Source organism: Leptolyngbya sp. CALU 1928, from assembly GCF_056784215.1.
This window is the reverse complement of sequence record NZ_JBXBCE010000002.1, coordinates 1-57,671: the sequence shown is the minus strand read 5'-3', so window position 1 is coordinate 57,671 and position 57,671 is coordinate 1. Positions and strand designations below refer to the sequence as shown.

At 47.2% G+C, this 57,671-nt stretch carries 50 protein-coding genes and 2 pseudogenes (1 of these 52 running past the window's edge); 23 read left to right on the top strand and 29 right to left on the bottom strand.

What is annotated here, in order from left to right:
• On the top strand, nt 1–48 hold the end of the coding sequence (gene cimA, locus AC1S5B_RS15855; protein ID WP_482036674.1) for a citramalate synthase. Its footprint begins 1,581 nt before the window's first position; 48 of the gene's 1,629 nt are visible here — the last part of the coding sequence; its start codon lies off the left edge, out of view; the stop codon is at nt 46–48.
• Nucleotides 49–59: 11 nt separating this feature from the next.
• Here the strand turns inward: cimA and AC1S5B_RS15850 are convergent, their stop codons facing one another.
• On the bottom strand, nt 60–344 hold the full coding sequence (locus AC1S5B_RS15850) for a DUF427 domain-containing protein (protein WP_482036673.1): 285 nt from the start codon (nt 342–344) through the stop codon (nt 60–62).
• A 243-nt stretch (nt 345–587) separates the two neighbouring features.
• Between AC1S5B_RS15850 and AC1S5B_RS15845 the strand changes: the two genes are divergently transcribed.
• Together AC1S5B_RS15845 and AC1S5B_RS15840 are read left to right on the top strand one after the other, a co-directional pair.
• Nucleotides 588–1,862 carry a molybdopterin molybdotransferase MoeA gene (locus tag AC1S5B_RS15845; protein WP_482036672.1) on the top strand — a complete coding sequence of 425 codons (1,275 nt, stop codon included), beginning with the start codon at nt 588–590 and terminating at the stop codon, nt 1,860–1,862.
• A gap of 34 nt (nt 1,863–1,896) precedes the next feature.
• Entirely contained in the window at nt 1,897–3,765 is a 1,869-nt protein-coding gene (locus AC1S5B_RS15840; protein ID WP_482036671.1) for a class I SAM-dependent methyltransferase, read from the top strand.
• A 281-nt stretch (nt 3,766–4,046) separates the two neighbouring features.
• Here the strand turns inward: AC1S5B_RS15840 and AC1S5B_RS15835 are convergent, their stop codons facing one another.
• The 3 genes from AC1S5B_RS15835 to AC1S5B_RS15825 are packed head-to-tail and all read right to left on the bottom strand — an operon-like array spanning nt 4,047 to nt 4,982.
• On the bottom strand, nt 4,047–4,397 hold the full coding sequence (locus tag AC1S5B_RS15835; protein ID WP_482036670.1) for a DUF5615 family PIN-like protein: 351 nt from the start codon (nt 4,395–4,397) through the stop codon (nt 4,047–4,049).
• A gap of 8 nt (nt 4,398–4,405) precedes the next feature.
• On the bottom strand, nt 4,406–4,774 hold the full coding sequence (locus tag AC1S5B_RS15830) for a DUF433 domain-containing protein (RefSeq protein ID WP_482036669.1): 369 nt from the start codon (nt 4,772–4,774) through the stop codon (nt 4,406–4,408).
• Nucleotides 4,775–4,808: 34 nt separating this feature from the next.
• Nucleotides 4,809–4,982, bottom strand: a complete 174-nt coding sequence (locus AC1S5B_RS15825) for a hypothetical protein (protein ID WP_482036668.1) — start codon at nt 4,980–4,982, stop codon at nt 4,809–4,811.
• A 52-nt stretch (nt 4,983–5,034) separates the two neighbouring features.
• On the opposite strand from AC1S5B_RS15825, the pseudogene AC1S5B_RS15820 reads away from it, so the two are divergent.
• Nucleotides 5,035–6,341: pseudogene (locus AC1S5B_RS15820) on the top strand (IS701 family transposase).
• Nucleotides 6,342–6,520: 179 nt separating this feature from the next.
• Here the strand turns inward: AC1S5B_RS15820 and AC1S5B_RS15815 are convergent.
• The 6 genes and pseudogenes from AC1S5B_RS15815 to AC1S5B_RS15790 form a co-directional block, all read right to left on the bottom strand.
• Nucleotides 6,521–6,593 (bottom strand): annotated as a pseudogene (locus tag AC1S5B_RS15815) (hypothetical protein); the annotation flags it as partial.
• Nucleotides 6,586–6,846, bottom strand: a complete 261-nt coding sequence (locus tag AC1S5B_RS15810; RefSeq protein WP_482037103.1) for a transposase — start codon at nt 6,844–6,846, stop codon at nt 6,586–6,588. The gene AC1S5B_RS15810 and the pseudogene AC1S5B_RS15815, both read right to left, overlap by 8 nt.
• An 83-nt stretch (nt 6,847–6,929) precedes the next feature.
• A complete protein-coding gene (locus AC1S5B_RS15805; RefSeq protein WP_482034976.1) occupies nt 6,930–7,319 on the bottom strand; it encodes a helix-turn-helix domain-containing protein in 390 nt (129 codons plus the stop codon).
• Between the two features lie 183 nt (nt 7,320–7,502).
• Nucleotides 7,503–8,510: a hypothetical protein gene (locus AC1S5B_RS15800; protein WP_482036667.1), complete on the bottom strand. Its 1,008-nt coding sequence runs from the start codon at nt 8,508–8,510 to the stop codon at nt 7,503–7,505.
• Nucleotides 8,507–9,529, bottom strand: coding sequence for a DNA cytosine methyltransferase (locus AC1S5B_RS15795; RefSeq protein WP_482036666.1), 1,023 nt, complete (start codon nt 9,527–9,529; stop codon nt 8,507–8,509). The genes AC1S5B_RS15800 and AC1S5B_RS15795 overlap by 4 nt, the downstream gene beginning before the upstream one ends.
• A 367-nt stretch (nt 9,530–9,896) precedes the next feature.
• Nucleotides 9,897–12,305, bottom strand: a complete 2,409-nt coding sequence (locus AC1S5B_RS15790) for a tetratricopeptide repeat protein (RefSeq protein WP_482036665.1) — start codon at nt 12,303–12,305, stop codon at nt 9,897–9,899.
• 398 nt (nt 12,306–12,703) lie between these two features.
• On the opposite strand from AC1S5B_RS15790, the gene AC1S5B_RS15785 reads away from it, so the two are divergent.
• Nucleotides 12,704–14,083: an LCP family protein gene (locus tag AC1S5B_RS15785; RefSeq protein WP_482036664.1), complete on the top strand. Its 1,380-nt coding sequence runs from the start codon at nt 12,704–12,706 to the stop codon at nt 14,081–14,083.
• Nucleotides 14,080–14,589 (top strand): pentapeptide repeat-containing protein, encoded by a 510-nt coding sequence (locus AC1S5B_RS15780; protein ID WP_482036663.1) that lies wholly within the window; start codon nt 14,080–14,082, stop codon nt 14,587–14,589. The genes AC1S5B_RS15785 and AC1S5B_RS15780 overlap by 4 nt, the downstream gene beginning before the upstream one ends.
• 76 nt (nt 14,590–14,665) lie before the next feature.
• Here AC1S5B_RS15780 and AC1S5B_RS15775 read toward each other — a convergent pair whose 3' ends face one another.
• From AC1S5B_RS15775 to AC1S5B_RS15765, 3 genes are all read right to left on the bottom strand, one after another.
• The gene (locus tag AC1S5B_RS15775; protein ID WP_482036662.1) at nt 14,666–15,040 is read right to left on the bottom strand and encodes a PH domain-containing protein; all 375 of its coding nucleotides are present in this window, start codon (nt 15,038–15,040) and stop codon (nt 14,666–14,668) included.
• 175 nt (nt 15,041–15,215) lie between these two features.
• Nucleotides 15,216–16,589, bottom strand: a complete 1,374-nt coding sequence (locus AC1S5B_RS15770) for a C1 family peptidase (RefSeq protein ID WP_482036661.1) — start codon at nt 16,587–16,589, stop codon at nt 15,216–15,218.
• Nucleotides 16,590–16,729: 140 nt separating this feature from the next.
• Entirely contained in the window at nt 16,730–17,296 is a 567-nt protein-coding gene (locus AC1S5B_RS15765) for a helix-turn-helix domain-containing protein (RefSeq protein WP_482036660.1), read from the bottom strand.
• Nucleotides 17,297–17,487: 191 nt separating this feature from the next.
• Here AC1S5B_RS15765 and AC1S5B_RS15760 point away from each other — a divergent pair, with 191 nt between their 5' ends.
• Nucleotides 17,488–17,859 carry a hypothetical protein gene (locus tag AC1S5B_RS15760; RefSeq protein ID WP_482036659.1) on the top strand — a complete coding sequence of 124 codons (372 nt, stop codon included), beginning with the start codon at nt 17,488–17,490 and terminating at the stop codon, nt 17,857–17,859.
• Nucleotides 17,860–17,930: 71 nt separating this feature from the next.
• Nucleotides 17,931–18,401 (top strand): SufE family protein, encoded by a 471-nt coding sequence (locus tag AC1S5B_RS15755; RefSeq protein WP_482036658.1) that lies wholly within the window; start codon nt 17,931–17,933, stop codon nt 18,399–18,401.
• A 6-nt stretch (nt 18,402–18,407) separates the two neighbouring features.
• On the opposite strand, the gene AC1S5B_RS15750 is transcribed toward AC1S5B_RS15755, so the two are convergent.
• Nucleotides 18,408–18,914, bottom strand: a complete 507-nt coding sequence (locus AC1S5B_RS15750) for a hypothetical protein (RefSeq protein WP_482036657.1) — start codon at nt 18,912–18,914, stop codon at nt 18,408–18,410.
• 56 nt (nt 18,915–18,970) lie between these two features.
• Between AC1S5B_RS15750 and aroA the strand changes: the two genes are divergently transcribed.
• A complete protein-coding gene (aroA, locus tag AC1S5B_RS15745; RefSeq protein ID WP_482036656.1) occupies nt 18,971–20,338 on the top strand; it encodes a 3-phosphoshikimate 1-carboxyvinyltransferase in 1,368 nt (455 codons plus the stop codon).
• Nucleotides 20,339–20,522: 184 nt separating this feature from the next.
• Nucleotides 20,523–20,894, top strand: coding sequence for a hypothetical protein (locus tag AC1S5B_RS15740; protein WP_482036655.1), 372 nt, complete (start codon nt 20,523–20,525; stop codon nt 20,892–20,894).
• A gap of 98 nt (nt 20,895–20,992) precedes the next feature.
• Here the strand turns inward: AC1S5B_RS15740 and AC1S5B_RS15735 are convergent, their stop codons facing one another.
• Nucleotides 20,993–22,159 carry a hypothetical protein gene (locus AC1S5B_RS15735; RefSeq protein ID WP_482036654.1) on the bottom strand — a complete coding sequence of 389 codons (1,167 nt, stop codon included), beginning with the start codon at nt 22,157–22,159 and terminating at the stop codon, nt 20,993–20,995.
• Between the two features lie 259 nt (nt 22,160–22,418).
• Between AC1S5B_RS15735 and AC1S5B_RS15730 the strand changes: the two genes are divergently transcribed.
• Both AC1S5B_RS15730 and AC1S5B_RS15725 read left to right on the top strand, forming a co-directional pair.
• Complete coding sequence (locus AC1S5B_RS15730) at nt 22,419–23,417, top strand: radical SAM protein (protein WP_482036653.1); 999 nt, start codon at nt 22,419–22,421, stop codon at nt 23,415–23,417.
• Nucleotides 23,347–24,792: a glycosyltransferase family 2 protein gene (locus AC1S5B_RS15725; protein ID WP_482036652.1), complete on the top strand. Its 1,446-nt coding sequence runs from the start codon at nt 23,347–23,349 to the stop codon at nt 24,790–24,792. Before AC1S5B_RS15730 ends, AC1S5B_RS15725 begins: the two co-directional genes overlap by 71 nt.
• 5 nt (nt 24,793–24,797) lie before the next feature.
• Here the strand turns inward: AC1S5B_RS15725 and AC1S5B_RS15720 are convergent, their stop codons facing one another.
• Nucleotides 24,798–26,879: a DNA polymerase III subunit gamma/tau gene (locus AC1S5B_RS15720; protein ID WP_482036651.1), complete on the bottom strand. Its 2,082-nt coding sequence runs from the start codon at nt 26,877–26,879 to the stop codon at nt 24,798–24,800.
• 348 nt (nt 26,880–27,227) lie between these two features.
• Between AC1S5B_RS15720 and AC1S5B_RS15715 the strand changes: the two genes are divergently transcribed.
• From AC1S5B_RS15715 to AC1S5B_RS15700, 4 genes are all read left to right on the top strand, one after another.
• On the top strand, nt 27,228–27,593 hold the full coding sequence (locus AC1S5B_RS15715) for a photosystem I reaction center subunit IV (RefSeq protein WP_482036650.1): 366 nt from the start codon (nt 27,228–27,230) through the stop codon (nt 27,591–27,593).
• A 148-nt stretch (nt 27,594–27,741) separates the two neighbouring features.
• Complete coding sequence (locus AC1S5B_RS15710) at nt 27,742–28,602, top strand: DNA-formamidopyrimidine glycosylase (RefSeq protein ID WP_482036649.1); 861 nt, start codon at nt 27,742–27,744, stop codon at nt 28,600–28,602.
• A 70-nt stretch (nt 28,603–28,672) separates the two neighbouring features.
• Nucleotides 28,673–31,354, top strand: coding sequence for a CPBP family glutamic-type intramembrane protease (locus tag AC1S5B_RS15705; protein WP_482036648.1), 2,682 nt, complete (start codon nt 28,673–28,675; stop codon nt 31,352–31,354).
• Nucleotides 31,354–32,034, top strand: coding sequence for a tetratricopeptide repeat protein (locus AC1S5B_RS15700; protein ID WP_482036647.1), 681 nt, complete (start codon nt 31,354–31,356; stop codon nt 32,032–32,034). The genes AC1S5B_RS15705 and AC1S5B_RS15700 overlap by 1 nt, the downstream gene beginning before the upstream one ends.
• A 3-nt stretch (nt 32,035–32,037) precedes the next feature.
• On the opposite strand, the gene leuC is transcribed toward AC1S5B_RS15700, so the two are convergent.
• Together leuC and AC1S5B_RS15690 are read right to left on the bottom strand one after the other, a co-directional pair.
• Nucleotides 32,038–33,441 carry a 3-isopropylmalate dehydratase large subunit gene (gene leuC, locus AC1S5B_RS15695; protein WP_482036646.1) on the bottom strand — a complete coding sequence of 468 codons (1,404 nt, stop codon included), beginning with the start codon at nt 33,439–33,441 and terminating at the stop codon, nt 32,038–32,040.
• Nucleotides 33,442–33,539: 98 nt separating this feature from the next.
• Entirely contained in the window at nt 33,540–34,025 is a 486-nt protein-coding gene (locus AC1S5B_RS15690; protein ID WP_482036645.1) for a DoxX family protein, read from the bottom strand.
• Nucleotides 34,026–34,280: 255 nt separating this feature from the next.
• Here AC1S5B_RS15690 and AC1S5B_RS15685 point away from each other — a divergent pair, with 255 nt between their 5' ends.
• Both AC1S5B_RS15685 and AC1S5B_RS15680 read left to right on the top strand, forming a co-directional pair.
• Entirely contained in the window at nt 34,281–34,772 is a 492-nt protein-coding gene (locus AC1S5B_RS15685; RefSeq protein WP_482036644.1) for a hypothetical protein, read from the top strand.
• A gap of 135 nt (nt 34,773–34,907) precedes the next feature.
• A complete protein-coding gene (locus tag AC1S5B_RS15680; protein WP_482036643.1) occupies nt 34,908–35,996 on the top strand; it encodes a spore photoproduct lyase family protein in 1,089 nt (362 codons plus the stop codon).
• A 134-nt stretch (nt 35,997–36,130) separates the two neighbouring features.
• On the opposite strand, the gene AC1S5B_RS15675 is transcribed toward AC1S5B_RS15680, so the two are convergent.
• The 4 genes from AC1S5B_RS15675 to AC1S5B_RS15660 form a co-directional block, all read right to left on the bottom strand.
• A complete protein-coding gene (locus tag AC1S5B_RS15675) occupies nt 36,131–36,859 on the bottom strand; it encodes a DUF3891 family protein (RefSeq protein ID WP_482036642.1) in 729 nt (242 codons plus the stop codon).
• Between the two features lie 35 nt (nt 36,860–36,894).
• Entirely contained in the window at nt 36,895–37,419 is a 525-nt protein-coding gene (locus AC1S5B_RS15670) for a GAF domain-containing protein (protein ID WP_482036641.1), read from the bottom strand.
• An 84-nt stretch (nt 37,420–37,503) separates the two neighbouring features.
• Nucleotides 37,504–40,614 carry an MFS transporter gene (locus AC1S5B_RS15665; RefSeq protein ID WP_482036640.1) on the bottom strand — a complete coding sequence of 1,037 codons (3,111 nt, stop codon included), beginning with the start codon at nt 40,612–40,614 and terminating at the stop codon, nt 37,504–37,506.
• Nucleotides 40,615–40,917: 303 nt separating this feature from the next.
• Nucleotides 40,918–42,552, bottom strand: coding sequence for an ATP-binding protein (locus tag AC1S5B_RS15660; protein ID WP_482036639.1), 1,635 nt, complete (start codon nt 42,550–42,552; stop codon nt 40,918–40,920).
• Between the two features lie 333 nt (nt 42,553–42,885).
• Between AC1S5B_RS15660 and AC1S5B_RS15655 the strand changes: the two genes are divergently transcribed.
• Nucleotides 42,886–43,560 carry a response regulator transcription factor gene (locus AC1S5B_RS15655; protein ID WP_482036638.1) on the top strand — a complete coding sequence of 225 codons (675 nt, stop codon included), beginning with the start codon at nt 42,886–42,888 and terminating at the stop codon, nt 43,558–43,560.
• A gap of 39 nt (nt 43,561–43,599) precedes the next feature.
• Here AC1S5B_RS15655 and rppA read toward each other — a convergent pair whose 3' ends face one another.
• Together rppA and AC1S5B_RS15645 are read right to left on the bottom strand one after the other, a co-directional pair.
• Nucleotides 43,600–44,301 (bottom strand): two-component system response regulator RppA, encoded by a 702-nt coding sequence (rppA, locus tag AC1S5B_RS15650; RefSeq protein WP_482036637.1) that lies wholly within the window; start codon nt 44,299–44,301, stop codon nt 43,600–43,602.
• 598 nt (nt 44,302–44,899) lie between these two features.
• Entirely contained in the window at nt 44,900–46,684 is a 1,785-nt protein-coding gene (locus AC1S5B_RS15645) for an iron uptake porin (protein ID WP_482036636.1), read from the bottom strand.
• Between the two features lie 464 nt (nt 46,685–47,148).
• Here AC1S5B_RS15645 and AC1S5B_RS15640 point away from each other — a divergent pair, with 464 nt between their 5' ends.
• On the top strand, nt 47,149–47,664 hold the full coding sequence (locus tag AC1S5B_RS15640; RefSeq protein ID WP_482036635.1) for a DUF2721 domain-containing protein: 516 nt from the start codon (nt 47,149–47,151) through the stop codon (nt 47,662–47,664).
• 23 nt (nt 47,665–47,687) lie between these two features.
• On the opposite strand, the gene AC1S5B_RS15635 is transcribed toward AC1S5B_RS15640, so the two are convergent.
• Nucleotides 47,688–49,994 carry a glycosyltransferase family 2 protein gene (locus AC1S5B_RS15635; RefSeq protein WP_482036634.1) on the bottom strand — a complete coding sequence of 769 codons (2,307 nt, stop codon included), beginning with the start codon at nt 49,992–49,994 and terminating at the stop codon, nt 47,688–47,690.
• Nucleotides 49,995–50,421: 427 nt separating this feature from the next.
• Between AC1S5B_RS15635 and AC1S5B_RS15630 the strand changes: the two genes are divergently transcribed.
• The gene (locus AC1S5B_RS15630; RefSeq protein ID WP_482036633.1) at nt 50,422–50,877 is read left to right on the top strand and encodes a hypothetical protein; all 456 of its coding nucleotides are present in this window, start codon (nt 50,422–50,424) and stop codon (nt 50,875–50,877) included.
• 124 nt (nt 50,878–51,001) lie between these two features.
• Here the strand turns inward: AC1S5B_RS15630 and AC1S5B_RS15625 are convergent, their stop codons facing one another.
• From AC1S5B_RS15625 to AC1S5B_RS15615, 3 genes are all read right to left on the bottom strand, one after another.
• The gene (locus AC1S5B_RS15625; protein WP_482036632.1) at nt 51,002–51,739 is read right to left on the bottom strand and encodes a DUF4079 domain-containing protein; all 738 of its coding nucleotides are present in this window, start codon (nt 51,737–51,739) and stop codon (nt 51,002–51,004) included.
• A gap of 109 nt (nt 51,740–51,848) precedes the next feature.
• Nucleotides 51,849–52,214, bottom strand: a complete 366-nt coding sequence (locus AC1S5B_RS15620; protein WP_482036631.1) for a hypothetical protein — start codon at nt 52,212–52,214, stop codon at nt 51,849–51,851.
• Between the two features lie 286 nt (nt 52,215–52,500).
• Nucleotides 52,501–52,812 carry a hypothetical protein gene (locus AC1S5B_RS15615; protein ID WP_482036630.1) on the bottom strand — a complete coding sequence of 104 codons (312 nt, stop codon included), beginning with the start codon at nt 52,810–52,812 and terminating at the stop codon, nt 52,501–52,503.
• A gap of 372 nt (nt 52,813–53,184) precedes the next feature.
• Here AC1S5B_RS15615 and AC1S5B_RS15610 point away from each other — a divergent pair, with 372 nt between their 5' ends.
• On the top strand, nt 53,185–53,574 hold the full coding sequence (locus AC1S5B_RS15610; protein ID WP_482036629.1) for a hypothetical protein: 390 nt from the start codon (nt 53,185–53,187) through the stop codon (nt 53,572–53,574).
• Between the two features lie 64 nt (nt 53,575–53,638).
• Here the strand turns inward: AC1S5B_RS15610 and AC1S5B_RS15605 are convergent, their stop codons facing one another.
• Nucleotides 53,639–55,084 (bottom strand): sensor histidine kinase, encoded by a 1,446-nt coding sequence (locus AC1S5B_RS15605; RefSeq protein WP_482036628.1) that lies wholly within the window; start codon nt 55,082–55,084, stop codon nt 53,639–53,641.
• A gap of 362 nt (nt 55,085–55,446) precedes the next feature.
• Here AC1S5B_RS15605 and AC1S5B_RS15600 point away from each other — a divergent pair, with 362 nt between their 5' ends.
• Nucleotides 55,447–57,243 (top strand): ABC transporter ATP-binding protein, encoded by a 1,797-nt coding sequence (locus AC1S5B_RS15600; RefSeq protein WP_482036627.1) that lies wholly within the window; start codon nt 55,447–55,449, stop codon nt 57,241–57,243.
• Nucleotides 57,244–57,671 lie beyond the last annotated feature (428 nt).

Below are 57,671 nucleotides of genomic sequence, written 5' to 3'. Positions count from 1 at the left end.
TTGTTGCTGCAAAGGCAGGTAGAAACCGCGATCGCTACTTCTACCTGAACGGCGTTGATCTATATTTCCACTTTCACGCCCTTCCAAAAGGCAACATAACCTTTGATATTTTTCGCTGCATCCTTGGGTTCGGGATAATACCAGGCAGCATCTTTGTTGGTTTGCCCATCCACCACCACGTTGTAGTAGCTAGCGGTGCCTTTCCAGGGGCAGCCTGTGTGGGTGTTGCTTGGCTCAAAATAGTCTTGGTTAATCGAGTCCGCTGGGAAATATTGATTGTTCTCAACCACTTCGCAGTGGTCGCTTTCGGCAAGGACGGCACCGTTCCAAATCGCTTTCGGCATGAAAAATAATCTCGTCGAATGGTTCGCCTTTAGCCTATCGAAAGGGGCTTATTCTGACAAGGCGATCGCAGCGTTATAGCAGGGGACAGGGGTCGGGTTTCAGGTTTCAGGGATAGAGTGGTTTGGATGCCTGGGGCTGCCGTATTGCTTGCCCTAACCTGCTTGACTACAGCGTTAACTGATAGACTTGTCCCCATAGGGTGAAGTAAATAACCCGGTTTTGATCACTCTCCAACTCTTTTTATGCTGCCAGTCAATCAAGCTGAACAAATCATCTTAGATCTCGTCCAGCCACTTGATCCGGTGCAAGATGGGGAAACGCTCAGTTTACTGGATGCACTAGGGCGAATTTTGGCAGACCCGATCGCCAGTTCGCTAGATTTCCCCCACTGGGATAATTCGGCAATGGATGGCTATGCGGTGCGATATGCCGATGTGCAGACCTGTACGGCTGCGACTCCGGCGACGTTGGAAATTGTGGAAGAGATTCCAGCGGGATATCAGCCGCAGAAAACGATTCAGTCGGGTCAGGCAGCGCGGATTTTGACGGGTTCGGTGATGCCATCGGGGGCGGATACGATTGTGATCCAGGAGGAGACGCAGCGAGAGGGCGATCACGTGACGATCTTTGCCACGCCCCAATCCCGTGCGTTTGTTCGCGATCGCGGTGCCTATTATCAAGCAGGCACTCCTTTACTACCCGCAGGCTTACGATTGCAGGCTGCCGAAATTGCCGTGTTAGCGGCTGCTCAATCTGCTCAGGTCAGAGTGTATCGCCGTCCCAAAGTCGCCATTCTTTCCACGGGTAGCGAACTGGTCGCGATTGATCAACCTTTGCAACCGGGGCAAATTGTGGATTCCAATCAGTATGCGTTAGCGGCGTTAGTCGCTCAAGCGGGAGTCGAACCCGTGCTGCTAGGAAGGGTGCCCGATCAGCCAGACGCGTTAAAAACTGCAATTCAACAGGCGATCGCGGGTGCCGATATGGTGCTGTCCTCCGGCGGCGTTTCTGTCGGCGATTATGATTATGTCGATGAAATATTGGCAGCGCTAGGAGCCACCATTCATATTCGGGCGGTTGCTGTGAAACCGGGAAAACCTCTGACGGTAGCGACATTTGAAACAGAGAACAGAGCACAGCGGATAGAAAAAGAGAGTTCTCCTAGCCCCGCTATTCTTTACTTTGGGCTTCCTGGCAATCCAGTTTCTGCCCTGGTCACCTGCTGGCGATTTGTGCTGCCTGCCTTGCGAAAGTTATCTGGTTTGCCTGCACCCTGGGAGCCAGAATTTGTCCAGGCGCGATCGCTAAGTGTTCTCAAATCAGACGGGAAGCGCGAATCTTACCTGTGGGGTAAACTGCGGCTGGTGGATGGGGAATATGAGTTTGAACTGGCGAGGGGTAGCCATAGTTCAGGAAATTTGATCAATTTGGCAGGAACCAGTGGATTAGCAGTGGTTCCATTAGGAGAAACCCAAATTTCAGCAGGCGATCGCGTGCAAGTGTTGCCCATTGGGTGATAATTCTAAAATCTTCACTCCCAAACGCGCAAGTATGATGAACTCTTTTTCCATCATTGTTCCGGTCTACAATTGCGAAAAAGTGATTGTCAGAACCCTAGAAAGCATTGAAGCCAGCATTAATTTTTTCTATGAATATGCTGATCCAGAACGAAAAATCATCTCCGAAATTGTCTTAATTAATGACGGATCTAGCGATGAATCTTCCGCCGTAATTCAAAACTATATTCATGAAAAAAATAGCTATCAATTCATTGAACATACTACAAGCTTAGGGGCTGGACCTGCTAGAAATATTGGTGCCAAAATTGCTAAGGGTGAAGTCATCTTTTTTATGGATGGCGATGATCTTTTTTATCCAGAGCATGTGTTTGTTTGTTTGAAGGTGTTAGGGCATCAGGCAGATCCAGCAACACCCAATGCCTTCACAATCCCTGGCAGCAATCCCCCTATGAAAATCGAGTTGCCGCCTGAACCTGTAGGCATTGTAAAAACTGGAGTTGCAACTCAAGATAAGCTACATCCCTATTGGAAAGTGGCGATAGAAAATAGTGTGCCAATCAACTTTTGTCTTTGGAGAGCGTGTCACGAATTTGTGGAAGGCTTTCCCGAAGCGGCAGTTTATAAACGCACTGGGCGAGAAGATATTCCTTACTATTCCTGGTTGCTGAAGTTCTTTAGAATCCATCGAACTAATTTAGATACTATAGAATATATTCGCTATCCTAATAATAATCTCGATCGCCAAATTGAAAAATTTCAAACTCCTCCAGAACTCTGTCAGTCGGAATCAGTAAAACCTGAAGATCAAGCATTGTATTTGTTAACCAGTAAGCTGGAAGAAGAACGGCTGAAGTACCTGTTTGAAAAAGTTGGCACGTTACAGAGCGATCGCATTCCAATGCATTGGATGAACTGGCAAGCACTCGCTCAAGAGTTTTTAATGCAGCAAAAATACTCACAAGTTATCTTTTTGTGTGAAAAAGGTGTGGAAGAAAATCCTGCGGCTGCCACTCAAGTAAGCCAGTTTCTAGCAGTGTCTTATAACAATTTAGCCTCTGCTCAACAACAGCAGGGAAATCTTGAAGAAGCCGCTATATTTTTCAAGAAAGCAATTCAAGTCAATCCTAATTTGCTTCCATCCGACTTAGCCCGGATTCATTACAATGTTTCGACTGTTTTAAAGGCTCAAAATAAGCTAGATGAAGCCCTGATTTATCTGCAAAAATCAGTTGAACTAGATGCAAATTTAACCCAAGCAGCTTCTGATCTCGCCTCCACACAATACACCCTGAACAATCAGCAAAAAGACTACCAATTTTCTCAAGATTGGTTTAGTCATAACGTGCCGATTTGGAAACAGTTTTTAGACCCATTGAAAGGACTTGTAAACCTGCGGATCTTAGAAATTGGGAGTTGGGAAGGACGCTCAACCTGTTGGTTGCTAGAAAATATTGCAACTGATTCTGCGGCTCGAATCACCTGCGTTGATACCTTTGAGGGCAGCGTTGAACATGCAGTGATAGTGGAGCAAACGATTCTCAAAACGATTGAGCAGCGGTTTGATTGGAATCTTGAAAAAACAGGAAATCCTGAGAAAGTTAGGAAAGTAGTAGGTGCATCTCAGATAGCTCTGCGATCGCTGATTCCAAACACTTACCATCTAGCTTATATCGATGGTTCTCATGTCGCGAGTGATGTTTTGGAAGATGCCTTATTGACTTGGCGATTAGTCAAAGTTGGCGGGGTCATTATCTTTGATGACTACGGATTTGTATTCGCTCCAGAAATTACGGAAGATCCGCCAAAAGCAGCGATCGATGCATTTCTAAATCTGTTTCAAAAGAAGATTAAATTACTTCATCAAGGCTATCAAGTGATTCTCGAAAAAATTGCTGATTAAATGGTTTGACTGATCCTGCTCTTTGTAAGAATCTCTCAGTTCTTGTACAAAGACTCTCTGCTTCTCTTTCCAAGAACATCATTGATGAAACTGCTTGCCATAATTCCAGCCTCGCCCTGAGACTCATAAATCTCTTCACGTAACGGGCGATCGCATCTAAAACTTTCGGAGATGCCAAGATAACGATGAAGTTGTGCAGCGGCAGAAAAGCTAAAACTCTCACCGATAGCCTTTATTTCGTCCGCTCCAACGTATTGTTTATGCCGCGATCGCTACTGAGTTTACAAAGGCAAGTACAGGACAATGCCTTTCCACTCATCTGGCTCACTACAATCATTCAGTAGTAACAATTCATCAATTGCCTGTCTAACTGGCATCCGATCATTAATCACAAATAACCCCGACATCGGCTGTCCCTGTGACAACCGCTCGTAAGCGAAGTCTGGCATTGTTGCACGATCATGAGTTAGAAGAATGCGTCCATTGCTTGCCGCCCAGTCTAGAATTGCCGGATCATCCACTTCTCGCAACCCAACATCCTGAACACGTAATAAGTCAAGATCTGGCTGACGAAGAAACAATCCTCGCGCAATATCGCCATTAAAATTTTCATCACTCAGCAGCCTCAGCATAACAAGGCTTAGGGAGTTTGCTGTGCTAAAAGTCTGGATCGAATCAGACTCAGGTCAGGCTGAATTTCTGAAACACGTTGACGAACGGTTTCTGCTAACTGTTCGCGCTCATTCAGATAGAATTCTATTTCCTGCTGATGCCGAAGATAATAGCCAATCGTGATGTAAACGTCAGACAGGGAAAGCGTGGAGTATCTCTGCACAATGGTTTCTGGGGAAGCACCATCCTGAAATGCTCGAATTACCAACTCTAGCAGAACCCTTGAGTCGCCAATCCGAATTGCTCCTGTTTCATCTTCCCTAAGCGGTGGGGATTCACATTCCAAAACAAGACTCACAATTTCATCTCCATTATCGACTCCTAGAGCAGGCTTCAAGCTGAAAATATTGCTCTAAGTATACCTACTAATCCTATGTCGCTCCCAGAATAATCTTTGAAGAGTCAAGCTGTGTAACGGTTGCAAATAATCGATCGCCAAATCCTGCATAGTTCCCTGCCTTGACCTGCGACTCATAAATCTCATCGCGTAACGGGCGATCGCATCTAAAACTTTCAGATCTGCCAATATACCCCTCATTAGTCACTCTGAGTAGAAATTATCTAGAATAGGGTTAAGGTTATCCAGATTAATGATTGATGCCTGCCTCTAGAACCGCTCGACCGACGATTCGCTTTGTAGATGAATACTGCCAACTGTATGAGGGATTATTCCCAGAAGTGCGAAGCTTTGAAGCCTTCAAACTGTTGCACTTGGGGATGGTTAGCGAGATTAAACGCAAATCCTTACCCGCCATTGCCAAAGCAGTGGGCTTAGACAATCAACAAAACATGCATCACTTCCTGACCGAATCTCCTTGGCAGGTGCAGCAGCTACGCCAGAAACGACTGGAGTTAACCCTCAAGGTGCTGGGTGGTCGCTCATTGATATTACTGATTGATGAAACCGGAGATTGCAAGAAGGGAAAAAGCACTGATTACGTCAAACGGCAATACATTGGCAACGTCGGTAAAAAGGAAAATGGCATCGTGGCTGTCACGGCTTATGGATTAGTGGATGGCATGATTTTGCCGTTAAGCTTTGAGGTGTATAAACCCCGAGAACGACTCAAAGAAGGAGAGGAGTACTCCAGTAAACCGCAAATTGCCGCAAGGATGATTCGAGACCTGCAAGCCCTGGGATTTCACTTTGAGTTGGTGCTTGCCGATAGCTTGTACGGAGAAAGCAAGGTGAACTTTGTCCATGTGCTTGATGAGTTGAAACTGCCCTACATTCTGGCGATTCGTAGCAACCACGCTCTGTGGTTACCGCAAGACCAGGAGGTGTATCAGGAGCCGTGGCAACCGTTTGAACGCACCTTTAGCAATGGCACCACCGAAGTGCGCTACATGGCAGAGGTGATTTACGGCAAACGGCACCGCAAGCAGTATTGGCTTTTGACCACTGACCGTGACACCTTGCCAGACAATTCCACTTCCGTGTGATGGTCTGTGCCCCAGACATCAAACTCAAAGAAATTGGAGACCACTACGGCTTTAGAACCTGGATTGAGTATGGACTCAAACAAGCCAAAGACGCACTCGGTTGGGCAGACTTTCGCATGACAAGCTATGAGCAAATTGAGAAGTGGTGGGAGATAGTGATGAGTGCATTCCTCATGGTCAGTTTGTTTGCCGACCCGTTCAATGACTCATGCCCCCTCGCCCATCAACGATTTACAGGGCATCCTTGGTGGGATAACCAAAGCGGTTGGAAGAATTTATTAAACAACCTACGTTTAGTCATTCAACCTTTAGTTTGTTTTAACTGGCTTAAACAGTGGTTGACGGTTTTTCCCATTGCATCACTCCAGTTAGGGTTTGAACAACTCACGCAGAAGATGAATGAGTTTATCTGTCCACTGGTGCATCGGCTAAATTTACAACTTATCTTTTCCTCTGCTTAAAGTGACTAATGAGGGATACAGCGGTTTGCAGACTCATGAGGGACAGTAGCAGCAGTGGGCAAACCAGTTTCGCAAATGCTTCGGATTCATTAAATCCATCGCCGTTGCAATCAGCGTATCGACCCGTTTCGAGGTCGTCGGCGAGAACTGCCTTAAGAAGGCTTTTAACTGCGACCACCAGTGTTCTATGGGGTTAAATTCCGGGGAGTAAGGAGACAGGTACAGCACCCTTGCGCCAACCGCTTCAATTAGAGGTGCTATCGCGTTGACTTTGCTGGTCGGCAAGATCGTCCATGACCACAACAGCCCCTTGCCAGAGTTGGGGCACAAGACACTGGGAGACATAGACTTCAAAGGCAGCCGCGTCCATCGAAGCATCCATTGTCATTACAGCCAGGACTTTTGAGACCGAGATCGCACCAATGACACTCACCTTACTACCGCGATAAAAGGGTTTGAAGTCGTAAGCTCGTGCTCCAGACCTTGCACGGGCATGCGTTCGCATCAGTCCCAGCAAAACTCCCATCTCATCAAGAAACACTAAGTCCTTGAGGTCTACCCCCTTGACTTGGGTCCAATACTCCGCTCTTAAGCGTTGTACGCGTTCGCTCGTCGCTTGGTGGGCGCGGAGTGTTTTTTTTGGCGTGGTAAATCTAGTCGCTGGAATGTCCGACACATGGTGCTTTGGCTTACCCATAGTCCAGTCGCATCAAACAATAACTCACAGTATTCTGCCAAGGTCGCATCGGTCTGTTGCTCAAAGATCGCCATCAACTGATCTTGATGCTCCATCACCGCACTCACCGACCCACCCTGCTTGCGTGGCACCACATGACCTTCTGTCCGCTTCTGAGTGACCCACCGCTCGACACAGTTTTTGCTGACACAGAAGCGCTGCGCTACTTTTCTGAAAGAGCTATCTCCTTGTTCAATCGCACTGACAACTCGTTCTCGCAAGTCGATGGAATACGGCTTCATTCGTTACCTTCTTTTGCACCACTTTAGTCTCCCCTATCTGAACGCAAACCGCTGTAACGATGAAGTTGGGCGGCGGCAGACAAGCTAGAACTCTCACCGATAGCCTTTATTTCGTCCGCTCCAACGTATTGTTATGTTTCCACTACGATAAATTAATTTATACAAATCCGTGTCAGCAGAATATCAATCTAGTTTATTCAAAGTATTGTCCAGGAATAGCTCCTCAGAAGGAATCCAGTCCTGCGCATATCGATCAGCCATTGCTAGCCAAGTAGAAATTCGTGCTTTACTGGGTACGAGCATTCCCCAGTATTCCTCAAACAGAGCATCTTCTAGGGTTAAAGCAGCAACTCGCATTTCACTTTCTATATCAGCAAGCGCTCTCTGAATATAGTTTCCACCCCTGACTGGATCTGCTCTTAATGCGACACTACCAGCGGAGAATAAGTCACGAGCCTGGGGACACAGAACGCCTCTGTAAGTCAGCATATAACTTACAGCATCTGAGTATTTGTCTTTAGACCGTGAAGATTTTACTATCTGGGGACATAATATAGCTGCCTCAGCACGAAGTTTTCGTTTCTCATTGCGATCAAGATTCATATAGATCCTGACTTGAAGAGGTAAAGTATGTTCTTGCTCTTCTTTCTCTTCAAGCCACCACAAGCGCTCTCCAGACTTGAGTCGTTTTCTTGCATAAGCCCTCACATAAGTCATTTTTTGGTCATCCGACGCTTTGGAGAAAGACTCATAGGTAGTCCCCATCTGGGTAAATAAGCTCTCTTCCGCAGTCATGTCAACTTCAAATCTGGGAACATGAGAAGTTCTAACATGCATAACGCAGTCATCGTATTTTCCCCATTTAACTTCTGGTTCTCCTCCCATTTTTCCAAAAATCAAATAGATGTGTTCAACGGACGGATCGCGCATACCTTCAAACACGCTATTTGCGATGCTCCGCCATGTATCATTCGTTGTGAATTTAACCTCTATTCCAAACTCACCCAGTGGTATATCAGGAAAGACATGAGGATGAGGTTCATAATTAATGGATAGCCCCATTGAGGCAAGTATATTTCTAACTCCATCTTCAAACTGTTTTGAAGTTAGGAACTTCCCATTTATTCTTATATTCTGATTCAGTTGAGCTACAACGTCCGAAACAATAACTTCAAATTCAGTAATATTCATTTATTCAGTACGCGAAGTACAGCCTTTGCAATGTGCCACGACAACACAGGTGGAACAGCGTTACCGACTTGGCGCTCCGTTTCGCGCAGCTTAGACTGAAAAATAAAATCATCAGGGAAAGATTGAATTCGAGCTGCTTCCCGCATGGAAATTCTTCTTGGTTGGCTATAGTGAAATTGGATATTTCCATGACATTCTGCACGTATTGTATAGCCAGGTCTATCAGCTTTCAAACATCTATTACCTTGCTCAGGGCTTCGATTCGCCTTGCTCCAAACATGGTTAATTGATTCATCTTCTGGAATTGTCTCTAAATCAGCGATTGCCTGAGAGGCTGTGATATGTTCACTTTTTAAGAGAACTGTCTTTGGAGGTTGAAAATTTATTCCTGGTTGTGTACCCACAATAAAAACGCGATCTCTCGTTTGAGGTACTCCAAAATCAGCCGCGTGATAAAGACGGTAATCAACTTGATAACCAATGCTTGTAAAATCTGAGATTACCTTTGCCAAAGATGCCTTATTATTCCGCATCAGCAGCCCTTTTACATTTTCAGCTACAAATATTTTCGGTTTTAATCTTCTAACTGCCTCGACCATTGCGCTATACAGACCACTTCTGGAACCATTTACACCAGCGCGTTTACCATTCACAGAAATATCTTGGCAAGGAAATCCACCAATAACTACATCAGCAGAACCAGGCATTGTATCTAACACATCCCAAATATCACCACAAACAATCTCATTACTGAGATTATATTTATAAGTTCTGCAAGCAAACTCATTAATGTCATTTGCCCACACAATATCGAAGGGTAAACCTTCATACCAATTATCTAGAAATTTAAATCCACCTAAAAACCCTTTGTCCATACCGCCGCAACCAGAGAAAAGAGAAACAACTCTTACTTGTCGCGGCTGTGTACGAAAACTTCTCTGCCCTAAACGAGTACTACTTGCGGATGGGACTTCAGCGAGGTTCGATTTGTTGGCTTTTTCAACACTCAACGTAACCATGTGGCTGATCCCCAGGAGTAGAAGTATCAAGAAATCGTACTACAAAAGATGAAACAGTGGACGAAAAGCTGAAATTCGCTTGACGGCTGATAGAGGCTCTTTCTGGAGTACCAAAAGCTGCATCTTGAATCAATTGCCTAGTTCTACTAGAAGCTCGGAAGCATGACTTGTGACTAGATGGAAAGTTTCCGCATAACACGCCAAAGCGGGTGAATAGACGGATTGTTTCTGAATAACACCTCTAAATTAGATAGATAGACCGAGACTTTCCGTATAGTATGCCGTTTGGGGTAGATAGGCAGAATCTTTCCACATATTTTTAGATGAATACTGCTACTCACGATCGCCCCAGTAGTTGACTTTCAGCCTATCTCCCTACCAGCAGTTTATCGGTGTCCTCAAGCGCGACAGTTTTGTACAGCTTTTTGAGGGCAGCGAGGGCTTGGCGGTGGTTGGCAGTGCTGCCTTGGTCTGAAAATAGCTGAACGGCTTGGCGCAGGTCGTGGATTGCCTCCGATCGCTGTCCAATTTTGGCGCAGGCAAGTCCGCGATAAAAGTAGGCGATTCCCTTTGGGATCGTGGAACGAATCGCGTTTTCAGGATCAAGCCGAATCACTTCGGTATAGTCTTGAATGGCTCCTAGTTTATTTTGTAGACGAGTGCGTGCGAGTCCCCGATAGAAGTAAGCCAGAGCATAGTCGGGATTGAGTTGAATCGCGTAAGCATAGTCTTCGATCGCATCCAACTGATCGCCCAACGCTGCACGAATAAAGCCTCGGTTGCAGTGGGCAACAAAGTTTTCGGGATTTTGCTGAATGGCTGCATCTAGGTCCGCGAGTGCGCCGATTTTGTCGCCTTGGTCATAGCGGACTAGGGCGCGGTTGTTATAGGTGATATCGTCTTCCGGCTGGAGCCGTAACACCTCGCTGTAGTCTGCGATCGCGCCGGGATAGTCGCCCAAATCATAGCGTGTGGAGGCGCGATTAAAGTAAGCTGCGGCATCGTCTGCATCCAGCGTTGGGTTGTCGAAACGGTCAATCAAGCCTTGAACCACGCTTAAATTAGTGGTGCGTAACCCTACCGCAGCCGCCGGAAAAACGGCACTGGCTATGGCGATCGCGGAAGTTCCCAAAATAGCATAGGTGCGATCGCAGACCAAAAAATGTTCATGAGTGCCCAGCACCCTAAAGCGAAACTGGTCAGGATATCGTTTTTTTAACGCCATCAACTGATTCAGCGTCGTGTATAAAAAGCCTTTTTCTGTCGAGTTTACGACCCGCCGGCGATCGATGGAGCGAGACAAAGGGCGATCGTGAGTATTGCCCAAATGTCCCCAGCCAATATCCAAACAGCCCTTTTGTGCCAAAAACTGCTGTAGCTGCTGCATCATGGCATCATCAAAAATCGCGGCTTCTGGGAAAGGATAGACCATCACAAGCCGAGCCTGAGCTTGATTGAGCGCGGCTTCTAGCATGGCGCGGCTGGTTAAATGGGGCGGGTTACTGTCATCGGTCTGCTGTCCTTGAACCTCAAACACAAACTCATAGCGAGGATCGAGACTGCTAATGTCTTCTTTTTGCTGCAAATGAGTGACCGTATTTTCTGCCCACTCCACGCGAGTAGCTAAATATTTGACCTCGTTTTGCAAAGCGCTGGTATCTAATAAATGGGGCAGTCGTTGCACCGAGTCGCGCAATTGTTGCTGTTGCTGATCGAGAGTGTGCGATCGCTGGTGTAAGCCGACTAATTGCTGCTGCACCTGATCGAGTTGAATAGCTAATTCTCCCTGTAGTTCTGTTTTTAGCTGGGTGAGATCCTCGGTGGTGAGTTGGTTCAACCGCTGTTCTAGGGTGTGAATAGTAGTTTGCAACGTCGTTAGTGTGGCTAAAATATCAGAGTTTACTTGCTGGGCAACTTCAACATTCACCACCTTTGCCGTGGTTACGTCTAGTTGCTTCTTCAAAATTGTGGTTGCCAGTTTCAGGGGCGCGATCGCCTGCTCCAGATAGCCACCTTGTTGAGCCACTTTATCAATCTGCATCTCTAGGCGAGCAAGATCACGCCTGGTTGCCATTTCGCTCACCATTTTGATTAATGATTCCACGTCTTGCTTGAGGGCATTGGCATCGAAAGGCGCAGGCAAATGATTCAGCCGACGATTGATATGGCTAATCTGATCTTGCAACGTCCGATAGTGTCCTAACTTTTGCTGAGGCTCCATTTGCTGGAGCCTGCTCCGCAGTTGAGTAAGCTCAGCTTTGAGTTGTTCAATATCGGGCTGCCAGTTAGTCGGTTGTTTCGCAGGAGTGAGCCGCACCAATGACTCCCTCACCCCTGCTAAAGAATTATCCAAAGCGGCGTGCTGCCGTTGCAACTGATCCATGTCTTGCCTAAGCGATCGCCATTCGGGTTTGATGATTTCCTGTTGTAGCCGCGAAACACTAGTCGATAGATCGCTATAGAGCGCTTGATTTTTCCCTTGAAGATCTTTTCGCAAATTGGCAAGATTCAGCGCACTCGGCAACCCTTGAATTTGTTGCTGCATCAGGTTCAGGGTGCCTGATAGTTTTTCATCTAGCTGGGCGATCGCGCCATCAATTTCAGATTGAGTCTCTCGCTCAAACCGACGATGATTCAATGTATTGAGCAGTAGTAAGGCTGAAACTGGAGCCGCCGCATAGAACAATTGCTGGGAAACAGCCGTTGCCACGGAGCCGACTCCGGAGCCAACCAGCATAACGGACTCTGCAAGATTAAGCCAATGACGGTTTTTCACAGCGGTTTGCCTGCCTAAAGTAAGACGGCTGAATTGGAGTTTTAAGCTGGAATTTTTATATCCCTTTCAACCCTTTTTCAAAGATTCAGCGTCTAATCAGGAAAGAGATTGATTAGGATAGCGATCGCTATCAGTGCCAAATAAGCAAAATCAATCAACAGCCGTTGAACAAATAGTCCAATTTTTTCAGAATCTACGGAACCGACTGATTATCCTGTGTATCGCTGCTGTGACTTTCAATTTTCACCTCTCTCGTTTTGTAGAGGAGTCAGCGTCAACAGCAGGGTATAATCTCGAAAAGTTTACATATCGCAAAGTTCAGCACTGACATGGGATGAAATCAGTCTTAAGCACTGGGGAAACTGGGATTGCAGGAATCAAGTGGGATAGGAGTGACTGTGAAACAAATTAATACTAATAGTGGGCAAACTGAAGTTAAATCAAATTCATCACCGCCGCAATTGACTAATCAGGATCAAAAAAACCCTCAAAAAGTGCCTCTTGTCTCTCCCCACCCCCCTTCTGCCGCGAACTGGCTACAAAAAGCTGTTGCTATCGGTATTGTGACGATCGCATCCACAACCGTTGGGTTAACGGCTGCTCTTTTGCTGCCCCTCCCTATGGGTTTGGTTGCGAAAGATAAAACCGCTAAACCGCCCGATTTGTGGCAGTTTGGCATGGGCTACCAAGTTTCTCGCCCAGTGAATATTTTGGTTATGGGCATCGATCGCGTACCAACAGCGGCACCCGGTTCTCGTGAAGTATTTAGTGGTCGTAGCGATACAATGCTGCTGCTGCGAGTTGATCCAGACACCGATTCCATTAGTCTATTGTCAATCCCGCGTGACACTCAGGTTGAAATTCCTGGAGTCGGCACCACGAAAATTAATGATGCTAACGTTCAAGGGGGGGCTACTTTAGCCGCTCGGACTGCTAGTAGTGTGTTGAATGGGGTGCCAATCGATCGCTACCTGCGCGTCAGCACGGAGGCATTCAAAGAGCTAGTGGATCTCATGGGTGGCGTTGAAGTCTATGTGCCTAAACCGATGGTTTATGAAGACAAGACTCAAAAGCTCAAAATCAATCTATCGCCTGGAAAGCAAGTTTTGAATGGTGCCCAAGCGGAACAGTTTGCCCGGTTTCGCAATGATGATCTCGGAGATATTGGGCGGGTGCAGCGTCAGCAAGCACTGCTAAAGTCGCTACGAAAACAATTGACCAGTCCTAGTGTGATTCCACGCATTCCTAGTCTGGTGCAGGCGATGCAGAAGTATATCGATACCAATCTCACAGTAGAAGAAATGCTGGCGCTGGTGAGTGCAGGGCGGAAGTTGGGCGATGGTAGCCTTAAAATGGTGATGTTGCCAGGGCGCTTTAGTTCACCGGATGAATTTAGAGCAAGCTATTGGATTATGGACCCGACTGGGCGCGATCGCGTGATGAAGCAGTACTTCAACATCGATCCGCTATTCGCCTCCTTAGATGATAGTTCTGCCTCTGCTCTGCGAATTTCAATTCAGAACGCTTCTCGCAATCCCAATGCTGCATCTCAGTTAAGTCAGCGGTTGATCGCGCTAGGTTTTTCAAATGTGTTTATCACGTCTGATTGGGCAGATAAACAAGCCAAAACTCTGGTTATCGCCCAGCGCGGAGATCTTCAAGCTGCCCAAGTACTGCAACAACAGTTAGGGCTTGGGATGGTCGATGCAGATTCCACAGGCGACTTAGAATCAGACATTACCATCCGCGTGGGTGATGATTGGGGGAAAGGCAAATGATCAAGTGGCTGCGAAAAACGGTAGTGGTTTTAGGGGCGATCGCGCTGGCATTAGTCTGGGTTTTGCTCAGCGCTCAGCCCGCCTTTGCAGAGGAAAATAAGTTTGCTGGGTTTACCAATGCCCAACTCGCCAACCAAGATTTTTCCAATCAAGATTTATCGGGCGGCAATTTTGTTTCTTCCGAAATGCGGGGCGCAAATCTCAGCGGAGCTAACTTGACCAATGCCATGTTTACGAAAGGCAACCTGCTAGGCGCTAACCTATCTGGCGCTAATTTGTCTTGGGCGTTAGTCGATCGCGTCACGCTTTACAAGACCAATTTGACCAATGTTAACTTTACCGGAGCGACGCTTTCCAACAGCATTTTTGAAGAGGCAGATATCACTGGAGCCGACTTTACCGATGCCATTCTCGATCGCTACACCGTCGCCCAACTCTGCAAACGAGCAGAAGGGATTCATCCAATCACTGGCATTGAAACCAGAGAGAGTTTAGGTTGCCGCTAACGGTAGCGAACCTCTAGTCGTTAGGCATTCAGCTAATCAGCAGCAGATTTGCTTCTGTATGGCGCAAACTTGGTTATCACAAGACATACCTACTAATAACTTTGTTAAAAGCAACCACGTCAAAGTTGCCTCGTATTTCAAAGCGAATCTTGCCAATCGAGCTTATATAGATTTCTATTTCACAGTCGCGCTCCAGCGTACCTGAGGTCTCTACAGAAAATGTTTGTATTTTGCTATAGGGAATTGATGTGTAATCAACTTTTTTGCCAGTTAGCCCCTGCACGTTCGCAGCAATAATGCGCTTGTTGGTAAATATAAGCTGATCTCGAACCGTCTTGAATACCGAGAGTACTGTTTCATCCTCAAGCAAGAAATTTCTGATAGTTTCAAGCATTTGCTCAACAGGAATTGGTTCAAGTTTAAACAAGACGCTTTTTTGAAAATCGATCACGTTAGCCTCCTATCACAATTGAAATACTTGTAGCTTGAAACGCCCATCATCCTATCAAGCGAGTGGTCTAACGCCAAATGCTTCGCTTACAAGACCATGCGATCGCATGGTCTTGTAAGCGCCTTTTGCAAAACATCCTTGCAGAAAGATGCGATGGTTCATATCTTCAAGGCTGCTATTCCTCTTCGTCTCCGTAACTTTCCTCGCTTTCCTCCTCTTCGTAGTCTTCCTCCTCTTCGTAATCTTCTTCCTCGCTTTCCTCGCTTTCCTCCTCTTCCTCGCTTTCCTCGCTTTCCTCCTCTTCCTCGCTTTCCTCCTCTTCCTCGTCGCTACTGTCTTCTATTTCTTCCTCTTCATACTCCTCACTGTCTTCCTCACTAGATTCTTCCTCTAAGTATTCTTCGGTTTCTTCGTAGCTAGATTCCACCGTTTCAGTCGATTCTTCGGACTCTTCAGTTTCCTCTAAGTATTCTTCAGAAGTCTCTTCACTCTCCTCGTAGTCAGCGTCTACGGTTTCAGTCGAGTCCTCATATTCTTCAGAGGTTTCTTCATATTCTTCAGAGGTTTCCTCAGAGTCGTCGGTTTCTTCTGTTTCATCACCCGATTCGTCCTCGTACTCGACATAATCGTAGGTATAGACTGATTCGTCTGTGTCTGCCTCCAGTTCATCGCCAAATAGGTCAAAAATGGCATCGGCAACGGCAAAATCGTCTTCTACCCACACGCCTTGGCTAAAATCTAGATCGCTTACGGCGCGGACTGCCCATAGCTCTTGGCAGACTTTGGGATCGGTCATGTAGCTGTAGGGTACATAGCAGTAGCCCTTTTCGCCCCACTCTTCACCCCAAGAATTACGTACGATGAACGCTTGGGATTGGTCAGAATAGCCGACGCACAGCATGGCGTGCCAGCCGTGTTCTGCCCGTCCTTGTTCAACAGGGTCAGGAACCGGAACAATGCCACGCTTTTGGGCTTTGTCGAAGGAATGGAAAAGCTTTAGTCCGAAGGCGAAGGGAAACCCTTCTGCGAGACAACTCTTCATGGCGGTTAGGTCACAGTCAATTTCTTGAGCTTCTTGCACTAAAAAATTACGGGCTTCTTCGTAGGCGGCATCGTGGGGCTGCACGTTGACTTGGGCTTCATCGTATGCCCACGTTGCTTCGCTACAGGCTCCATGTTCTTGCAGCACTTGAATCGCAGAGACGATCATGCAGCCCGCATCTTCTTTACTGTTTTCGTAGGCACGGGCGTTGTAGTAAATAAACAGGCGGCTGACATCACCCGCATCGCCATTTGCCCGTTTTGCCAGATATTCATAGGCTCCAGCCATGGAGTTGGCAACACAACTGCTAAGTTGGGATTGATTCTCAACAGCGGTCATGTAGGGGCGCAAATCGACGCGGGGCGGCAATTGATTTGCCTGGAAGCGATCGCTGGAGTATTTTTGAGAGTTGGGCGGTTTTTTGCCGTTAGCGGGTTGAAAGCCACCGAATTTGATTTTTTGTCCGGTTGTGCGATCGGTGAGGGTCGTAATTTTATGACGGGTCATGGAGTTGCGTGGGTAAAATTCCAGTGGTCTGCCTCTGGTATTCCCAAAACCGCTCCTGAACTCCCATAGGAGGACTTTAAACAATCTTTGCTGAATTGGAATGGCTTCACTGTTTAAGCAATCCGTAACAGCAAAGCAATTCAGTCTATTTCTGCCGACTCAAGTTTGAACTGGGCTTTTTCGGCAACCAGAGTTAGATAATTTGAAGACGCTCGCGAGGGTTCGTAGACTGCTTTTTCCCATTCGCTGACGGTTTGTTGCCGGATACGGAGTTCTTTGGCAAAGCCTGCCTGGGTTAGCTGCATGTGCGATCGCAAGGCTTTGACCAATTCCCCATTCCACTGAATTTCGTCATTTACGCGCTGCACTCTATAAACTTGAGACGGCTTGTGGAAGATGACCTGTTCATCCAAAAAGTTCAAATCTTTCACGAGATACCCTGCCCCCATCCAAGCGGTTGCTTGCAGCGCTCCTTTGCTACGGTTGCTCCACCACGCTCGATTGTATCGGGCTGAATCCGGTAAGGGCGCATCCATAAGCGTTTCAATCGCTGCAAAGGTTAGCACCACTTCCGGGCGATCGCTCCGCTGTAAATACTCTAGCAATGGCTGATATTTGCTTCCACCCTTCATAAAGCCATTCCACAACAAGTCATAAACTAACAACCATCCTGAGTCGGAAAATTCCCATAGATGGAATCGTCCCATTATAGAAACACTGGACTGAACCGCCGCATAAAGCGACTAAAATGCCGCTGATGAAATCGATCAGCGCCTAAAGACCTTGTTTATTATTTATGGTGATACCAAGTTTTTTCAAAACTTACGGATCACTTATCCGGTGATGTGAAATAATTAGCAGGTTTTAATATCCTGCCTCTTCATACTTCCCAATCTTTATGAATCAGTTTCTTCGGCTTTTGCTTCTCTCCCCAGCGACATTTGCTTCAGTCGTGTCTCTGATGATGGTTCAACCAGTCCAAGCCAATAAACCTGCTTGGGTGCAAGTTTCCAAAGAAACCACTTGTTTACGTGCGGTTGCCCATACTGCGACGCAATTTACCTGTAAGCGTGTCACTTCTGAAGCGGCTAAGGTTTTTGACATTACTCAATCTGCCGCTGCTGCGCGGGATGCGATTGAAATAGATGATGTAACGGCAACCTCGTTTGATATGAGCGAGGAAGAAAGCGATGCCGCGATCGCCCTGTTTGGCTGCGACTGTCCGGCTTGTACGCGATCGCTGCGTCAACTCCGCAGTATGCTTTCGTAGATCACTTATCCGCTGCGCGTTAAGGTAATAGTGACTCATATTTGTGGCGCGATCGCGCTCCTATTTTTCTAATGTCTACCTCTTCTATGCCATTGCCGCCCGTCTTAGAGAAAATTGTCCGTCGTTTACAACAAACAACTGACCCAAAGCGGCGCTACGAATATCTCCTTTGGCTTGCCAAACGCCTGCCAGAACTTCCAGAGTCACAAAAAACGGCTGAGAATAAAGTTCCAGGGTGCGTGTCCCAAGTTTTTGTCATTGCCGACTTGGTGGATGGGAAGGTCGTGTTTGAAGCAGATTCCGATGCTCAATTGACTAAAGGATTAGTGGCGTTGCTAGTTGAAGGGTTAAAGGGATTGACTCCCCAAGAGATTTCTCAGCTTACCCCGGATTTCATTAAAGACACGGGCTTAGATGTCAGCCTTACCCCTTCTCGCGCCAACGGGTTCTACAATATTTTTCAAACGATGCAGCGTAAGGCGCTTCTGTGTCAGTTGGAAATGTCTATGCAGTCGATCGCTCCGGGGGATGCATCCTCATAATCCCAGTTAGTGATGAATTTCCAGGCTTAAGGTGTATTGCCCTAACTGGAGGCGATCGCAGCGAAGCTCATACTCTAACAACAGGTAAGAAGGCAGCGGATTTCCTTTCACATGTAGGTTGCGGGTAAAGTTGCGTAACCGTAACTCGCGATTGGGATACACTCCATCTTCTTGCAGGAAATAGCGGCTAAGCCCCACTACTCCCGGTTCAAACAGATGGCGGTAGTTAAACTGACCATTTCCCTGCATGGTCATCGTCACACGATAAGGCGAAAACTCAATCCATAAGAGGCGCGGTGTGGGAACAGCAGTGGTTGTTAAGGTGCTGATGGCAGAGGCTTCTAACGCCTGCGATCGCGTATCCCAATCCATCACCAGTGGCTCTGTGAGCACCAGATGATAGCGATCATCCTCTTTTTGGTAGAGCGTGCCAACCGTCTCTAGCTCTGAATTTAGCAAGCCATCCGCAGAGCTAAAGGATAAATGAATCGGTCGGCGAAGTTGAGTCAGCATGGTAATTAAGCGGTAGGATTACTAACGCAGTTCAAATGGCAGTCTAGCCGATCCCCATGGCAGTGACCCAGGTAATTACCCTTAATCAAACGGAATATCATCACCACCTGACAATTATCCCCCCGGTTTCAGGGCTGGCACTGCAAGGGCGAATTCGAGTGCCGGGGGATAAATCCATTTCCCATCGAGCGCTGATGCTAGGCGCGCTGGCAGAGGGCGAAACGGTGATTCATGGGTTGCTGCTAGGAGAAGATCCTCGCAGCACTGCCAGTTGCTTTCAGGCAATGGGGGCAGACATTTCAACGCTCAACAGTGACGAAGTGCGAGTGCGCGGGATTGGCTTGGGGAAACTCACGGAACCGCTGGATGTGCTGAATGCAGGCAATTCTGGAACGACACTGCGGCTGATGTTAGGCATTTTGGCTTCTCATCCAGGGCGATTTTTTACGATAACAGGAGATAGTTCGCTGCGATCGCGCCCCATGTCACGAGTCGTCCAGCCGTTGCAGCAAATGGGTGCCGAAATCTGGGGACGCAAGGATAGCTCCTTGGCACCTTTAGCCGTAAGAGGGCAAGCCCTACGCCCCATTCATTATCAATCGCCGATCGCCTCTGCCCAGGTAAAATCCTGCATTTTACTAGCAGGGCTGATGACCGAAGGAAAAACGACCGTCACAGAGCCCGCCCTATCACGGGATCATAGTGAACGGATGCTGAGTGCTTTTGGTGCCAAAATTATTGTTGATCCAGAAACCTGTAGCGCCACCGTGATCGGACCTGCGCCCCTCAAAGGACAAACTGTTGTTGTGCCGGGGGATATTAGCTCAGCGGCGTTCTGGCTGGTTGCCGGGGCGATCGTCCCCGGATCGGATCTCACCATTGAAAATGTGGGCGTGAACCCGACCCGCACGGGCATTTTAGAAGCCCTGGCAATGATGGGCGCAGATATTACTCAAGAGAATCTGCGGGAAGTTGCTGGGGAACCCGTGGCAGATCTGCGAGTCCGCTATCGCCAAGGACAAAACGGTGCGCCGCTGCAATCCTGCACGATTGAGGGCGACTTAATTCCTAAATTGATCGACGAAGTGCCCATTTTGGCGGTGGCAGCAACGTTTGCCAAGGGCACAACCATTATTCGAGATGCGGCAGAACTGCGCGTCAAGGAAAGCGATCGCATCACCGTGATGGCAACTCAACTCAACCAAATGGGAGCCAAGATTACCGAACTTCCTGACGGCATGGAAATTGTTGGGGGAACACCCCTAATTGGAACTGAAGTAGATAGCCACACCGATCATCGGATTGCCATGAGCTTGGCGATCGCCGCCCTGACTGCCACAGGAAGCACCATCATTCAACGGGCAGAAGCCGCCGCAATTTCCTATCCATCGTTTGTAGAGACCCTACAAGAAGTGGTGCAGTAATCAAAAAACATTGATTAAGTTTCGCTAAAGTATGTAATTTTTTTTGAGGAAATCTCAGCTTTCAATCATTCTTCTATATGCTGATATGAATTCATCGAAGCCATCCAGATCGCTGGGTGACATTTTCATAGCATTCTGCATTTTTTTCAAATTTAGTCAATTATTTTTAATTAAGGAGTCAAGCATGGCAGTTTCCCAGAGTCAAACTATCAGCCAATCAAATTATGGCTTAATGCTAAAAAGCTTTTTATTATGGACGGGAATTCTAACCGTCTGCTTGCTAATCGCGGGGTTCCCCGTTGGAATTTTGATTGTCACGGTTGGTTCCTTGCTAGCTATGGTGCTGCATGAAGTTTTACCAGGAATTAGTTTGGTGATGATTGTGAGCAGCTTTATTTCAGTCCAGCTAGTTGGAGTGATGGTTGCAGCCGCAATGTTGACCTTGCAGGGAACTCACCCCAGTGATGTAAGCTGGCTACCCTGGCTGAGTGGTCAATCTAATCCCCAGAATTATTCAGTTTACGCCGCTTGCCCACTCACCTGCGAAATTAAGTAAATTCACAAACTTTCGTAAATAACTTGAGAAAGCCTGGTCAAACTGGGCTTTTTCCATATCTAAATCCTAGATATGGTTATCCTGCGTCCCATTCCCCCCTAAAGTTTGCCACCGATGAGAAATCCGACCATGATCAAAAACAGACGGTAGTAAACGACCCAGCCTGTTTTAGGAACGCAGACTAGCAGATAGACCGCAGCGATCGCTGGAGCTAGAATCACACCCAGAAAAACGGGTGAAAGTATAGGAAATATAGCAAGCACATAGCGAGATGCAACCCGAACAATTGCAAAAGTAGTAATCCATAGAGCCGCATTGCTGAGGCGCTCGATCGGTTGGCGAGGGAGTTCTGGCGATCGCTCATCATCCAAACGTCTGAGCCACTCTCGCAAATAACGGCGAAGCGTCATCGGTGGCGAACCAGCACGAGAATGAGAGCGATCGCGTGGGAGTCGATTCGCGGCAGTTCCCCTACTTTGATTGGGGATAGATTCAGTTTGCGGAGCCTGTGACGGCGTTGCCTGAGTCGGTGGATAAAATGATGGAATTTGGCAAGTCTCAGGGTTTTGCAAGGAAGAATGTTGAAATTGAGCAGGACTTTCAAGATTTGAGCCACTGAGGGTGTCGGAAACAGGGGCGCGGAAATCTGCTTCATGCAGATATAACCCCAATTCATGCAACCGCTGATGAATGCTTCCTGCCGAAAGGTTTAAGCCTTCAACAGTCTGTTCTTCGATTGGAGTGGAAGACTGCCACTGATTTGTAACAGGTAGTTTTTTGACAGGCGGGTCTTTAATCGGCGGATTTTGATATGAAGGCTGAACGATTTGCCATTGAGTGGGTTGAGTTGAAGCTTTTGGTAGCGGTTGAGGATATGCTATTGAATCAGAACTGGATTCACGCATCGCTCCTTTGTGAGCGCGATCGCTGTTGGCACGATCAGCAAGAATTTGATTAATCCGCTTTGCCTGCTCTTCAAACCGTTTTAGTTCATCAGCATAAGGATGAGGCAGCGTCGATTGATTTTTCCGAACTGCTTTAAGCGCTTTTTTACTAATTGTCGCGGCTCCTGTTTTGGTTTCAGGTATCCCACGCTGCTTGCGTTGAGCGGCAGCACGGGGGCGACGTTCATCTTCAGTAATGGTATTTTCGATCAGCATTGGCACCACCTTATCTTCTGCCGCAGGCGTATACTTATTTTCTGGATCAGGTAGCGGCGCTGAAAGATGAAAAGGCAACTGAATCGGTGATGTTTGTTCTTCCATCGCTGAGGATAGCCCCTATACGAACAATCGGCACTTACAGCAGTGATGCACTCCAACCACTCTATAAGTTTGGTACAATTGTATCATGTTCGCGCAAATCGCTAATTATTTAGAGTATTCCCTTCTGCTAGCTGCTTCTAAAACCGATTACTCACTGCAACAGATGCTTGTGTTGCGCCTCCCTAAGGCTTATTGTGTAGTTCAGTGAATCTTGCACAATTTCCCAAAAATCTTACCGTTAGGACGCTGGAACGACATTATGGCACCTTTGGTTGCAAACTATTATCTGACCTACCGCTGTAATGCTCGGTGTCATTTCTGCGATATTTGGGCATTAGACCCCAAAGAAGAAGCAGAATTTGACACAATTCGCACAAATCTGATGGATTTGCGTCGGCTCGGCGTGAAATATATAGACTTCACAGGTGGAGAGCCGTTACTGAGAGCCGATGTTCAGCAGATCTACGCTGAGGCAAAACGGCAAGGTTTTGTGACTAGCATGACCACAAATACGATCTTGTATCCCAAACGGGCGAAAGAGATGCAGGGGTTGATCGATTTTCTCAACTTTTCTCTGGATGGTCCCGACGCAGAAACCCACAACCAATCCCGTGGGGTGCAAATTTTTGACACCCTGGTTGAATCGGTTGAACTGGCTCACTCTTTGGGCGAATATCCGGTTTTAAACCATACGGTGACGGCGCAAAATTTCGATCGCATCTCAGAAGTGGCAGAACTGGGTTTACGGCTCGGTTCACGAGTGTGGCTGAATCCCGCCTTTACGGCTTATGGCAACTACAACTCGAAGAAAAACCCGACTCCCGACATGGTGCTGGCGATCGAAGCTGCTGCCAAACAATACTCCAACGTTGGTTACAATAAAGCTGCACTCGCTTTTATTGAAGCTGGTGGAAACGATACCCAAAATCCGCGCTGTAAGGCAGTGGATGCCGTGATAGCTATCTCACCCAACGACGAATTGCTTTTGCCCTGCTACCACTTCGCTCAAACAGGTTTGCCCATCAACGGTCGCCTCTATGAGCTTTATAAACAGTCGGAAGAGGTGGAAAGCTATCGCCAGTCGCAGGGCAAGCTGTCGGTTTGCGAAGGCTGTACAGTCTGGTGCTATCTAATTCCTAGCTTCTTCAAAGGGATTGACAAATATTGGTGGTTAAATCAGGTGACCTATGCCGGAGAATTCCTGGCGCGAAAGCGATTCATTCAACGACCTGCCTCCTATCAGCGCTCTGCTAGCTGATTTATCTGATCTGGTTGAACCCGATGAAGATCCAGATCCCCATATTTACGGGACTGGAAGTCGGCGGCGCAGGGCAGCGATCGCCTTAATGACGATTTGGAGCGGTACGATCGCCCTTCACTTTGTGGCTTGGAGCTATTGGTTTGTCGCGGGTTTAACCACGCTGATCGGCATTCACGCCGTGCGAATTTTGTTTGCCCGTCCGTTGCCGCCTGCTAAACCCCTAGATGCTATTGATCTGGCTTCCCTACCCATGGTATCGGTTCTCGTCGCGGCTAAAAACGAAGAAGCCGTAATCGAACGATTGGTGACAACTTTGTGCAGTCTCGATTACCCTGCAAGTCAGTATGAACTTTGGGTGATTGATGACAATAGCACGGATAAAACAGCGGCTTTGCTGAAGCAATTGGCTCAACAGTATGAACAACTGCGGGTGTTTCACCGTCCTGTGGGATCGGCTGGGGGAAAGTCGGGGGCGCTTAACCAAGTGTTGCCGCTGACCAAAGGTGAGATTATCGCAGTGTTTGATGCCGATGCTCAAGTTACGCCTGATTTATTTCGGCGAGTGTTGCCGTTGTTTGACCGGGCGGAATTGGGCGCGGTGCAAGTGCGTAAACAAATCGCGAATGTATCGGGGAATTTGTGGGTTCAGGGGCAAATTGCCGAGATGGCGCTGGATTCATTTTGGCAAGATCAGCGGATTGCGATCGGCGGCATTGGCGAACTGCGGGGGAATGGTCAGTTTGTCCGACGAGTGGCATTAGATCGCTGCGGCGGCTGGAATGAAGAGACGATTACGGATGATTTGGATCTGACTTTCCGTTTGCATTTAGACGATTGGGATATTGATTTCACGACCTATCCCGCTGTGGAAGAAGAAGGGATAACCGACGCGATCGCCCTGTGGCATCAACGCAGCCGCTGGGCAGAAGGGGGCTATCAGCGCTACTTAGACTATTGGCAACCACTGCTTCGGACGCGCATGGGCATTCGCAAAACAGTTGATATGGCTGTTTTCTGGATTTTGCAATATGCCTTGCCTAGCGCCACTGTACCCGATACGTTAATGGCAATTTTGCGCCACCAGCCTCTATTGTTTGCACCGCTGGCTGGCTTATCGGTACTGATGTCGCTGACGGGAATGACCTTTGGCTTACGGCGAATTCGACGTTCAACGCGATCGCTGTCCACTCAGCCTACTGAAACCAATGCATCGACTTTGCCATCTTTGATTCTGCTCAGAGCAATCTATGGCACGTTATATATGCTGCACTGGTTGCCTGTCGTTGCTAGCACCACCGCTCGAATCTCTGTTCGCCCTAAACGGCTCAAGTGGATCAAAACAAAGCATTACGGGCAGGATGAGGCAGCTTAGATAGTTTAGAAGGGTAAGTCATCTTCGTCATCCTCATCTAACGGGTCATCGGCAGTGGAATCAGCCCAAGGCTGGGGCGTTGACTCCTCTGGCTCAATATCAGGCTCAATCTCAGGTTCAGGAACATCGATCGCTGATTTAATAGGCACGTCGGCGCTATTGTCATCATCCACGACCTTACCAGCAAAAAAATCGGCAAGTCGATGAGCGGCATCGGTGACTTCATCCTGCTTCCAGATAGGTCTACCATCTACATTTTTTGGATGGGCTTCATTTCCTAAAACTTCTTCAAGGGATTGAGTGGGTGCTTGTATTTTAGGAGTAGTTTGTGGGGGAGTTCGCCGTGGCTCGAAGGACTGTGAACTCGCAGGTTGCGACGGATCAGTTGGCGACTTGAACTGGGGCGGAGCAGGTTTTGCAGGAGTAGGCGGCGGTGGCGGAGTCTGGGCTGGAGGCGGGGCAGTCATTCGGGTTCCTGGCGCTGCAACCTCTAAGCTAATCCGAACTTTTTGCCCAAACACTTGCTCAAATGCAACTTCAATATTGGGTAATTTTTCCTGCGCCAGTTTGAATAGCTGCTGAGTACTCACAGCTAGCCGCGCTTGCTCTCCATCAAATGTCACCAAATGGCACTGTTGCCGCATCATTACCTGGGTTGAGAATGGTTGGATTTGGAGAATCACCTGTTGCCAAGTATTTTCTAAATTGCTGGGCAATGCGGGGGGCTGAAGTTCTGGTTCAGGCTGTGGAGCGATTCCCGTAGGGATTGTTTCACGACTCGCATCTGTTGGTTTTCTCAATTCTGCTGGATGAGTTGCTGGTTGTTCTGAAATGGGTTGAGCATTCGACTGGGGAATCGCGGCAGGTGGAATGGGTGTTGCGGTAGGGGTGGCAGTGCTGGACTGAACAGGAATAGCTGGCTTGTGGGATGTTGAACTAGGGCGATGAGCAGGACTGGGGTGAGCGATCGCCGAAGGATTGACCGCCGAAGGATTGACCGCAGAAGGCAACAACCCCATAAGTGTTACTTCCAACCAGAGCCGGGGTTGAGTCGTGTTTTTAAGCTGAATTTCGCTGCTGCGGAGATGCTGCTGACTGGTCAGAATTAGCCCTAGGTCAAGAGTTTGGGTTAGGTCGCAAAGTTGCTGCCAAGTAGCCGGAGTCAGGGCAACCAGATCGTTTCGCTGAGGAGCGGTTTTGGCAATCAACATGTCCCGATAAAAGCCAGCGAGATTTTGCAGAACAATCAGCGGTTCTCGACCCCGATCCATCAAGCGACGGGTACTATCAAGCACCGCTTCTGGGTCATCTTGGGCGATCGCGCCGACCAACTCCAACAAATCCCGCTCCGGCACTGACCCTACTAAATCCCACACCTGCTCCACAGTAATTTCAGTCGGCAGGAGGCTGAGTTGGTCTAGTAAGCTTTCCGCATCTCGCAAGCCACCTTGGGCAATTTGCGCCACCAACGTCACCGCTTCCGCCGTAATCAGAATGCTTTCCTTGTCGGCAATATGTCGCAAATGATTTGCCATCGGTTCCAAGGGAATCCGCCGATAGTCAAACCGTTGACAGCGAGAAATAATCGTGGGCAAAACCCGCTGAGGATCGGTCGTAGCTAAGACGAAGACTACGCGATCAGGCGGTTCTTCCAACGTCTTCAGCAGCGCGTTGAATGCCGCTGTGCTGAGCATATGAACTTCATCAATAATGTAGACCTTATAGCGGCACTGCACCGGGGCAAACTGCGATCGCTCAATCAATTCGCGAATATTATCTACTCCCGTATTGCTGGCAGCATCAATTTCAATCACGTCCAGCGCATCCCCTTTAGCGATCGCGCGACACACCTCACAGATCCCGCAGGGTTTTTCAGTTGGGGTTTTACTGCTGAGACAATTCAGCGATTTTGCTAAAATTCGAGCGCTCGAAGTCTTCCCCGTGCCCCGCGCCCCGGTGAATAAATAGGCAGGCGCAATTTTCTCCTGCCGAATTGCATTCGTCAGCGTTGAGGCGATCGCCTCCTGCCCCACCAACTCCGCAAACGTCTGAGGTCGATATTTATGATGTAGCGGTTCGTAAGACATAAAAGGGGCAGAAGAATTGAGTGACGAAGGGCGCATGACGAATAGCGAAGGAATCTCTCCCACCTTTTATTCTCCACGGTCTATCTTCTCTAAAGTAAAGGATTTTCTGGCGGGCATTTGAACTACTTTGCCAATTCATTCACACCGTTCCTCCAGCCCCTTTCTTCGCATAAGCCCTACCCTAAAACCTGAAGCTCGAAACCTGAAACCCCAAATCTCATATATTGCCTTTCTTTGCTGAATATTGCAGATTGTGTCAACCCTGAGGCTGAATGCTTTGGCAGTGAACACTCCGGTGTAAAGTATCTGCATTAGCTGTGTGAGTTAAGCAAATAAGGGAAAACACTCATGGTTCAGCGTGGTTCTAAAGTCCGTATCATGCGTAAAGAGTCCTACTGGTTTCAAGAAGTAGGCACTGTTGCCTCTATTGACCAGGGTGGCATTAAATACCCCGTTATCGTTCGATTTGATCGGGTCAACTATGCGGGGGTTAACACCAATAACTTTGGTCAAAGCGAAGTTGTTGAAGTTGCACCTCCGACTAAGAAGGCTAAAACCACTGCATCCGGTGGTGAACAAACTACTATCAATGAAAGCACCCGCAGAACGGGTAGTAATGTTGTCACCGATGCCAAGTCTACTGCCAAAGCCGAATCCGGCGAAGGCAGTAGCGTGGTTGAAGGATCTCCTAACCAGGGAACTGAAACTCGTTAAGGAAATCTGATTGAATCAGCACATCGCTTAACCTTTTACGGGATGAGGCCGTGTTGCTGGATACTTTAGAATTCATTTGCGTTTTTGGTGAATGGCTGCATCTCTACTAAGATGAATATTCGTACAATATTTATTCTGTGGTGTAGCTGTGCCTGAATTGCCCGAAGTTGAAACGGTTCGGCGAGGGCTTAATCAGTTGACCCTCAATCAAAAAATTCAGGGTGGAGAAGTGTTGCTTAATCGCACCATTGCCCACCCTATTTTTGTACCCGATTTTTTGCCGGGACTGACCGGAGCCGCGATCGCCCAATGGCATCGACGCGGCAAATATTTGATTGCCGAACTGGTTCAAGGAATAGGCACTGAGAATCCTACTGCTGCGGGTTATCTCGGCGCACATCTGCGGATGACCGGGCAAATGCTTTGGGTAGATGCCGCTGAACCAGTGCAAAAGCATACACGAGTGCGGCTATTTTTTCAGGGCGATCGCGAACTACGATTTGTCGATCAGCGCACCTTTGGACAACTCTGGTGGGTGCCGCCCAATCATCTGCCAGAGCAGATTATCACTGGATTGCAAGCGCTTGGACCCGAACCCTTTTCGACCGAATTTTCGGCTGACTATCTATATCAGCAGCTTCATCCCCGTCAGCGCCCGATCAAAAATGCTTTGCTGGATCAACGCATTGTCGCTGGATTAGGCAATATCTATGCGGATGAAGCCCTCTTTTTGAGCGGCATTCATCCCCAAACGCTGTGCAGTATCTTGAGCCGAGATCAGGTCAAGCTATTGTACAGTAAGGCTTTAAAGGTGCTGCAAGATAGTATTGACGCAAATGGCACCACCTTCAGCAGTTTCCGGAGTGTGGAAGGCATCAATGGCAACTATGGCGGCAAAGCCTGGGTTTATGGCAGGGATGGAGAACCGTGCCGCACCTGTGAAACCGTTATAGAACGCCTGAAAATGGCAGGGCGATCGGCGCATTTTTGCCCCCAATGCCAGCGATAGAGTGTGTTAGGTACGCCAGAACGCACTATTATGTCAACCTGACCCAACGGCAACGGTAGAGTATTTGGCTATGCAGAGATGGATTGGCAATCAACGACTGCGATCGCTTAAGCACTTAAAGTGGGTGTTTCTGGGGGCGATCGCGGTTTTGCTGATGGGTGCGCCTGCCTTGCGATCGGCTAGCTTCACTACTCTCCCATCCTCCCAATATTCTTCCACCATCACCGCCCCCTTCAACCAACCCAACTATTACCCCGCCCAACAATCGCCTCCTTCCAGTTTCTACCGCCCCACTGCCGAATGGGTTGGGCGATTAATTCTGCCCACCGCCGAGCAATATCAACAATTTGCCAAAACCAATCAAGAAATGGATTGGACGTGGTTTGAAGTCTACACCGCGCCAGCCAATGCGAAAAATCTGGTGGGTCAAACTATTCGGCTCGCCTGGGCAAAATCCCCCAGCATTGAGCAATATGTCAGGGTTGCCTCTCGCAATGTTCGCTTTACCGCACGGGCACATAGAAGCTTTCAAAATGGATCAACCAATCCCATTCGCTTAGATGGTCGCAATCAAGTTGGACCGCTGCAATCTCTGGCGGGCGGACTACCCCACGATGCCGTAGTGGTGCAATTGCGGGGAGCCGTAACCCTAGAATCGGGACAGACCGCAACCAGTGACTTAGATCTCCGAGTGGTTCAACAACTGGTTGATCTAGAAAAGACCGCGACTGCGCTGCCAGCTATCCTGCGGCTGGAGCGTGAACCGTTTCAAGACGTAGGACGATTTCAAGCACTGGTGAAGTTTATTGAATCGGTGCCGCCAACAGACCCGTCCCTGCCGCAACAGTGCCCTGGAGAGCAACCTTGCACCAGTGATTTGATGCGTGTCAGGCATTACAACCCCAAAACTCGACAGTTTGATGGCTTGGAGGAAGTCATTCGGATTCCCCAACAACCAGCAGATTGGGGGGGAGTGTTTACTATGACCACTCGTGATTTGGCAACTTCACCCGCAGGAGAGGCGGGTTGGTATATTTATGGGGCTAAGGCGAACGATCAAAGGTTCACCGTTCAAGGGTTAAGACCGCGATCGCTGTTTTTGCTATCCCCACAACAAACCGTTTTAGGGTTCAACAATGGGTTGAGGCATATCAGAACCGAAAATTGGCGGGATGTTGAAAATCGTAAAGGCACACTACAAACAGTACTGGTGGATGCGAGTGCAGACACTCCAGAAAAGGCGCAAGCCAGTTGGAAGGTGGGCGATCGCGCTTTTGTGCTGCATTTGTTTGGTGGACGCGGTGGCACTAACGCCAACCATGAGTCCTTTATTTTAGGCACCTACGCCGGACACTTTTCCTTTGGAGTTGCCGAGGTCATTCAAGACCCTTTTACCCAAGAACCCATGCTGGATGTAGACTACCTGCAAGTCTACGGGAATGCCCCGGATGGAACAATATCTGGAGCGCAAACCTGGACTCACTACATGGGAAATATGCGGCGCGGATTCATGGGAACTCGTCCCGTTTCCGATGTCCTTATTAAGCTAGACACCTTAACGGATGACTATACCTTTGGGGGCACAACACTTTCGTTCTACAACGAATTGATTGGTCAACTCAGTTTGGTGATGGCTCGGTATCGCATTGGAGATGGCACCGGAAACTCGACGATTACATCAGCGACATCCTGCGTGCAAGATTCTGCTCAAGCAATCCTACATACCTTGGTGCGATTTAGACACCAGATAGAATCGAATCCTGAAGTGGTGCAGTGGATCAAAGCAAACCCCACTGACCCCACCACACAACGGTTTGAGAAACTGGTTCAATTAGGGGAGGATCTGACTCGACAACTGATACCCATGGGGATTGTCAGATGGGACTGGGAGCAAAATGCTGAGATTTTGATGGGGGTTGAGAAAGAACAGAAATTTTTGAGTATTGACGATTTTCGACCCAAAAACTTATTGACTGGCTTAATCAGTTGGCGTACAGCCCTCCCCCGGCAAACCCACGACGAGTTTTCCATGTTGTTTTTGAATAACGGGGCATCCCTGTGGTTTTTGCGTCCGAACATCATTGGGGGCAATGATCCAGGGCTTGCGCCGTTAGAGGCAACCTTGTTGTTCGGGGCTTGGAGACTTCCTTTTACCCAAATTTCACCGTTGTCCTACCTGGTACTCCGCACGTTTGGAGGCGTGACGATTCCTTCAGCAGGAGATTGGTTAACAACGCTGGGGATTTTGCTGGGTTTTGGCGCAATCGCCCTTTTCTTGGGCTTTTCTCAAGGCTTCTTGCACTGGCACCCGTGGCAAGCTCCTTGGCATCACCAACTGGCTACCTGCCTGCGATTGCTGATTATTCCCGCCCTCGTGCAAGAATACATTTTTCGCGTCTTGTTAATTCCCTACCCCAAAAATTGGATTCCCGCTGGGAGTTGGTGGGCGTGGGCACTGTTGGCATTAGGATTATTTGTTGGCTTTCAACGGGTCTATGCCCGCTTTGCACCGAGATTCCCTTTAGGATTGAATGAATCCCGATCCATTATCGCTAATCCCACATACATCAGCCTGATCACCATCCTGGGATTAGCCTGTACCATCATTTATCGCATCACAGGTTCCCTTTGGACAATCACTGTTGTGCATTGGGTATTTATCTCCGTCTGGTGGCTGCTCCTGGGTGGACATCAACAGAGTGGGATTGAAAAAAGTAAACGGGTGTCGGATGTTGGAACGATGGAGTTGTGATGAATAGTGTTTTTTTAAAAGGGTTCATAGCAGGAGCGATCGCTAGCTTACTCATCCCCTCCTCCGCTTTTGCCCAGTCAGCAGCAGACTATCGCCAGCAAGGACTAAGTTTGCGCGACCAAGAGCGCTATCCAGAAGCGATCGCGGTGCTGCAAAAATCCGTGGAACTGGAGCCACAAAACCTATCAGGGCGAGTGTTGCTCGGCTGGACACAGCATAAAGCCGGACAAACCCCGGTTGCCGAGAAAACTTTACTTGAAACCTTTAACCTAAATCCGTTTGATGTGCCAACGCTGAATGCTTTGGGCATTGTCTACCTAGTCGGCGGCAAACTCAACAATGCGATCGCGGCTCATTCCTGGGCAGCATTGCTCAAACCCAACAACGAAATCGCCCACTATAACCTCAGTTTGGCATTGGAGCGAGTCGGACAATATGATTGGGCGATCGCTACTGCAAAGGAAGCCGCAAAGCTAGAACCCAGCAATCCCCATCCGTTAGTAGCAGAGGCGATCGCCCATTTGGGAAACCAAGAAACTCCCCTTGCCCAATCCGCATTTCGCCAAGCGATCGCTCTTGATCCGCGCTATGGTGACTCCAGCTTTTTGGCTTATCTAGACGAAGCAGGCTTCAGCACTGACCAAATTCAGCGATCGCAAGTTGTACTGCGATCGCTATAAACACTACAGCAACTCGCGTATATCAGTGACCTGACCAGTCACCGCTGCGGCGACCACCATCGCAGGACTCATGAGTAAGGTGCGACCAGAGGAAGACCCTTGCCGTCCTTTGAAGTTGCGGTTAGAAGATGAAGCGCTGAGTTCTCGTCCTTGAAGCTTATCGGGGTTCATGGCAAGGCACATGGAGCAGCCTGCTTCACGCCATTCAAACCCTGCTGTTTCAAAAATTTTGTCGAGTCCTTCAGCTTCTGCTTGCTCTTTAACTCGCTCCGAACCGGGCACAACAAAAGCTTTCACGCCATCGGCAACATGACGACCTTGGGCAAATTTGGCGGCTTCGCGTAGGTCAGAAATCCGCCCATTAGTGCAGCTACCAATAAAACAGACATCCACTTTGGTTCCCTGAATCGGGGTGCCGGGTTGCAGATCCATATAGCGATAGGCTTCTTCCGCGATCGCCCGTTCCTCTTCCACCATTTGTTCCGGGGTGGGCACTTGCTCATTCACGCCAATGCCTTGACCGGGTGTAATGCCCCATGTGACGGTGGGCGAAATCTCTCCGGCATTGAAAACCACCACATCGTCGTACTCGGCATCGCGATCGCTGGCGATACTCTGCCACCAAGCGATCGCGGTATCCCAATCGGCTCCTTTAGGCGCAGCATCTCGCCCTTGCAAATAGTCAAACGTGACTTGATCAGGATTGATATAGCCGCAACGAGCGCCACCCTCAATCGACATGTTGCAAATGGTCATCCGTTCTTCCATGGTCATTTGCTCGAACGTGGTTCCAGCAAACTCATAGGCATAGCCCACTCCGCCTTTTACGCCCAGTTTGCGAATGATATGCAAAATCACATCCTTAGCATAGACACCGGGACTCAGTACGCCATTCACTTCAACCCGACGCACTTTTAGCTTGGCAAGGGCAAGGGTTTGAGATGCCAATACATCACGGACTTGGCTGGTGCCAATGCCAAAAGCGATCGCGCCAAAGGCTCCATGAGTAGAGGTGTGGCTATCTCCACAGGCGATCGTCATACCGGGTTGAGTCCAGCCTTGCTCCGGTGCAATCACATGGACAATGCCCTGATTGCCAGACCCAACGGGATAAAACGTGATGTCGTTTTCCTTGCAGTTTTGTTCCAAGGACTGCATCATTTCTTCGGCAAGCGCGTCAAGCAAGGGGCGATCGCGATTGTTTGTAGGAATAATATGATCGACCGTGGCGATCGTGCGATCAGGAAATAACACTGGCAAGCCCCGCTCCCGCAGCATGGCAAACGCTTGAGGGCTGGTCACTTCATGAATCAAGTGCAGCCCAATAAACAGTTGAGTTTGCCCTGAAGCAAGCATCCCAACCGTGTGTGCATCCCAAACCTTATCAAACAACGTTCCCCTGCTCATGACTGCCTTTACAACTAAAATTACTCTCAATGATTAGGTCTTTAGTTTATCAGCTAATTTAGAAGCTTTCAGATAGGAACAGTCTGAGTAAAGTGAGATTATGAAATCGTTTCGGTTTTATCAATAGGCTCAAAACTATTAAGCGTGGTTAGATTTTGAGCAGCTTGAGTAATTACCTCGTCTGCGCCTGGTTGTAGCTCAGGCTTTTTGGTATACCACCAAGCCCACACAATTAAAGGAATTTGGAATGGTAGCCTCAACCAATACAGTAATGGGTGATCAGGAATTCCATCAATTGGAATGCTATTGATTGCCTGATTAATATTAGCTGGAAATACTGCAAGGAATAAAGCAATAATTCCCCATGCAGCTAACACGCTGACTAAAGGAATTAACAAACCAATGCCGCCAAGAATTTCAAAAAAACCGCTAATGTAAACCAATGCCACTGGATTAGGAAGTTGCGGCGGCATAATCCTAACAAACTGCTCTGTATGAGTAAAATGAGTAATACCAACAATAGTTAGCGCTGCTGCAAAAACTACTCGGAGAATCTCTTTACGTGTATTTTTTTGGTGAGCCATAGATATCCATTACCAACTGCTATAGATGAACCTATTTCTTAATAGAATTTTGCGTATAGAAAACTTAGGCAATCAGCAAGATATATATTTAGAATATTCTTAAGTAAAAAATTTTTACTCTAACTAAAGTTGTGTTTAACAAGTACGATCTGTTGTTTTTATACTCCTTCAGGAAGAAGGAAAATTACTTTACCTAAATAATGCTTAAGATAGTTTAATCACTTTATCTAAACTTTTATCCAAAAAGGTTTAACCATGACTTACACAATGGAGTCTGATTCTAATATTATTGGTGCGTTTCCAGGTCAGCAGGTGGCTGAGACCGCGCTTAATGCCCTACAGGATTCTGGTTTGCCATCGGAAAACTTTTCTTTAGCGCTGCAAACACCGCCTGTTACTGAAACCGAAGCAGGAAAAGATGCTGGGAAAGGCGCGATCGCAGGGGCGCTGTGTGGGGCAATTGTTGGACTTATTTTAAGCTACGTCAGAACTAATTTTGCTCAAACTATCAGTAGTGATAGTCCTATTAGAAATATGATAGGAATGATTTTAGCAGGAAGTCTGGTTGGTGCTGCTGGATTGGGGCTAATGGCTGCGATCACGGGTGTAAATGTGGTGAAACAGAACGGTGCAGAGATTTCTGCTTTAACTCCTAGCTTTGTAGTGTTTGCTAAGGATTTATCGTCAGAGGATATCGCGAAAGCTAAAAGGATTCTTGTCCAAAACGGGAGTCAAATTCAGGAGTAGTTTTTGCCCAAAAAGCTTGGTCTTTTAGTGTGGAAAACTCTGCTTTAGGTAGAGTGAGATCTAGGCAAGATAGTAGTTTCATAGACTGGTCAAATTGGTAATACTAAAGATAGTATTCACTACTGGAGGTGTCCATTGTCTTCTACTGCGATCGCACCTTCCAATAATCCACTTCAGCCCGTTCAAACACCTCCGCGTTTGTGGATGCCAGAGCAAGTTTTGTTTACTCCCGCCGCTTTAGAAGAGCCTTGGGGTCAGCACATTTTATCTAAAGTGCAGGCACTAGATTTACCGATTGAGAAGTTATCCCGCAATCGTCTGACGAGTTTGCGAGGAGATACAGAGCGAGAAACCTACGATATTTCTAAGCGCACTTTGGCAATCGTCACGGCTCCACCTAGCAACTTTAAGCTGAGTCCAATTCCCCCCTCAGCCGATTGGCAGTTTCACCTAGCGGAAGGTTGCCCCGCCCATTGTGAATATTGCTATTTAGCAGGTAGTTTGCAAGGTCCACCTGTCATTCGAGCCTACGCTAACTTGCCACAGATTTTAGCGGGCTTGGGTGCTTACGAAGGATCTGAAGCAACCTCATTTGAAGTGAGTTGCTATACCGATCCGCTGGGGATTGAACATTTGACAGGCAGCTTAGCAGAATGTATTCGCTATTTCGGCACTCGTGAAGCGGGCTATCTGCGTTGGGTTTCTAAGTTTGACGGTGTGGATCAGCTACTCGATATTCCTCACAATGGTCATACTCGCTGCCGATTTAGTGTCAATGCTACGCCGATTTCCAAGCGGTTTGAAGGGGGAACTGCTGCTGTATCGGCTCGATTACAAGCGGTGAGAAAGTTAGCACGTCCGCGATCGCACGGGGGCGGTGGCTATCCAGTGGGTATAGTGATTGCTCCAATTATGGCAATAGAAGGCTGGCAAGACCATTACTCTGATTTGTTTGACTCGATAAATGTTGCACTAGATTTTGATTGTGATCTCACTTTTGAGTTCATTACTCATCGTTTTACGCCTAGTTCAAAAGAAGTGCTGGTGGGCTGGTATCCTCATAGTCAGCTAGATATGGATGAGTCAAATCGGAGTGTCAAACGCAATAAGTTTGGCGGTGTTAAATATGTGTATGATTCTGACACGATGAAGAGTCTACGCCGTTTTTTTGAGAGTGAGATTGGTAAGCGATTTCCTCAAGCTAAACTACTTTATTGGACATAAAAAATTTGGGGTTACGGGGTACAAAATACGGAACCGTAGAATACGGAGTGCATTAGAATTGGTTCTTTTCACGCTGAATTTTAACCTCCTAACTATCTAAAAAGGTGTTTCGATTTTGAGTTTCTAAAGGCATACTACTCTTTTTCAGAAAAAGTCCAGGTTAACACTTTAATCGGTGCTGATTGTAGTGCTTTGACAAGTGCATCATTATCTTTAAACTTAAGTTCTGATAAACAGGAAGCCTCTACGTTGACCGTGAATTCTTCTTCAAACGGCCAAGGCTCAATGGTTAGATGTCCATTGCTAAGTTGCCGGATATCGTATCGTTGATTATCAAGACCGCTAGTGATTTCAAGCGATCGCTGGTCTTCTGGGACTTGGTTTTGTGCCAAGATCAGCGAGAGGCGATCGCACCACAACATAAATTGATAAGCCCGTTCTACTTCCTCTTTTTCAACGCCTAATTCTTTAGCCCAGTTCTCTTGATTGTTCTCTTGCTCTTTTAAAAAGTTATCCCACTCTTTAGAAGAACCCCATTTATCCTGATTGAGATAGGAGATGTGTTTAGAAGTCAACAAGGTCACCCAGCGACCCCGATATCGAGCGTCTAAAAGATGCTGTCGGAGTGGCTCAGTTGAGTCTCCCCGACTCAGGGTAAAATCCAGCGGTGCACCAGCTTCGGTCAACTCATTGCCTTCCCATTCTTTTTCAAGATCGTCATGGTGAGAAATTGCGGCAATCGTTTCATAAAAGCGTTCTGGGGCATTACTTTTGCTCCAGTGCCCACCAATTTGAGCAGCGAGTAAGGCATGGGCACGATGGTAAACCACCTCCCAACCATCTTGAGTGAGATGAACAATCATTCGATAACTCCGATTGCAAAAATAAATAGTGGAGCCTAAAGATTGGCTGTCACGTAGGCGATCGCTAGTGGGATAATTGCTTGCTCTACTTCAGTCATGATGGCGCGATCGCTGGCAGTCCAAATGCGAGGTTGTCCAAAGACGCAAGGCTGCAAAATGCCCCATAGCTGACCGTCTTGGCGTAAATGAGCATGAATCAAAGCCCGATGCCCAAAGTTCTCTTGCTCAAACTCTCGATTAACAACCTGTGGGTCGGCTATCTCCACATCTTCTACATATACAGATGGTTTGGCTTGCAGAGCAGCAGTAAACAATGGATCTTGAGCTAAAGATTTTGGCTCTGACTTCCACTCAGCATCGAGAATTTCGGGAATATTAAGATTACGTCGCCAGCAAAACGGTACTTTACCAAGCTGATTATTAGGATTTCGCAAGTAGAGGAAGCAGCGATCGCACTGGAGAATCTCGCCTAAAACGGGCAGCAGTTTGGCAAAAACCTCATCTGGAGATGCTTCAGAATGCAGAATAGTTTGCAAGTGCAAGTGTGTTTGACTGACCATAAATAGGTTTGAAAGTTATATCAGGTTTCGGATATCGGGTTTCAGTTTTTTCTGCTCTGAAACCCGACCCCTGAAACCTAAAACCTAATTCAAGAGTCCTAGCCCTCTAGAAGCTCCAAGCCACCCGGCTAAACCGGAGAAGAAGGCAGAAACTAGCGCAGTTGAGAATAGCCACCAAGCCGCCGTTGCCGCCGCCTTGCGAGTGTCTTCCATTTGTTTCTGCGTTTGCACTTTCACATCTTCCAGACGACGCTGAACTTCGGTTTGAACGAATTCAGCCCGTTGCAGCACATTCGTGCGTGCGCCTTCAATTTGATCGATGATGCGATTTGCGTCTGTTTCTGAGATGTCATCACGAGAACTCATGATGGCAACAAGCGTCCCGCGATCGAAATGTCCCAATCGGTTTCGCAGCGCATCAAAGCCCGCTTGAGGATCATCAAACAAGGTGCGAACATCAGTTTTGATGCTTTCGTAGTTTAGCTCTGGGCGATCGAGGGAGTTGAGATAATCACGAACCCGTCCAAAAATCCGATCGATCACTTCTTGAATGCGATATTGCACCAAGCGCATTTGATCCATCAATTGATCGCGAACTGATTCAACTTGGGCAACCACGCCCTCAGCTTCTTCGGGGGTCATATCCTTGCGTTGAGAGAGCAACGCAACGAGCGTAGATCGATCAAAGCGAGACAGGCGATCGCCCAAGTTTTGCAAGCCCGCTTTAGGAGATTGAGTCAGTAGCGCTAAATCGCGCTTAATCCCTTCAGGACTCAGTTCATCCTTATCGGTATTGCGGAGGTAGTCTTCCACCGTCGATTCAAAATCCATCACTTGCTGCTGAGTTCGCAATGCCAACCGTCGCGGAGATCGCACCACTTCACGAATGGCTTCTTGCACTTGATCAATCGTTTGATTGACTTGCTCTTTGCTTAAGTCTTGGCGCTGGCTAAGCAACTGCACCAAGGTTTCGCGATCGACCTTTGCTAGTCTGCGGCGCAGTGCAAGTGAGCCTTCTTTCGGATCATTCAACAGCGTTTTTAAGTCGCGCTGAATCCCTTCAGGGTTTAGCTCTTCTAGGTTAGTTCGACGCAAATAATCCGCGATCGCAGTCTGGGTTTCGTCTACTTTTCCTTTCACATTATCTGCAAGGATGCTGGGTGAACTGATAAATGTATTCCAGTTCGATTCCACTTGATCCAGCACTTGATTGACTTCTGCTTCATTCATGTCCTCGCGCTGACTAAGCAGTTGCACCAATGTATCGCGATCGATTTTAGAGGCTCGACTCCGCAGTGCAGACAAGCCCAACTGTGGATCATTCATCAATAGCTGCAAATCGCGCTTGATCCCTTCAGGGTTTAACTCTGACTTGCCTGTATTTTTCAGGTAATCCCCTAAGCGCTGCTGAGATTCTGCCAATCTTTGCTTAGCACGTTCGTCTAATGATTTTGCATCAAACAAAACGCGATCGCGGGTCGATTCCAGCGCGTTTAAAATTGGCTCGATATCCTCTGGCATCGTGTCTTGCCGCTTCAGCAAAATTTGTCGCAGAGTTTCGCGATTGTAAGTGGATAAGCGCCTGTCTAAGGCATCTGCACTGGTGGTGTCGTCTTGCAAAAGCGCTGTAAATGCTGGTAGAGGCTCATTAGAACGAAGTTGATCCAGTGGAGTCAGCGTCAGGTAAATATTAACGCGCTCTTGCAAGTCGGTTTCAACCTCAATTTCCTTAGCCGCCAAAGCTCCAGCGAATACATCGCGCCGAATCGATTCGAGTTGGTCGGCAAGCTGCTGAATTTTGTCTTGAGTGAAAACACCACGCGCAGAGAGTTTGTCTACAAAAAACGTGCGATCAAGCTGCATTAACTGCTGAGCCACTTCTCCAGGATCGGCTTGAGGATCAAACAAGATCTCGCGAAATTCTTTTTCTACAGTTTCCTGGTTCATCTGCCAGGAATATTTAGTTTGTAGATATTGCTCGACATCATTACGAATGGGGCTGTAACCAGTGTCGGCTGCGCTTCTGAGTTTCAGTGCTTGAGCGCCTTGAGCCACTTTTTCAGGAGCCAGTTTTAAACGGCTTAGAATTTGCTCAATGTTCAAATCTGATAAGTCGGTGCGTCCGGCTAGCAAACCCACGAGGCTAGTGATGCCGGATTGGATATTTAACGGAAGACCGCTGGACGCTGCATCTGGCTGAGGCGTTGGCTGATTTTGTGCTGCCAATAGCTGATCCAGTTTGGCGTTTAGCTCCTTGATTTGCAACTGCCCAGGTTGAGTAGACTGCAAATACTCAGTCACCTCTGCCATTGGATCACGGCGCGATCGCTGCCCAATCGTTTGCTTCCATACGCCTTCTAACAAATCAGCGATCCGGTTCACGTCACTTTTTGAAAAATCAGTGCGTTTGCTAACCAAATCTACAAAGGTTTGACGATCCACATTGTGCAATCCATCCGCATCTGCCAACGCTGCAACTTCAGGATCATTCAAGATCCCTTCAAAATCTTTGCGAAGCTGAGAGGTGTCAAACTTAGGCAGTGGTAAACCCTTGACGTAGCTCTCCACCGATTCTCGAATGCTGCTGGGGTCGATCGCAGAACCTAACTCATTCCGCACTGTTGCCGCCACGGCTTCAGCGGTTGAAATCACCTGCTGCTGCGCCATTTTGCTGCCGATTGCAGAGGTCGCTGCCCCCAACACACTCTGAAACCCAGAGGTGGCAGCATTAACCACGGAACCCACTAACGAGCCAACGGTGCTAGAACTAACCCACACTAATAGAGTGAAGTATGCAGCCCAAATGACTAGACCCAGAATTGCACCTAGTTTTGCAGTCGCTACAAAGCTCAGTTGCACGGCTAGATAACATGCAAAAAACAGGGCGATCGTCACCGTAATCAGTGTCCACAGACCCACGCCCGTGCCAATTTTACGAACAGTTGAGCCACTGCTACTGTCAGAGTGGTGGTCATCTGACCCGGAACTAGACCGCCCAAGATAAGAAATTCCAGCCGCAACCGAAAGATTGGTTAGCAGGAGTTGCATCGCGAACGCGAGCAAAATGCCTGAAATTAAAGCAATAAAAAACTGTGGACCTGTAAAAAGGGTTGGAACTACCACAGGAGCAGAAGGGCTTGATATGACGGGCGTTTGGGCAATCCAAAGCTGATTTAGATTTATTGGTAGTGGCATGGGTGAAAATGTAGGGTGAATCATATACTCTCCTTCGAGTGCCAATCGCTCTTTAAAAGCTGCCAGTTTGAGAAACCATGGCTGGGGTGGCTAAGGCTGGAAATACCTCTATAGTCTAAGAATCCTTGGTGTGACAGGGATTTACATCTCCCTTTAGATTGAAATCAAGAGAATATTACACTAAAACATTGAAAGAGCAGGCAGAAGTATTGCCCCAATAGATTGAATTGACCCATAGAGATAGGGATTCGCACTTTTATAGGGGTGATTAGTCTTCGACTTGAAGCGATCGCATTAGTAGTGCTAAGACAACGCCTCTGCGATCGCAAATTTGATGCTGACTTGGGTTCCTTCAGCCGCATTGGAGGTGATCATCAGTTCTCCACAATGAGCATCTATAATGCGTTTCACAATTGCCAGCCCCAATCCAGTTCCACAAGACTTTGTGGTAAAAAAGGGTTTCATCAGCTTTGGCAGAGTTTCTGGAGGAATCGGATTTCCGCCGTTGTGTATCCGAATGTAGACCGAATGAGTGGTTAAATCAGGTTCTACAGTCCAAGTGATTTTCGCATCTGTATTCGCACTGCTTTCAATAGAAAGTGCTTGACAGGCGTTGTCTACTAAATTGATAAATACCTGCTTTAGCTTATCTTTGTCGGCTAAAACCGTGACGGGATAGGGCGCTGGCACAAAGTCAATTTTCTGACTGATGGCAGGCATCATGCGAATGCTCTCCAAGGCATCGCAAATGAATGCATTGATTTCTAACTCAGAAGGCTGAAGCACTTGCGGTTTTGCGTAGAGTAAAATTTCCTTCAGCAGATTCCGAATACGTTCTGCTTCTTCGAGAGATAAGTTAAGACGTTCTTGAACGGCTTCTGGTAAATCTATTGATTGGATGGCATTTAATCCCATCAGCACCGTAGTGAGAGGATTGCGAACTTCATGCACAATCATGGCGGCTAACTCGCCCACTTCTGCCAATGCCGCGATCGCTTTTCCCATTTCCTGCTCGGCGTGTCTACGTTCGGTAATGTCCTCGGCAATTCCAGCAATGCGGTAGATATTCCCTGAACCATCGCGCACCGGAAACGACTGATCTCGAATCAGCCTGATAGACCCGTCGGCTCGAATAATCCGATATTCTTCATCCACTTTTCCTTGACCAAGCTGTTCTCCTGCTTCTAACATTCGGGCGCGATCGTCGGGGTGAATGGAAGCTACCCACAGGCTGCGATCGTGCAACCACTGCTGGCAAGGTTGCCCCCACACCTGTTCAAAAGCGGGGCTGAGATACAGAACCTGACCATCGGGCTGGCGTATCCAAAAAACTTGCTCAATATTCTCAGCAAGCTGACGAAACTTTTCTTCACTCTCTTGCAGGGCACTTTGGGCTTGCTGGCGTTCTTTAATCTCTGCCTCAAGCTGTTGATTCACTTGCTGCTGTTGCTGATAGAGATGGTAATTGTCGATCGCCGTTGCAGCCCGTTCCGCAAACAATTGTGCCAGTTGCACTTCTGCCTCAGTGAAGCGGCGCGGCTGATGCTGAAACGAACAAACAGTGCCAATTACTTCACCCGCAGGAGTCCGCAGGGGAACTCCCAAATACGCTCGATATCCTTCTGGCGCAGTGCCATAGTCTGTACAGGCTGTGGCATCTTCCACCACCAAAGGCTTGCCTGTATTAACTACAGTGCCCGTTAGGCTCCCGTGTAAAGCATAGATCTCGTCGGCTGCCTCTCCCAAATCAACCGTACTTGCCAAAATACGCTCAGAGTCATCTTTACAGAAGGTGACCACCGACCAATCCAGTTGCATCAGTTCACTGACTCCTTGGGCAACTTCGTGCAGATAGCTGCTCAGTTCCCCTGTGCGATAGCTCAGGGAGGAGAGGACTTCTAATACAGACTGCTGTGGGTGCTTTGAGGGTACTGTCACTGCTTTCTGCTGACTAAGTTAAATACTTAACAATTTGTGGGCTAAAACTTTTATTGTCAAACGCTTAAGTCTCTAGAAAGTATACTTCTTACGACTGAAATCTTAGGACTGAAATAGTATGAGCGCAGGCAATTTTTGAAAATTTGCCGATTTACCCTGTGTGACGATCTAGATTTGGTTTCCTCAGCAGCTTTTAATCTTGCTCTCAGCGATAACAGGAGTTTCAGCGACACACTACGAATAGATCAACTGAATGAGTCGTATGTTTTTTGCCGTAATCCTAAATGTTCGTAAGATTTTCGATCGCATAGAATTCTGCTCAGGAGCTAAACGATGACCGCGCGTATCCTACTGGTAGAAGATGAAGTCAAGCTGGCTCGGTTTATTGAATTGGAGTTGGGGTGTGAAGGCTATCAGGTTAGCGTGGCGCATGATGGCATGTCGGGGTTATCTTTGGCGCGAGAATCTGAGCCAGATCTGGTGATTTTAGATTGGATGCTACCCGGTTTGACTGGCGTAGAACTCTGTCGTCGGCTGAGGGCAACGGGCAGCAAAGTCCCCGTTATTTTGTTGACGGCACGAGATGATGTGGGCGATCGCGTTGCAGGTCTAGATGCGGGAGCCGATGATTATGTCGTTAAACCCTTCAGCATTGAGGAACTATTAGCCAGAATTCGCGCTCATTTACGCCGCACTCAGGAAACGGACGAAGATGTATTGCAGTTTGAAGACTTGGTCTTAAATCGCCGCACTCGTGAGGTACATCGAGGGCAACGGGCGGCAGACTTAACTGCAAAAGAATTTGACTTGCTGGAATATTTGCTTAGCAACCCCCGTCAAGTATTTACCCGCGACCAAATTTTAGAAAAGGTTTGGGGATATGACTTTATGGGTGATTCAAACATTATTGAGGTTTACATTCGCTATCTCCGGTTGAAGTTAGAAGAGAAGGGCGAAAAGCGGTTAATTCATACCATTCGGGGCGTTGGGTATGCACTACGAGAATAGTTGGCAGCTTAATTATCTTGAACTGGGATTCATAAAGGACTAATCTGTGTAGTTTGGATTCAGTTTATAACTACTTCCAGGGATAGTTTGAATCATATCTTTATAGCCTAATACCAAAAGTTTGCGTCGCAGTCTGCGAATTTGCGCTGGAATTACATTGCTGGTTCGCTCCTCATCTACTTCATAAAGATAGCTCAACAGTTGATCATGGGTCACTGCGAGTTTTGGGTGCTTAATCAGATATTCCAACAATTGAAACTCTTTTTTACTCAATTGAATGGTAGGTGGTTCACCTGTATCAAACTGCCGAGAAATCATGCGATTATTACAGTCCAGAATTAAACTACCAAACTGAAGTTTGAGCGGCTGAAACTGTGGCGATCGCCGCCTGAGTGCCCGCAATCGTGCCAACAGTTCTTCCTGCCGAAATGGTTTGCTCAAATAGTCATCTGCCCCAGCATCTAGACCTATAACTCCATCTTCCCACTGCTCTTTATCCGTCAGAATTAAGAGTGGCAATGAATTTTGTTGCGATCGTAGTCGTTTGCATAGCTCTAATCCAGTCAACCCAGGCAACATCCAACCCAAAATAGCCAAAGTGTATTGAGGATATTGACTGTCTAAATGATTCCAAGCGGTTAGTCCATCCTGTACCCAGTCAACAATATATTTTTCTCGACTCAAGCTCCGATGGATTGAGGCTCCCCAGTCCAAATCATCTTCTGCAACAAGAATTTTCACGATGAATCACAGTGTCTCAAAAAATATTATCAAGATGATGCCTCGAAGAATATCTTGAGAGTTCAAAATGCTATTCCATGAATGTTATCCAAGCAAAATCTAGAGTTTAATACTCTACAAAAATACTTTGCTATCCAGAAATCTGAAGTTTCTATAAAACCACATAATCACATTTTTTCTGCTCAATCATTCTCTAGTCAACCTATTGATAGATTTACAGACTGAGATGAGATTGTGATGAGAACAAAGTAAGGTTAAACTAATTCTTAGTTAGCTTGTGGATAAAAAAGTCAACAGACTCTTTTAGCGTTGGATGTGAGGAAGTCAATGTTCTCTCTCAAGCTTCATTGACTTCTTATTAAGGTGCCAAAAGTAGTCTGTTAACCATCTATAGAAATAATAGAATCTCTCGATGAAATTAGAGTGATAATTTCAGTCAAAGTACAATTAAATTCATTCAATTTAAAAAATAAAATGAGGCGAAATAATGATCTCGCCTCATCAATAGATATATTTAGCATTATGCAACTTTCTCAACTTAATCAATAGGTTAATGACCTTCAATTCACTAATCAAATTAAAGGTCATTAACAAAGATCTAGAAGGTAAAAGTGGTGCGGATAACACCCACATATTGGGTTTCGTTACGGCGATTTCCTTCAGGATTAAACAACACAAACACACCAGGAGTGATGGAAATATTGTCATTCACTCGGAAGCGATAGAACCCTTCTAGGTGAAATGGTGGATCTCTATCCAATCGACGAGCCTGAGTAGGTGCGCCACGGAAGTTGTTATCCGTCACGCGAGGTGACATGCCAAACAAAAGACCACCCAGGTTGCCTCTGCCACCCAAATCGGGGAAGGATAAAAAGGCTGCCCAGTTTTGAATCTGAGCTTCTGTATCCGAGCGTTGGTTGTTAGCCCATGTGTAGCCATACCAGCCACCCACTGCAATTTTACGGGCTACTCTCCACTGCGCCTGAACAGCAGCCGTGTCGCTGACAGTCGCATTGCCATTAAATGGGTTGGCAGCGTATCCCGTACCAGTGCTGGCAGTGATGTTGGGGGTAGGCTGACCAAAGGTAGTGTTGCTGCCTGGGAAATAGGAGCGAACATAGAACAATCCAATATCCAATCCGGTAACGGGACGAACAACTAGTTGCCCGATTGCGGAAAAGCCCCCATTGAATAAGCCATTCTTCTCACTGGGAACGTTGCTTCCACTCGTACTCCCAGAGGTTTGGTCAGAAATAAAGCCGCCCTCAAACAGAAGCTTGGGGCTAAAGGTATACCGAAAGCTACCGCCCGCGCCGTTGTTCGCACTTCGCAGATTTGGGGTGAATCGACCAAAGCGAGAAACGGCACCCGCACCGCTGCTGCCAAAGGGTGACAGACGGCTAACCATCCCGTCATAAAACTCATTGGAGTTGGCATCGATCTGAATGGTTAGCTTGTTGCCCAAGGGAAAGCGGTAGTATAACTCATCAATTTCAACTGAGTTGTTGTTGCTGCCGTCAAATCCCAAGCGAGTTTCATTTGTACCGGTGAAGGCTCCAGAAAAGGGCGTGAAGTTTCTGGCTTGAAGGCGAGTCCGTAACGTATCTTTACCCGTGAAGCTAGTATCGAAGTTTAGACGAACTCTGTTTCCAAAGATAGTTTCAGTCTTGTCGTCTCGAGCATCTCGCACAGACTGGGTTGTAGCACTACCGTTTTGACTAATTCCGCCCAAGAAAGCGCCGTTTCCAGTAACAAATGCTCTTTCGCCAAAGGTATCTGCGACACCAAAGATTACCTCGCCATTGAGCTTGGTAGTAACGGAGAACTGTTGTTTTTCAAGGGTAGCAGTGCGAACTTCGAGGGATTCAACCCGACCACGCAAGGCTGCTAATTCAACCGCAAACTCTTCTTGCAGTCGCTTAACAACTTCTAAATCTTCTTTTTTAACGAAGTCAGCGGTTGCGGCGGCAATCAGTTCTTGAATCTTATCGAGGCAGGCGTTCAAACCAGCCGCAAATTCAAACCGAGTTGTAGCACGATTTCCCCGAAAGGTTTTGTCGGGATAGCCTACGATACAACCATAGCGTTCGACTAACGATTGCAGCGCTTGGAATGCCCAATCCGTCGGTCGAACATCCGTTAGCTGAGACACAGAAGTCACTTGACTCAATGAGTCGTTTTTACCTTCAGAGCCATAGTTGTTAATTTGTTGTAGTGTTGTGGTGCTATCTGCAATGGGCGATCGCTTCAACCCTTCGGTTGGATCAGCCAAGTTAGTTGATGATTTTACTGATTCACCCGCAAACGCAATACCAGAAGTCACTAGAGCAAACACTAAAAATGCAGAAACACTGCAAGTCACATCTCTCAGGATTAAATTCATGGATATCCTCACACTCAGCAAAAGAATTCAAGTCTCAATCAAAAAATCATTGAGATCTCCTACTTCATTAGCCTGACAGGATGTAATGACATTTCGATGACAATTCTGGATGGAGATTTAAGCTTTGGTTAAGCTCTAACTAAAGAAGTCGATTTGAATGCCACCTTATAGCACTTTAAATTCTTGAAAATAGCATTTTTATACACGATTATCACTTCGGCAAGCATTAAAACGAAATAGCTTGTCGTGCAGTTTTAAAGAGAGTAACAGCGCTAACATCAAGCTTGTGATTAAATATAAATTTTGGTCTAATAAATCTCCTAAATAGCCGCCATAGCATTCTGTCGATTGTATTGAGAATATGGTGTAGTGAACTATATGAGGAGTTCCTTAGAAATTCTTGCTGAGACTACATTTCACGCTAAAATCAGCAGATCCAAAGCATTTCTTTGAAAGAGCGCCTCATGACCAGTGAAACAATTGTTAAGGCGATCAGTCTGATCCTTGCACCTGTTGTAATGATTACCGCTTGCGCCATACTACAAAATGGTCTGATTTCTCACTACAGCATCATTAGTAATCATCTGCGCTCAGTGAATCAAGAGATTTTGAATCTTTCTGAAATCGATTTAAGCGACAGCCTCCCTAAAGCCGGACATCTTCACGACTTAGAACATCTAGTATTGCCAGACTTGTTTCATCGTCATCATGTTGTGCATACTGTTTTGGGATGGGTTTATACCGCCATTCTCGTGTTGATAGTCGATATGTTTGCAATTGCGATCGCGATCGCCACTGGGATTAACTGGTTATCTCAAGTGGTGTTGATCATTTTCCTCATTGGAGTTGGGATTCTGTTTTGGAGCATTATGCTGGTTTCCTATGAACTTCGCACCTCTCATCAATCGCTCCAGGTTGAAGTGCATCATGCTTGCGAACTGTGTCAATCGAAACGACGCAACCACAGACATCAACACTAGGCGATTGCTTAAGATTGCTCATTTTAGACTTTGGATACCGCCACTACGCTCATATCAGGATTGCGATCGAAAATTACTCGTGGTCTGAGTAGAATTCTGAACAATAGCCAGAGCGATCGTAATTCTCCTGGAGAACAGCGGCTTTTCCATTGACCCGGACGGCAAAACAACATCTCAACCAAACATCGTTGCTGTGGGAGATTAACGGATTCAAACCGGACTCGAACGGTGGGGTATTCATCCTGAGTACCCGTGCAGATTGCCTGTCCTTGCAGCACTAATCCTGATTCTAGAATTTCTAGCTCTACTGGAGTTTCTGCATCCGGCAAAAGGTTTTTACTATTCATTTGCTGAGGAATCATTGGAAATCCTGCTTGAGTGAGAACCACCTCTGCGCCAACCTCCGAGATGGCAGTGGTAGTCCCCCAAAACAGTTGCTCACCCAGTTGCAACCGCACGGTTCGCCGTAGGTCAAACCATTCATATAGGCTAGGGTGGGGAACATCGAGTAGCACCAGCAGGGAGATGCCGATGGTCATCAGGTTATAGATACTCCAAATCAAACCCAAATCAAACCCCTTCATCTTCTCAGCCATGGCAGGCGGCATACTGGGTTGTCCCATACCGATCGCCAAACTGATTCCCAGGCTTGTCCACAGGCTAAACGCCGTTGCCACAAATACCATAATCAATGGCAAGGCTAATTGCCAGTTGAAAGAAAAGCGATCGCTCGATGTTCCTTTCGGTGTGACGTTGAATCCTTTACCAAAGGGGTTCAACATTGTTTTAATCACGGTCAATGCCAGGGGGAAACAGAGAACTAGTGAATAGATATCGGAGAGCAATGCTGATCGCGATCGATGATTGAGCCAGGAAAACACGCTCAGGTTTACTACGTAGTAGGGCACAAAGAAATACAAGAGGTCTGCACTTGTAGCACGTAATGGAATCACGCCCAAAAAGGCATACGCCAGCGGCATCAGCAGAAAACCCACACGAGAAATGCTGGTAAACCAGTGCAGTAAGCCTTCCAGATAGGCGAGGCGCTGAATGGGTCGCAGACCGGAAATGGTCAGAGGATTGGCTTTGACAAAAAATGCTTGTAAGGTTCCTTGTGCCCAACGAATTCGCTGTAGTGCTTGATCGGCAATACTTTCAGCCGCCAAACCTGCACTCAACTTTTCATTGAGATAAACCAAGCGATAGCCTTGTGCTGTTAACCGAATTCCAGTGAAGAAATCCTCGCTGAGGGATTCCGTGACAAAGCCTCCCGTTTCAATCAAGGCAGATCGGCGTACGACAAAGGAAGTACCAGAGCAAATCACCCCACCCGCAGCGTCTCGCATCGGTTGAATTTGGCGATAAAACACTTCTTCTTCGGGCGTGAGAATATGTTCTAGCCCCAAATTACGGGCGATCGGGTCAGGGTTATAAAACGACTGAGGCGTTTGCACCAGAGCAACCTGAGCCTCTTGAAAGAACCCGACTGTGCGGGTGAGAAAGTTCTTGGTAGGCACAAAGTCGGCATCAAAGATCACAATCAATTCTCCATGAGTGCCCGCGATCGCATGATTCAAGTTTCCGGCTTTGGCATGTCGATTATCAAGGCGAGTGATATATTCACAGCCCAATTCTGCGGCGAGAGAGGCGATTTCAGGTCTACGCGTGTCGTCCAGCAAATAAATTGTTTTAGGGTCATACTCCAATGCCTGACAGCCAATAATAGTGCGCCGTAGGATCAGGGGCGGTTCATTATAGGTAGGAATCATAATATCGACGGTGGGCGTAAAAGCACCGCTGACCACATCGACCACGACGCGATCGGCTTCGGGTCGGCGATCGCGCACTCGCAGCAGCAAAACAAGTTGAATAATTCCGCCAATCAACAACACTAACTCTAGGAAGAACAATCCTAGACTAAACATGCCATTCAATGGCGTGCTGAGGTTGAGTGTGGAGAGCGATCGCCACAGCAAGTAGCGAATGGTTAGCACAGCCAGAATACTCACTACGAGGGTTCTTGACCACGGGCGGGGGCGAGGCGATATCTGCATTACGATCAATACTACTAAGAGCAGTGCCACAGTCCAAAACAGCAGGTATTGTCCCACCATCATCGGCGCTTTGATCCACATTGGTGGATGCTCCTGCCACTGATTCAAATGTTGAAAGATTTGGTTAATCGTGCCCTGTTCGGCAAACCAGGCTGTCACAACAACACCTGCTATTACTACAACACCAACCATCACCAGGGTTGCAAGCTGAATACGAGAAAATCTCTGCCAAAGCAATCTAGGAGAAATCTTTGGATCAAGTTGAGAAGAAGCCATCCATTTGTCCTATATCAGGAGAATCATTTAAGCTAAAGAATTTCATGATCGATGATCTAGCAATCGCTCAATCATTTGCTTAAGCTTGTAAGAGGCACCTGAGAAGAAGCTGAAAATCTCCTAAACTTATACTGAAAGATTGCAGCGCGATCGCTGAGTCGAAAACAGATACTCATTGAGTTACTAATTTCACAAGAATTTCTCTAAAAAGCTACTTCATCAGTAGATGCAGACTCGGTATTTTTCTGATTTCCTAATGAGATATTTCGTCATCTCACTGACTCATTATATTGCTCTACTTTGTTTTTAACCTTGTTCTCATTCAGCCCATTTGAGTTCACTTTAATCTACCTCTAACTAGATGTAATTCGTGTCTTCAATTGACTGAATTTATTTAACCCAACAACTATTTTAAGGAGTTTTTCCAGTGATAAAACTTGTCTATAGCCTTGTGTCTAGCCTGGTGATTGTCTCTGCTGCACTGCCTGCTCACGCTGAGACACCAGCTTTTAGGGTTGCTCAGCAGGACTCGACCATCCAGCGAATGTTTCGAGAACTGCGAGTGGTTACAGATGATATGCAGACGATGATGGCACAAATGAAAATGATGATGGCAGAGATGAAAGCGCTCACTGCTATCCCAACCGGAAAGTCTGCAACAATGAACGATTTATACAAGCAGCAACAGATTTTAACCGAACAAATGGAGATGTTGATTGGTCGGACAAAGCTAGATACTCTTTTGCCTAGAACAACCAGTACAGCGTCGGTGAAAGAAGTTCAACAGCAGCAACAGGTCATGCTCACTGAGATGAAGGCAATGATGGCTGAGATGAAGGCAATGATGGCTGCCTACCGGGGGCGCGCCACCGATCGCCGATAATCAGGTAAACTTGCAGCAGAGAGCTTAAAAGACTAGTCGCTTCGGAGCGGAAAACAGCCGACTCTGCTGCAAGTTTCAGACCATATCACTAGCGTTCGTTATGTTGCGGGCAGATTCTTTCATTTTATTGAGGTGTCTGCGGAACAGGTGATACTTCAATCGTGCAAGGTTTCTTATCACATTGTTGCCCATACAGTTGATTAACATACGGTTCTTGCCATGCGAGAGGAACTTCTAGTAATGATTGAGTTCCAGTAATACCCTGACCCACGAAGATAAGCAGCGCGATTGAGTTGAGAACGATATGAACGGTACGCCAGCGATTGGTTCGATCTTGGTAGATTTCTTTCAAGATTGCCAGAGAAAAGATCATCAATAGTGCCGCAGTGATGCCGTAATAGTAGTGGGAAACATACCATTGATTGGTTTTGCGATAGACACCATCTTGACAGCCCAGTATAACCAGACTCATACCTGCAAGCGTGGCAAATATTCCTCGCCACAGTCGAGTCTTTGCCCGGTAGAGTAATGCTAGAGAGGCGATCGCTACTCCAAAAATGGTGCTAATCAGTATGACCTGAAATAGATTTTGTTCCCATACTTTGTTGTCTACAATATTGCCAAATACATCGTTTGCCAATGCTAATAGAACAATGCCAACCACTGCACCCGTTAACCAACGACCTAATTGAACGTGTTCCTGCCCTGCGCTGGGAGGAATTTTGCTTTTCTCTCCACTAGCGGTCTGCAAACGACGTTGACGAGTTTGCAGCGCACGATTGACAACAATACCAATGAGAGGAAACACAATCACTACAGCGGCGATCGGGTGTAGCAGCAAGATAGCATCCCTAAATTCCATGTAAGACCTCTTTTCAAGCAGGGTGATTTTGATAAAAAGAGCTAGGAGAAAGAAATAGAGTGTTCTTCTGACTCCTAGCTTCCAAATTGGATGTCTCGACTCGTGCGCCCTACTTAACTTCACTGGCAAGGAACTGAGTCACTTTGCCTTTCTTCACGGCAACCACTACATCAAAGTGTGAACAGTATGAAAAAGTGACATCGTTCGTTTTGTTGTATAAGTTGACCACATGACCACCTCCACCGGGCTGAATGCCGATTGGGTCTAACTCTCCGAAGAAAAATCGACGGAGTTGATCGCCACCGCCAATTTGCCCTTTATTTTTGGTGATGAGGGCAATTTTTTGTTGAGCAGTAGGCATTTCAGCCGCCGCTGCTACTTGAATCAATGAAGGATGAACTGCTTTTAATGAAATATCCCCCACTGTCACTAATCCAACCATTGCAATACCGGTAAGCAAAGAAGCTAACTTCATGGGGTACTCCTGACTAAATATTCAATAACAGCACAATGTTTTTGCAGGTGAACCTAATTGGCTCACTGGTTAAAGCATCTCAGGAAGCACTGAAGCCTATCTGAAATAAGAACAGAAATCTCCTGAATTTAGTCATAAAAAGCTCTCAGCTTAAAATCAGCATTTTCTCAGATTTAATGTTAAAGCTTTGATGGCTTTGACTGCCTTGCTGTTCAGTCGATAGTTGCAAAAAATAGGGCAGACTATCGAGTCTGCCCCGTTTTGGATTGAGTGTTGTCTCAATGGCTTACAGACCATGTTGATCTTGATAGAGTTGATCAAAATATGCTGGAGAAGGATTGTCAGATTCTTCTTTTTCTTCAGCTTTCATTTCCTTAGCTTGCATAGACATAATGGCAGCTTTCGGTTGAGGTTGGCTAGTTTGAATACGCTCAACGGTTTGATTCAATTGTGGAGCAGGGAGCAGTTCTGGACGAACAGCATGAGCGCTAGGAGCAATCAAAGTAGAAGCAACTAGAGTGAATAGAGCAAAACCGATTATTCGTTGCATGGTGTTTTTCCTTTTAGATGAATGAAGTAAATTGATTTCCTTAATCACTAGAATGCACTTTGATGCTGAGTACTTGCTAGCGAAGTAGTGAGAAAACCCTAGGAAAATGATGAGTATTTCCTGAGTTTCTCAACGGATCTTGAGCTTATCTATATTTGATTTGAGAAATAGATAAGAGCAGTTTTTGAAAACTATTTGATTTATAAAAATACTGTTTTTGGGATACACCTTCTTTTACTTCTGGAGCTTTGATTTTTCAAATTTAAGGAGCCTCTCAGCTTACTATCAAGCATAGCTTAGAAGTGTGGCTCAGACTAATAGCTAGATATAGAAAAGCACTCATTTACAACAGTTTTTGAGCTTTTCTGATTGCCCAAAAAACGTTTTATTAGCACACTCATCTCTTCAAGGAGAATTCTAATGAAAACTCTCATTTATGCGACAACTTTTGCATTGGCTTGTGTGACTTCTGCGTCGATCGCATTGATTACATCTACTACTTCTCGCGCTTACGCAGCGGATCGCTCATGCTTATCCAGTTCAAGTTCAGCTACAACAGGAGGGGCGGTTCGACAACAATTGACCGCGATCGCCCGGTGTGATTCAAATTCGCCACCCCTTAACAATGTACCTACCGTTCTCGCACTGCCTAAAAGTGCTACGCCTAAAAGAATGGTGGACGGAATGAATACGCCTCGCTCAGGTGAGAGTGATGTATATCCCGCTTACTGCGCGGTTTTTGTGGGTCGATTGACTCCAGATGATTTTGGTTTTTATGACGCGCTTGAACGCTGTCTCCATGGCAATTAAATATTTGAGGCAGTGCAATCCTATGGGATTGCACTGCCTCAAAGTTCATTAAAATGCTGTACTGTCAGTTTTTCTGAGCTTGTATCGATAAGGCGATCGCAAACACGCTGCCCTCACCTGGTTTCGATCGCACAGTAATTGTGCCACCCATCCCTTCTACCAGAGTTTTTGCGATCGCTAGACCTAATCCATGCCCTCCAGTATCACGGGCACGAGCTTCATCTACTCGATAGAACCGCTCAAAAACACGGCTTTGATCCGGAAGCGGAATTCCTACACCGCGATCTCGCACTTGAATGATAGCTTGCTGATCGACTCGCTCCAGAATCAGATCAATGGGTTGATCAAAATCAGAATACTTTACCGCGTTATTAATCAAATTAATCAATACCTGTTTCAAGCGATCTCGGTCTATGATTGCTGCAATCGTTTCTTTTGCTTCAACTTGAATCAATCGATCACTAAAATTTTCCGCCATCCCTGCGACTTCAACAACTAGATCATTGAGTATCACGAATTCCATCTGGTAATGGGTATACCCACTATCTGCCCGCGCTAGATCAAGTAAATCTTGCAGCAAGTGAACGGTGCGATCGGCTTCCGAAGCGGCGGTTTCGAGTGCCTCTTTTTGATAGGCATTCAAGTTGCTACTACGCCGCAGGAGACTCTGCAAATAGCCCAGAACAACTGTTAATGGTGTGCGTAACTCATGGGAAACATTGCTAGCAAACTGCCGCTGTTGCTCCCATGCATCGGCAAGCCGCGATAGCATCCTATTAAAAGTTTGTGCTAATTCCTTAACTTCACTGGGAGCATGGCTTAGTTGCAGTTTCGCTTTACTCAAATCTTCTACCGAGATTGCTCCTGCCATCTGATTCATATCCTGCAACGGCTGGAGCGATCGCTGAATCCGCAGGGCGATCGCTCCCATCGTCAAAATTGTGACTAGAATACAAACCAGGGCTAAACCCTGAAGCATTGCGATTAAACGACGTTGCTCCTCGGTAATATCCTGCGCCATGTAGACTTTGCCCAGAGGCTTGCCCTTGATCGCGACTGGACTTTGGTACAAAATTAGATATCGACTACCCACTTTATAGACCTGTGGTTTGAGAGGCATTTCAGCGATCGCCATTAGCTCATCCGTTGCGGTAAATGATGACTTTACGTCGGTTGATTGCGCCAGAATCTCTTTGCCATCAACGCTCTTCACCCAAATCGCTAAACGCGGCACAGCTACGTTATTAATTGTTTTTTCCAGTCCGGCTTTAATCGGCAACATCTCGCTGTAGAGTTCTACATCACGAGGAAAGCGATTTGCAATATATTCCACCGTCTGAGTATGGCTCGTAATCAACACCTGTTGCATCTTCCAGCCAGTCCAGATTGCAACACTACCCAAAGACAACACTGACAAAGCAGCAATTTCAACGGTAAGGCGAAACTGCAACGAGGATGAATCAAGGTGCCGTTGTTTAATTTGATCAATCGTCTCCCACCATTGGCGCATCAGCCGCATCCAAACATAGTTTCTTGATGTACATCAAACCCAACTGATGGACGAATTCTAACAATTAGAGAATCCCATAGGAACACGCTACCTCTCAAAACGCTGTGTTGCTTCACGATGGGGAGAATTTGAAATCAGCGATCGCACATTGTTATTTGCAGACTTTAAGTAAAATTAGCTGCGGCAGTATGATGTGACTCTAAAAAAAAGATTAGTTTTTGCTGAGAAAATGCTGTTGCTGCATGAATCATTTGCATTAGAAGGGATGATGATAGGGTTAAAGCGTTCCCAAAATTGGGGAACTCAAGCAGTCGTTCGTGCAGATGTCCCTGCATTAGCCTATTGAAGCCAAAGGAGACCCTATGAGAGTTCCAAGCCCTGTCGTTGCATCCGAGCAAAAAGCAACTCGGCAACTCTCCACCGTGCGGCGATTCTTGCGATACTTCCAGCCCTACCGCAAAGAAATTCCGATCGCCCTTGCCCTGATTTTGATTGGTGCCGCTACTCAAGCGGTGGGTCCCTTTTTCCTGGGTTGGTCGCTTGATCATCTGATTGCTCAGGGAAATCTGCGGGGATTATTGCTGCTGTTGAGCGGATTAGCCCTGATTTCCCTCGTCGGCGTTGTTGCTATTCGGGGGCAGATTTTACGCGTCGGCTGGATTATGCAGCGGTTGCTTGCCCAACTGCGGCAGGATATTTTTGCCAAGATTCAAAGTTTGCCTCTCAGCTTTTTCGATCGCAGTGAAGCGGGTGACCTGATGAGTCGATTGCTAAACGATGTCAGCACGGTCAACCAGGCATTTGGTCAAACTGTGGCGCAGATGCTAGGCAACCTGTTCAGCTTACTTGGCATCGTCATTGCCATGCTGGCGATTAACCTACAGCTTGGCTTGATTAGCAACTTAGCCGTGCCGCTGATGATTTTCACTACAGGCTTGTTTGCACGGTGGGCACGAGCCAGATTTCGCGTCACCCGCCAAACCATCGGTGAACTCTCTGCCCGATTAGAAGAAGACATTGGCAGTGTTAAAGAAGCTCAGGCATTCAATCGGGTGGATCTGAATATTGAAGAGTTCAGCCTGTTGAATGCTGCCAATCGGGATGCCAATGTGCAAGCGGTGGCAATCACTTCTGCCTTTCTGCCCTCGATCGACTTTCTCAATAGCCTCGCAACCGCTGGAGTGCTTGCCTATGGTGGCTATCTGGCGGTTACGGGTGCCGCCACGGTGGGCGTAGTCACAGCGTTCTTACTGTATGTGCAGCAGTTCTTTCGCCCCATCCAAATTCTCAGCCAGTTTTATACCCAGGCGCAATCTGCCTTTGCCGGATTGGAGCGGATTTTTTTGCTGCTGGATGAACCTGCCCAGCTTACCGATGCAGCAGACGCAACGGAAATGCCGCCCCTGCGAGGTGAGGTGAGGTTTGAGGATGTCACTTTTGGCTACTCCGCCGATCAGTTGGTCTTGAAAGGAGTCAGCCTGGATGCGAAACCGGGAGAGATGATTGCCTTAGTGGGAGCAACTGGAGCAGGCAAAAGCACGATCATCAATTTGATTCCGCGCTTCTATGATGTTTCTGGCGGCAGGGTGACGATCGATGATGTTGATGTTCGCACGGTCACTCAAAACAGCCTCCGCCGACAAATTGGGATTGTCCTACAAGATAATCTATTGTTTAGCGGCACGGTGGCTGAAAACATTGCCTTTGGTCAACCTCATGCAACTCAAGCGGCGATCGAAGCAGCAGCACAGGCGGCAAATGTGCATGAATTCATCACGTCGCTATCTCACGGCTACACGACGCAACTAGGAGAACGGGGCGCGCCGCTGAGCCAAGGGCAGCGACAGTTGATTAGTATTGCCCGTGCGGTATTGATCGATCCGCGCATCCTGATTTTAGATGAGGCAACCAGCAGCATTGATACTCGCACAGAAGCGTTGGTGCAGGCTGCGATCGCCCGTCTATTAGAAAATCGCACCAGTTTTGTGATCGCCCATCGCCTCAGTACCGTCATTCAAGCCAATCAAGTCTTAGTGATTCAGCAGGGACAAATCGTTGAACGAGGCACCCATGCCGAACTCATCGCTCAACAAGGCGTTTATGCCAACCTCTACGCCCTCCAGCTAGGCAAAACAGAGGAATCAGCGATGAGTCTCTAGCCATCAACCAAGGGGTCGGCAATATCGAGGCGATCGCGCTGATATTACACTGAAATTTTTGGGGTAATAATTCCAGAAAGTGAACTACCCCGGCAATTTCGGGGATGAATGCCAAAATAAGAGGCTATACAGAAAATTCCAGGAGAGTAAGTTGCTAGATCCCTTAAGCTCTTACGTTGCAAAGTTATCCTAGAGAAGGGATGAATCACCATGTAGAGTTGCTCAGGCAAGTTTGATTTCCAGACTTCTTTCAAAACCGCCTATGCAATCATAGTTTACCTGTACTAATCTAAAGGTGTCAAACTTAGTACAGACGCATTATGCAAGTTAATCGTAATAAAGATAGAGAATCAAAGTCTAATAACGTTGGACTTCACGTTATGTTTTCTGAAAAAGCTCTTATTTCATTGCTTCATGTCATCCTTGCT

Coding starts and splice junctions, on each gene's coding strand:
- AC1S5B_RS15720 (WP_482036651.1), bottom strand. CDS start 26,879: ATGTCTTACGAACCGCTACATCATAAATATCGACCTCAGACGTTTGCG.
- AC1S5B_RS15845 (WP_482036672.1), top strand. CDS start 588: ATGCTGCCAGTCAATCAAGCTGAACAAATCATCTTAGATCTCGTCCAG.
- AC1S5B_RS15840 (WP_482036671.1), top strand. CDS start 1,897: ATGATGAACTCTTTTTCCATCATTGTTCCGGTCTACAATTGCGAAAAA.
- AC1S5B_RS15735 (WP_482036654.1), bottom strand. CDS start 22,159: ATGGAAGAACAAACATCACCGATTCAGTTGCCTTTTCATCTTTCAGCG.
- AC1S5B_RS15755 (WP_482036658.1), top strand. CDS start 17,931: ATGTCTACCTCTTCTATGCCATTGCCGCCCGTCTTAGAGAAAATTGTC.
- AC1S5B_RS15810 (WP_482037103.1), bottom strand. CDS start 6,846: ATGCGAACGCATGCCCGTGCAAGGTCTGGAGCACGAGCTTACGACTTC.
- AC1S5B_RS15795 (WP_482036666.1), bottom strand. CDS start 9,529: ATGGTTACGTTGAGTGTTGAAAAAGCCAACAAATCGAACCTCGCTGAA.
- AC1S5B_RS15600 (WP_482036627.1), top strand. CDS start 55,447: ATGAGAGTTCCAAGCCCTGTCGTTGCATCCGAGCAAAAAGCAACTCGG.
- AC1S5B_RS15700 (WP_482036647.1), top strand. CDS start 31,354: ATGAATAGTGTTTTTTTAAAAGGGTTCATAGCAGGAGCGATCGCTAGC.
- AC1S5B_RS15780 (WP_482036663.1), top strand. CDS start 14,080: ATGATCAAGTGGCTGCGAAAAACGGTAGTGGTTTTAGGGGCGATCGCG.
- AC1S5B_RS15635 (WP_482036634.1), bottom strand. CDS start 49,994: ATGGCTTCTTCTCAACTTGATCCAAAGATTTCTCCTAGATTGCTTTGG.
- AC1S5B_RS15800 (WP_482036667.1), bottom strand. CDS start 8,510: ATGAATATTACTGAATTTGAAGTTATTGTTTCGGACGTTGTAGCTCAA.
- leuC (WP_482036646.1), bottom strand. CDS start 33,441: ATGAGCAGGGGAACGTTGTTTGATAAGGTTTGGGATGCACACACGGTT.
- AC1S5B_RS15740 (WP_482036655.1), top strand. CDS start 20,523: ATGGCAGTTTCCCAGAGTCAAACTATCAGCCAATCAAATTATGGCTTA.
- AC1S5B_RS15730 (WP_482036653.1), top strand. CDS start 22,419: ATGGCACCTTTGGTTGCAAACTATTATCTGACCTACCGCTGTAATGCT.
- AC1S5B_RS15685 (WP_482036644.1), top strand. CDS start 34,281: ATGACTTACACAATGGAGTCTGATTCTAATATTATTGGTGCGTTTCCA.
- AC1S5B_RS15625 (WP_482036632.1), bottom strand. CDS start 51,739: ATGGAATTTAGGGATGCTATCTTGCTGCTACACCCGATCGCCGCTGTA.
- AC1S5B_RS15675 (WP_482036642.1), bottom strand. CDS start 36,859: ATGATTGTTCATCTCACTCAAGATGGTTGGGAGGTGGTTTACCATCGT.
- AC1S5B_RS15665 (WP_482036640.1), bottom strand. CDS start 40,614: ATGCCACTACCAATAAATCTAAATCAGCTTTGGATTGCCCAAACGCCC.
- AC1S5B_RS15605 (WP_482036628.1), bottom strand. CDS start 55,084: ATGCGCCAATGGTGGGAGACGATTGATCAAATTAAACAACGGCACCTT.
- AC1S5B_RS15770 (WP_482036661.1), bottom strand. CDS start 16,589: ATGACCCGTCATAAAATTACGACCCTCACCGATCGCACAACCGGACAA.
- AC1S5B_RS15690 (WP_482036645.1), bottom strand. CDS start 34,025: ATGGCTCACCAAAAAAATACACGTAAAGAGATTCTCCGAGTAGTTTTT.
- AC1S5B_RS15655 (WP_482036638.1), top strand. CDS start 42,886: ATGACCGCGCGTATCCTACTGGTAGAAGATGAAGTCAAGCTGGCTCGG.
- AC1S5B_RS15760 (WP_482036659.1), top strand. CDS start 17,488: ATGAATCAGTTTCTTCGGCTTTTGCTTCTCTCCCCAGCGACATTTGCT.
- AC1S5B_RS15715 (WP_482036650.1), top strand. CDS start 27,228: ATGGTTCAGCGTGGTTCTAAAGTCCGTATCATGCGTAAAGAGTCCTAC.
- AC1S5B_RS15850 (WP_482036673.1), bottom strand. CDS start 344: ATGCCGAAAGCGATTTGGAACGGTGCCGTCCTTGCCGAAAGCGACCAC.
- AC1S5B_RS15705 (WP_482036648.1), top strand. CDS start 28,673: ATGCAGAGATGGATTGGCAATCAACGACTGCGATCGCTTAAGCACTTA.
- AC1S5B_RS15645 (WP_482036636.1), bottom strand. CDS start 46,684: ATGAATTTAATCCTGAGAGATGTGACTTGCAGTGTTTCTGCATTTTTA.
- AC1S5B_RS15835 (WP_482036670.1), bottom strand. CDS start 4,397: ATGCTGAGGCTGCTGAGTGATGAAAATTTTAATGGCGATATTGCGCGA.
- AC1S5B_RS15670 (WP_482036641.1), bottom strand. CDS start 37,419: ATGGTCAGTCAAACACACTTGCACTTGCAAACTATTCTGCATTCTGAA.
- AC1S5B_RS15805 (WP_482034976.1), bottom strand. CDS start 7,319: ATGAAGCCGTATTCCATCGACTTGCGAGAACGAGTTGTCAGTGCGATT.
- aroA (WP_482036656.1), top strand. CDS start 18,971: ATGGCAGTGACCCAGGTAATTACCCTTAATCAAACGGAATATCATCAC.
- AC1S5B_RS15620 (WP_482036631.1), bottom strand. CDS start 52,214: ATGAAGTTAGCTTCTTTGCTTACCGGTATTGCAATGGTTGGATTAGTG.
- AC1S5B_RS15750 (WP_482036657.1), bottom strand. CDS start 18,914: ATGCTGACTCAACTTCGCCGACCGATTCATTTATCCTTTAGCTCTGCG.
- AC1S5B_RS15725 (WP_482036652.1), top strand. CDS start 23,347: ATGCCGGAGAATTCCTGGCGCGAAAGCGATTCATTCAACGACCTGCCT.
- AC1S5B_RS15765 (WP_482036660.1), bottom strand. CDS start 17,296: ATGGGACGATTCCATCTATGGGAATTTTCCGACTCAGGATGGTTGTTA.
- AC1S5B_RS15640 (WP_482036635.1), top strand. CDS start 47,149: ATGACCAGTGAAACAATTGTTAAGGCGATCAGTCTGATCCTTGCACCT.
- AC1S5B_RS15610 (WP_482036629.1), top strand. CDS start 53,185: ATGAAAACTCTCATTTATGCGACAACTTTTGCATTGGCTTGTGTGACT.